Genomic DNA, 56,667 nt, shown 5'->3' on the forward strand with positions numbered 1-56,667 from the left:
ATTCTATCAGCTAAAGAGTCAATTGTCAATAAGGAAAATTGGGTTTTAAGCAAAAAAGAAGACCAAGAGGTCCTCTCATGTGTGTTATTTCCGTTTCCGTGCGATCAGATGAATCGGCGTTCCTTCAAAAACAAAGGCTTTGCGAATTTGATTTTCCAAGAAACGCATGTAGGAGAAGTGCATGAGCTCTTCTTCGTTGACAAAGACCACAAAGGTAGGTGGCTTGGTCGCAACCTGGGTCGCATAGAAAATTTTCAAGCGTTTGCCCTTGTCGGTCGGTGTTGGGTTAATGGCAATGGCATCCATGATGACATCGTTAAGAACAGCCGACGGAATACGGGTATTCTGGCTTTCGCTAATGGCCTTGATCATCTCAGGCAACTTATGCAAGCGTTGCTTGGTCAAGGCCGATACAAAGATAATCGGTGCGTAAGACAAATACTGGAATTGGTCGCGGATATCGTCTTCCCATTTCTTCATAGTATGATTGTCTTTTTCAAGCGTATCCCACTTGTTGACAACGATAATCATTCCTTTACCAGCTTCATGGGCAAAGCCTGCGATGCGTTTGTCATACTCACGAATACCTTCTTCGGCATTGATGACCATGAGGACCACATCTGAACGGTCGATGGCACGCATGGCACGCATGACTGAATATTTCTCGGTATTTTCATAAACCTTACCAGACTTACGCATCCCTGCCGTATCAATCATGGTAAATTCTTGACCTTCTGGGTCTGTAAAGTGCGTATCAATGGCATCACGAGTCGTTCCAGCTACTGGAGAAGCAATCACGCGCTCTTCACCCAAAATAGCATTAATCAAGCTGGATTTACCAACGTTGGGTCGACCAATCAAGCTGAACTTGATAATGTTTGGATTTTCTTCAATCTCTTCATTTGGTAGGTTTTCAATGATAGCATCCAAGACATCCCCCGTACCAATCCCGTGGACAGATGACACAGGATAGGGATCACCTAGTCCAAGCGAATAAAAATCATAAATCTCATTACGCATCTCTGGGTTGTCGACCTTGTTGACAACTAAAATGACTGGCTTGTTGGTCTTGTAAAGGACGCGAGATACATACTCATCCGCATCGGTCACACCCTCTTTTCCAGACACGACAAAGACAATGACATCAGCCTCGCTCATAGCAATATCAGCCTGGTGCTTGATTTGCTCCATAAAGGGAGCGTCTACATCGTCAATTCCTCCAGTATCAATGATGGAGAACTTGCGATTGAGCCATTCAGCAGTCGCATAGATACGGTCGCGTGTCACACCTTCCACATCCTCGACGATAGAAATGCGTTCCCCCGCAATCCGGTTAAATAATGTTGATTTACCAACGTTGGGACGTCCCACGATGGCAATAGTTGGTAGAGCCATAGCTCCTCCTCTTCTCTTACAATAATTTATTTTTTTCTAAAATAGCCTTGGTTTCAGCTTGCTCTGCCTGGCCAAATTGGGCTACAATCCGTTCTGACCACAATTCAGTCTGGCGGTCTCCAGCGTATACTGTCTGGATCTGATCGTAGGATTTGATGATTTCAATATCCTGCTCGACATACTCTTCCTCAAAGACAATTGCCTCTGTCGCCAAACGCGGTTTGACAGGATGATCTTGAGCTGGAAGACCTAGTGCAATACAGAAAATCGGATAGGTATAGTCTGGTAAATTGAACAGCTCTGCCATTGCCAATGCCTGATGACGAATCATGCCGATAAAGACACCGCCGTAACCTAGACTTTCCGCTGCAAGCAGGGCATTCTGACTAGCCAAAGACGCATCAACCGAGGAAATCAAGAGATTTTCCGTACCCTTGGCATCAAAATCGGTTCCGTGGAGTTCCGCTGCCTTACTGGCACGATTGTGGTCGCCGACGAAAAACAAAATGGCCTTGGCCTGCAAGATAGCAGGTTGGGGCACCAAATCATACAGGGCCTGCTTTTTTTCCTCAGTCTGGATGACAATGATTGAGTAGGACTGGAAATTCTTCCAGCTGGAGGCAGCACGGCCAGCTGTGATAATAGCCTCTAAATCCGCCCGCTCAATCGGTTCATCTGTAAAACGGCGGACAGAACTATGGGCCAGCATCAAATCAATGGTTTCATTCATCGTCGGTTGATCCCTTTCAGGTGTAAATCTCGTGCCAAATAGCGAATGCGCTCCATGACACGTTTGGCCTGCCAGGTTTCATCACCAGACTTGCCAGAGGCGAAATGCCGCTCCAAATCATCAAGGGAGAAATTGGAAGTAAAGAAGGTCGGTAGATTTTCCTGCATGCGGTATTGAAGAATGACCTGTAGCACATCGTCACGCACCCACGGACTATGTTGCTCAGCCCCAATATCATCCAAGACCAAAACTTGAGCGGTCTTAATCTCGTCAATCTTATCCTTAACTGAACCATCTTTGATGGCATTTTTTATATCCACCACAAAAGTCGGATAATGGAGCATGGTGGTCGACTGCAAATGCGTTTTAGACAAGAGATTAGCCAAATAAGCCATGAGATAGGACTTGCCAATGCCAAAATGACCGTAGATATAGAGTCCTTTGGGTTTTTCATCAAAGCGTTTGACAAAATCAGCAATGGCCAACATGACTTCCACCCGATTTTCATCGTTCTTATCAATGTCCGCCACCGTCACATTTTTCAGACTGGCTGGCATATTGATGAGCTGAATGCGATTTTTGATAGCTTCCAGACGACGATACTCGACCAATTCTGCCGTTTCCAAATAGGACACGTCCGCATAGCCCTCATTCATGATGAGAACAGGCTGGTAGCCCTTAGCCATATAACTTTCGTCTTGCTTGAGAAACTGGTCGCGCTGGCTGATATATTCCAAAAATTTGGAAATAGACAAGGTAATTTCCTGCTGTGTCAGACCTTGTTCTTTTATAAAGTCAGCCACATCTGCATCCGCTACAATCTCCTGGTAGAGTTCTTGATAGGACTTGCGACTAGGGTTGGCTGCTCGTGACAGCCTGTCTTGCACTGATTTCATCAGCCACCTCCTTGTGTTTCCATTTCTTCCAATTCGCGATAGAGGGCGGCTAGTTGGGCCTGTCCTTCTCTCGTTTGCTCTTGCTTAACTTCTTCCTTGCTCCAGTCCGGCACATTAGTTGCTGATACTTGCTTGTTCTGGGCACTTGCCTTCTTGTTGTTTCCTGCTTTCAATTCCCTCAGATAAAGGACAGCTGCCTCTGCATTTCCAATCCCCTTATAGGAAAAATCATTGCCCAACTTGAGGGCGTATTTTTCATTGAGATTGGCCGAATCCACCTTATTAAAAGTATAAAGAACAAGGACATTGATAACTTCATCCAAGAGACCAATTTGAGCCAAATCTGTCAGGCACTTGCGCTCCGACTGGGTCACTGCTGCCTTTCTTTGTTCCTTAATGAAGACCAAAAATTCCAGACTAGACTTGGACTTGGCCTCACGAACGATGATTTTTTCCTGGTCTGTGAGCCCACTCGTTTGTTTAGCGGAGGCTTGGTCTGACTGTGACAGTCGTTTGGTCGAAATAACCTGGCCGATAGCTGTTTCCTTGGCCTTGCGATAGGTTTCCAACCAGGTCCAGCCGGACCGCTCTGCTATGTGACTAAGAGCAATCACATCGTCCGTCTCATCCTGAAATCGTAGCTGGTCCTTGGCCATCATAGCCTTGAAGGCTGACCAGTCAAAGTCCCTCTTACTCTTAACTACAGGAGAAATCTGTCCTTCCACATCGAAAACGTCTGAGAAAGATTTGGAAACATTCTTATCCTGGCTAGGGCTAGCGGGTATGAGATTCTCCACAGAAACCTCGCCAATTCTTTGCTCAAGAAGATGCCGATACAAGGGCTTGCCTAAAAATTCTCCGACACTTAAAGGAGGCATTAGCTCTAGGCCCCTAGTCTCGTCAAGCTGATAAATCTTCAACAGACCCACTGCTGACAGAATATCCAGCGCCTGCTGCAAGCGATGAAAGCCAACATTCATGTGATTTAGAATGCTAGTCCATTGGTAACGCCCCTGCCCCGAGTCACCAAAACTATATAAATAGTAATACAGCGCTAGCGCATCCAAACCGATGATGGGCTGGTAACATTTACTCAGACTGATTACATCAGGTGCAAAATTCCCAGCTTTCAGATAGGTAAAGGGATCATTTGGTTTCATCTTTGGCACCTGGTTTCACTTTTGACCCCTTAGAAATCATCTGCTTGAGCAAGTTTTCTAACTCACCAACATCTTTGAAAGAGCGATAGACAGAGGCAAAGCGTACATAAGTGATTTCATCTAGTTCAACCAATTCTTCCATGACCAAATTGCCGATAAAGTCACTTTCTACTTCGCTATCATTTTGGGCTCGAACCTTTTGTTCTATTCGATTGACCACCTGATCAATATCACCGGTTGATACTGGACGTTTCTGAGCCGAACGAATAATGCCATTAAAGATTTTCTCTCTCGAAAATTGCTCACGGGTGCCGTCTTTTTTAACGACTACTAGTGTTTTTTCCTCAATTCGCTCATAGGTGGTAAAACGCTGACCACATTGGTCACAGGAACGGCGACGACGGATGGTATTCCCATCTTCTGCCTGGCGACTATCAACAACACTTGACTTCAAACTCTGACACTTTGGACAACGCATACTCTTTCTCCTACTTTGCTTTTATCACTTCAGTATAGCATAAAATAATCAAAAATAAAAGAAAGCGATAAGCACGCTTTCCTAAGCACTTTCAATCTGGTCATCCAAGCGATGGTGAACCCATTCCCTGACCAGACGGTAAATGACCGCAAAAATTGGTGTGAAGAAGACCATTCCTAGAAGGCCAAACAAATTTCCACCAATCAGGGCTGCAGCCAGGGTGAAGAGGGTTGGCAGACCAACCGACTGTCCAACTACACGCGGATAGATGACATTACCCTCAATCAATTGAATGATTTGGAAGAGAACAATAGACCACAGAGCCAACAAAGGATTTTGTACCGCCACAAAGAGGGCACTAATCAGGCAGGCTGTAAATGGACCGATATAGGGAACGAAGGATAGGACCCCTGCCAAAATACCGGCCATGCTAGCATAGGGGATACCAGAAAGTCCATAGCTGACAAAGACCAAGACCCCAATAATAACGGCCTCTACAATTTGGCTCATCAAGAATTTATCATAGGTATCTATCACAACTTCACCGACGTAGTTGATCAGACGAACTGCTTTCTGTGGCAGAGTAGCCTGCAAGAGTTTCCCCGTCATGGACTGCAGATGTTCCTTGCTTCCCAGGATAGCCAAAGTGAAGAAAAAGGCCATAACCAGGGTCATTGTGTTGGAAAAAATGCCTGTAACATTGGATACCAGATGAGACAGAACCGGAGTGACAATACTAGAAATAAAGTCTAGATTCCTAAATTGTTCAATAAAACCTGCAATCTGGTCACCAATCTGGCCAGACAAGAAACCATTGGACTCCAGAAAATCCGTAAGGGCTGTGACCGATTTTGGAATAGCCGTCCGGCTGACGGTTACTAGCTCTGAAACTGTCTTGGTCAGGGTTGGCAAGACAATCAGAACCAAACCTGTCACAATCATCACAAAGGCAATGAGGACCCCTACAATAGCCAAACTACGGCTGGATTTTTTCAAAAAAGCAACCTTTTCAAGCTGTTCTTCCAGCTTTTTCATAGGTACATTCAAGATGAAAGCAATGATTGCTCCAATGAAGAGAGAGTTCATACTTGCTAGGACAAGCTTAATAATAGCGTACAAGGCCGACCAATTAAGGACAGCTAAGAGGATTGCACCCGCCAATAAAATTAGCAAGGCCTTTTCTTTAAATGACGAATTCATAATTACTCCTTAGATTTCTTACTAACAATACTAACACAAGCCCAGCAAAAAAGAAAGGACAAGCCTTTCTTACTTAGTCACGCATGGCATATCCAACACCGCGAACTGTCTTGATATAGGACGGTTTTCCAGCTACATCCAATTTCCCACGCAGATAGCGGATATAGACATCTACCACATTGGTTTCCGATGATGTCGCCTCGTATTTCCAAACCCGCTCTAACAATTGTTCGCGAGTGACAGGCTCAGGACTATTCATCAGTGTCGCCAGGAGATCGTACTCTCGACGAGTCAGGTTAATCAGCTCATCTCCACGGGATACCGTGCGATTTTGAAAATCGATTTTCAAATCTCGATAAGCAGCCTGCAAGGGAACCTGAGTACAATGATTGTCAATAAAATCCCGACCACGGAAAATAGCTGAAATCTGCTCGACCAATTCGCTGATGACAAAGGGCTTGACCACATAGGAAACCGCATAGGACAAGACTTCCTCACCATGCTCATCCACATCTGCCGAATCAATAGCCACAATCAGGACGGATGCAGGTTTGATAGCTAATAACTGCGTGGATAATTCCTTACTGGACATATCTGACAGCTGAAAACTCATGAGAATCAAATCAAAATCCGTCTCATGCGCCAAGGACAAAGCCTCCTGGCCAGTAGAAGCATAGTCCACCAAATAGTCCTTCTTCTGCAATTCCATGGAAACAAAATGCGAGAGATTGCGCTCACGACCTGCAATCAAAATTTTCTTAGCCATAATATCCTTATCTAATCGAAAGTTTCAAGACCATTTCAGTCAGAAAGAAGGGCGCTTGCACGCCCTACTTCTATTATTTATTTTTCGCTATACCAATCATAGTGGAAGACACCCTCTTTGTCCTTACGGTTGTAAGTGTGGGCACCAAAATAGTCGCGTTGTGCTTGGATCAAGTTTGCTGGCAAGTTCTCAGCGCGGTAGCTGTCAAAGTAAGTAATGGCTGCTGAGAAGGTTGGCACAGGAACACCTGCTTGAATTGCCAAGGCAACAACGTCACGGACAGCTTGTTGGTACTTAGCTGTTACGTCAAGGAAGTATTCATCCAAGAGCAAGTTTGCCAAATCTTCATCACGTCCATAAGCATCGGTAATCTTTTGCAAGAAACGAGCACGGATGATACAACCTGCACGCCAGATTTTAGCGATTTCGCCAAATGGCAAGTTCCAGTTATTTTCTTTAGACGCTACGCGCAATTGCGCAAAACCTTGTGCATAAGACATGATTTTTGAGAAGTAAAGGGCTTGACGGATTTTCTCCACCAATTCAGCCTTATCACCCTCGTAAGCAAATGGTGCTGGTTTTGGAAGAACCTTGCTAGCTGCCACACGCTCATCTTTGTAAGTTGAGATGTAACGAGCAAATACAGATTCTGTGATGAGTGACAACGGCACACCCAAATCAAGTGATGATTGACTAGTCCATTTACCAGTACCCTTATTACCAGCCGCATCCATGATATAGTCAACGATTGGCCCTTCTTGACCTTCATCATCCTTACGTTGCAAAATATCCGCAGTGATTTCAATCAAGTAGCTGTCCAATTCACCCTTATTCCACTCAGTAAAGATGTCAGCCATTTCATCTACCGAAAGACCAAGCAGGTGTTGCATGAGGTCATAAGACTCAGCAATCAACTGCATGTCGCCATACTCGATACCGTTGTGGACCATTTTTACATAGTGACCAGCGCCATCTGGGCCGATATAAGTCACACATGGAGCGCCGTCCTCTGGAGCTTTTGCAGAAATTTCTTCCAAGACATCCGCTACTAATTCGTAGGCTTCTTTTTGACCACCAGGCATGATAGACGGACCTTCAAGGGCACCTTTTTCACCACCGGACACACCTGTACCGATGAAATTGATGCCTGAATTTGCCAATTCTTTTGAACGGCGAATGGTATCTTCGTAGAAGGTATTTCCGCCATCAATCAAAATGTCTCCTTCATCCAAGTGTGGCAAGAGAGATTGAATAGTTGCATCTGTACCAGGTCCTGCTTGAACCATGAGCATGATACGGCGTGGTTTTTCGATAGATGCGACAAAACTTTCCACATCATAGCTTGGTACCAAGTTTTTGCCTGGGTTGCTAGCTACCACATCTTCTGTCTTATCAGCAGAGCGGTTGTAAATGGCTACTGTGTAACCACGTGATTCAACGTTAAGAGCAAGGTTACGACCCATAACGGCCATCCCTACTACACCAAAGTTTGCTTTTGTCATGTATACTAACTCCTATAATTACTATCTTCTATTATACACCGAAAAGAGTCTAGTGGCAAGAATTTTCTGATAATTTAACCTTCCGACATTTTTCTGAATCTTTCACTAGCTTTTTCACTCATCGAACAAGCCCTGCAATTGAGCAAATGGACTATTAGCCTCTTTCTTTTCCTGGGCTTCCTGTTGGAAATCATCCTCGGTCATCAGGGTCCAAGATTGGCCCGACGGCAAATCCTGCCCAGCCTCTTCTTCTGGCGTCAAAACCTTGATAGGAATGTTGAGAATAATGTTGTCTGCGACACTTTCTTCTAGGACAATGCAGTCCTCTTCCACCACAAAAACCATATCTTCGTCAATCAAATCCTGGTCCTTGAGAGCAGCTTCATTGGCCACAAAGAGTTCGTTGACCTGCTCCTCACGACGTAAGACCACTGGCTGGAGCGAACGGCTAGAAGCTAGGGTAATGTCGTAGGTCATCTGGTAATCTAGGAAAAAGATCCCCGCCTCAAAATGGACACGACCAGACACCTGGACAGGCGATAGGTCCAAAACCTCGCTGGAACGCCCCTGAACTTCCTGGCTCAAATCCAGTGTTTTCTCAAAAGAAATACCGTCTGGATTTTTCTGAATATCGTAAATGTGAAACATAAGCCCTCCTATTCAGCGTGTTCTGTAATGTAGTTGTAGACTTCCTGTCCAGCTACTGCACCATTTCCAACAGCCGTCGCAATCTGACGGAGCTGATTTTGGCGAATGTCGCCGATGGCATAGATGCCATACTTGCTGGTTTCCATTTTTTCATTGGTCACAACCCAGCCAGCCTCATCGGTAATACCCAAATCCGCAACGCTTTCAGTCATCGGATCCAGCCCTACATAGATAAAGACTCCGCCAAATTCAAGCTCTGACAATTCTTCAGTCTTGACATTCTTGATAACCACGCTTTGCACGCGCAGGTCATCTCCTTTGATTTCCTCGACGACACTGTCCCAGATGAAGTTGATTTTTTCATTGGCAAAAGCTCGGTCTTGGATAACTTTTTGGGCACGTAGCTGATCTCTGCGGTGAACGATGGTCACAGACTCTGCAAATTGGGTCAGGAAAAGCGCCTCTTCCACGGCAGAATCTCCCCCTCCGACAACCAAAAGTTTTTGCTGACGGAAGAAGGCTCCGTCACAGACCGCGCAGTAGGAAACCCCGCGGCTGTTGTAGGTATCTTCACCTGGAACTCCCAGCAGACGGTGTTTGGCACCCATGGCTAGGACAACCGTCTTGGTCTCCAAAACGCTATCTTCGGTAATCACTTTTTTAACAGGTCCATCTTCTTCAATGCGGATGAGGGGCCCGAAAATATGGTCCACACCGAATTTTTCAAGGGGCTCAAACATTTTTTCAGCCAAAGCTGGTCCAGAAATATGGTCGTAGCCTGGATAGTTTTCAATCTCAGCGGTGTTGTTCATCTGGCCGCCATAAATACCGCGTTCTAGGAGGGCAACTTTGAGATTGCTCCGTCCTGCATAAAGTGCGGCGGTCATGCCTGCAGGACCTGCACCAATGACAATTGTATCGTACATTCTTTCTTCCTTCTATGCCTTCAGCATTAACAAAATGGCCACGATTCCAAAAGCTAAAATAGGGATGGTCATAATGTTAATGAGCAATAAATCATATAAAAATTCTTGGCGTTCTTGATAGGTCTTATCTCGATTTTTTAAAGCTCGAATTAGAAACCAAATCAAGCTCAGCAATACCACAATAATTGTGGCAATGAGTAGTCCTTGCAAATAGTTACTTAATATTGATTGTAACATCGGTCTCCCTCTGCTAACTCTTAAAAGGTTTGACGCTTAGCTTTGCGTTCTGCACGCCCCTTAGCACGCGCTTCCACTCGCTTGGTCTTACGACGTTTTTCGTCCACCGCCCACTGGATTTTCTTCTTATAGCCCGGCTTGATTTTCTTTTTCTTCTTCTTGACCAGACCAATCATCTCGATGTCCAATTTCTCACGTGTCTTTTCACGTTGAACACGACGATCACGGTCATAGGTATCGACAAATTCGCCGTCCTTCATTTCTTTGGGCAAGAACTTGATATTGAGTTTTTCCAACTCACGAATATCGGCATCATCGCTCGGTTGATAAAGGGTAATGGCAATACCTGACAAACCATTGCGTCCTGTCCGACCGACCCGGTGAACAAAGAAGGACAAGTCCTGCGGAATGGCATCGTTGATGACATGGCTGACTCCTTCAATATCAATCCCACGAGCCGCCAAGTCTGTCGCTACGATATACTGATAATCCAAATTCTTAACTTGGTTCATGATACGCTTGCGTTCACGAGGTGGAATATCTCCGTGAATTTTAGCCACGCGCAATCCATTTGAAAGCAAGTAGCTGTGCAATTCATCTGCCCGAGTCTTGGTATTTACAAAAATCATGGCTAAATAGGGCTGCATGAGCCTGGTTGCTTCCAAAATTTGAGCATTGCGGTCGCGCCCTTTTGTCGAAATCAACCAGTTTTCAATGGTATCCGAAATGACTGTCTGGGTCTTGATTTGTTCCATGACAGGATTGGACAGGTATTTTTTCAAGAAAGGCTGGAGCTTTTGCGGAATGGTCGCGGAAAAGACCATGAATTGCAAATCTTTCGGCAGGCTCCCAGCAATCTTATCCACCGTCTCCAAAAAGCCCATGTCCAAGGTCATATCCGCCTCATCAACGACAAAGGTCTTAGCCTTATGAATAGCCAAATCACCCGATTGAACCAAGTCGTAAATCCGACCCGGCGTTCCGACAACGATATGGGGCTGACCAGCCTGCAATTTGTCAATCTGGCGATTTTTATCCGTCCCACCGACATAGTTAGACACACGGACTTCAGGTTGAAAATGCCCTGCCATCTGCTTGGCTGCTTGATAAATCTGGGTCGCCAATTCACGCGACGGAGCTGTGATAACAGCCTGCACCTGGTCCAGCTCTTCGTCCAATTTTTGGAAAATCGGAATTAAAAAGGTATGGGTCTTGCCCGAACCAGTCTTGGATTCTCCAATCAAGTCACGACCAGATAGCACCACAGGAATCAATTTTTCCTGGACCTCTGTCGGCGTGACAAAGTTAATCTCTTTCAAAGCCGCCTGGATGGACGGCTTAAGTTTCATATCTGTATATTTCATAATGTCCTCTTTTTCTGATTCCTTTCATTATACCATTTATTAGAATGACAAGCAAAAAGGACGGATGGGCATCGAAAAATTCAAAGCTTCATATCTATCGCCATTAAAAGAGACCAAAACATCCGTTTCAGTCTCTTCATTGTTTCATTTAATCCAACAACTTCTGCAATTCTTGGGCTAGTAATTGTTGAGCAACTTGTGGATTGGCCTGACCTTTTGTTGCCTTCATAAGGAAACCTGTAAAGGCCTTGTCCGCATTGCGTTTGCCGGACTTGAAGTCAGCTACGGCTGCCTCGTTATCCGCAAAGACTTGGTGGATAATCGGAATGAGGACCGCTGGGTCTGAAATCTGTACCAAGCCAGCTTTCTCAACGTAAGCCTTAGCAGAGCCACCTTCTTTCGCCAAGTGAACAAAGACTTTCTTGGCAATCTTAGATGAAATAGTGCCATCCGCAATCAAGGCAATCATCTCAACCAAGTTTTCTGGTGTCAAAGCGATTTGCTCAATAGTCTTACCTTCAGCATTGAGGAATTGAGCCACCTCACCCTGCAACCAGTTGGATACCTGCTTAGCATCGCCACCTGCTGCTACTGCCGCTTCAAAGAAGTCAGACAGGGCCTTGGTAGAGGTCAACTGACCTGCATCATAGGCTGTCAAGCCCAAGTTCTCCACATACTGAGCACGGCGAGCCTTTGGAAAGACTGGCAATTCTGCACGCACTTCCTCAATCCAACTATCATCAATCTCATAGAGCGGTAGGTCTGGCTCTGGGAAGTAACGGTAGTCAGCTGATCCTTCTTTTACACGCATGAGAATGGTTTCCCCAGTAGATTCATCATAACGACGTGTTTCCTGCTGGATTTGACCACCTGAACGTAATATTTTGGCCTGACGTTCTACTTCATACTGCAAGCCCTTGCGAACATAGTTGAAGGAGTTGAGGTTTTTCAACTCAGTCTTGGTACCAAATTTTTCTTGACCATAGGGACGAAGGGAAATGTTAGCATCCACGCGCATAGACCCCTCTTCCATCTTGACATCTGAAATACCAGTGTATTGGATGATTTCTTTAAGGGCTGTCAAGTAAGCATAGGCCTCCTCAGGCGAGCGCATATCGGCTTCTGACACAATCTCAATCAATGGCACTCCTTGACGGTTAAGGTCCACATAAGAGTAGCCGTCTGTACCGTGGGTATTCTTACCCGCATCCTCTTCCAAATGCGCACGTTCGATACGAATTTTCTTGGTTGAACCGTCTTCTAGCTCAATCTCAATCCAGCCATTGTAGCCAATCGGCTCGTCAAACTGGGAAATCTGATAGGCTTTGGGATTGTCAGGATAGAAATAGTTCTTACGGTCAAAGTGCATATCCTTGTGAATGTCCATATTCAAGGCCAAGGCAGCTTTAATTCCAGCATCCACAACACCCTTGTTAAGAACAGGAAGGACACCTGGGAAGGACCAGTCAATCACGTTGGTATTGGCATTTGGATCCTCACCAAAATGCGCAGATGAAGGTGAGAAAATTTTCGAGTTGGTATTCAACTCCACATGGACTTCTAGACCAATAATCGTTTCAAAGTTCATTAGTTGGCACCTCCAAAAATCACTGGTTGTTGCTTGTGGTAATCTGTTGTCGCTTCAAAGGCCGCAGCCACTTGGTAAATGGTCTCTTCTGAGTATTTTGGACCAATCAACTGCAAACCAACTGGCAAGCCTTCAACAAAACCAGCAGGAATAGAAAGACCAGGAAGACCTGCCAAGTTTACAGGAATTGTTAACAAGTCCGCCAAGTACATAGCCACAGGGTCATGGTTGAGCGTGTCCAACCCAAAGGCAACCGTCGGAGCTGTCGGCCCCAAAATCAAGTCATAGTCCGCAAAGACTTTTTCAAAATCTTGGATAATCAAGGTCCGCACCTGACCAGCCTTCTTGAAGTAGGCATCGTAGTAACCAGATGACAAGCTAAATGTCCCTAACATAATACGACGTTTGACTTCCTCACCAAAACCTTGGCTACGGGTTTTCACGTAAATCTCATCCAAGTTTGTCGCATCTTCTGCACGGAAACCATAGCGGATACCGTCAAAACGTTGTAAGTTAGAAGACGCCTCTGAGGAAGCAATGATGTAGTAAACGGCAACCCCATACTTAGAATGTGGCAGGCTAACTTCCTCAATAATCGCCCCCAGGCTTTCCAAGTGCTTAGCCGCCTTGAGAATGGTTTCCTTGACCTGTGGATCAATCCCTTCGCCCATGTATTCTTTTGGCATAGCAATTTTCATGCCTTTAATGTCTTGACCAATCTTGCTAGTAAAGTCTGCAATCTCATTAACAGTAGATGTAGCATCCTTAACATCATGGCCAGCAATGACGTTGAGCAACTGGGCATTTTCCTTGACAGTCTGAGAGAAAGGACCAATTTGATCCAGGGAGCTACCGAAGGCAATCAAACCAAAACGAGAAACCGTTCCATAAGTCGGCTTAATACCGACAATTCCGTTAAAGGCCGCAGGCTGGCGAATAGAACCACCTGTATCTGAGCCCAAGGACAGGCGAACTTGACCAGCCGCAACAGCAGCCGCAGAACCACCTGATGAACCACCCGGCACTTTTGTCTGGTCCCAGGCATTTTTCGTCGGCTTGAAGGCAGAATTTTCATTGGAACCACCCATCGCAAATTCATCCATGTTGGTCTTACCGATGACAATCATATCCTTGGCATAGGCCTGAGCAACAGCCGTCGCATCAAAAATCGGTTCATAATTGTAGAGCATTTTTGACGCAGCCGTTGTCAAAATACCCTTGGTTGAAATATTATCCTTAACCGCCAAAGGAATACCGGCCATGACATTGTCCGCATCAATCCCTTTTTGGTCGAGGGCAGCTGCCTGTGCCAAAGCCTTGTCTTCATTGATACTCAAAAACGCATCCACAACAGCTTCGCGGCTCTGAATATCTTCAATCGTCGCCTTGGTCAACTCGACCGCAGAAATCTCTTTTTTGACCAGGAGGTCGTGCAATTCATCAACTGTTTTATTATTCCATGTCATTAGGCATCTCCTCCCCCGTCTAAAATAGCTGGTACCTTGATGTAGAAATCTTTACTTTCAGGTACATTTTTGAACAAGTCCTTACGACTTTCACCCTGCTCTGCCACATCGGCACGCAAGACATTTTTCCGGTCTGCCATGGTGGTCGTCACTGGCACACCTGTCGTATCCACCTCATTTAACAACTCAACCATATCAACAATCTTGCTCAAGGTCGTTGCAAATTCCGCCGTTTCCTGGTCTGTAAATTCCAGCTTAGACAGCTTGGCAACGTGACGCACCTCAGCCTCAGAAATCTTCATACTTACCTTCCTCCTATTGGAAATTTATCTTCTCATTATACCATACTTTAGAAAGAGGACAAAGAACCAAATAACCTCATTTGTCAGCTTTTAGGCATGAAAAAACCAGCCTGATTGGCTGGTCAGAATCACTAGTCAATAATGGTCGCACCGAGCACATGCTGCAGATGGTTGAGGGCGAATTGATGATTTTCCTCTGTCAAAGCCGCAATTGCTGAAGAAATGACTTCAATCTTATAACCTTTGTTATAAGCATCAATGGCGGTATGGAGCACACAAATATCGGATAAAACACCCGTCAAAACCACTGTATCAATCCTTCTTTCCCGCAAACGAACATCCAAATCCGTTCCAGAAAAGGCTGAATAATGGCGTTTGTCCATCCAACGCACACGCGCATGGTTCTGATATTCAGCATAAAAATTCGCCAGGGGAACATACAAATCACGACCACTGGTGCCCATGATATTATGCGGTGGGAAGAGCTTGCTTTCTGGATGCAAATCGTCGTCCACCTCATGCCCATCAATGGCAAAGACAATATAGTCCCCACGGTCAAAGGCTTCTTGGGTCACTTGCGCAATTCGGTCTGCAATAGCTTGAGCAGGCTTACCAGCTGTCAATTTGCCATCGTCCGCTACAAAATCAACCGTATAATCAATCGAAATCAGCGCTTTTGTCATCTTAGTAGTCACGTTTTTTAATCTCATCAAAAATAGCAGGAATCAGAACTTTCAAATAAGTCCCCTTCATACCCAAAGAACGGCTTTCAATAATACCAGCACTCTCCAGCTTACGAAGAGCATTGACAATCACCGAACGAGTAATACCGATACGGTCTGCAATGACAGAGGCCGTCAACTGACCTTCATTGCCATCCAACTCACCCAAAATCGCAGCTACAGCCTTCATTTCTGAGTAAGAAAGCGTATTGACCGCCATATTGACCGCTGCCCGACGACGAATATTCTTCTCATCCTCTTCCCGCTGGAAGTTGAGCAACTGGATACCAACCACCGTCGCCGCAATCTCCACCAAAATCAAATCATCATCGTGGAACTGCTCATCATTGCGCCAAATAATCAACGAACCAAAACGAATACCCGTCACGTGAATTGGTGCAATGGTCGTCAAACCATTTGGATAGGTCGAACGAGACTCAACCGGAATAGCTGTCAATTCACTCTCCACCGGCAAGTTGACCTGCGTGTCATAAACTTGCGCAATGGCCTTAACATACTCTTCCGGATATTGCTTATTGACATAAAATTCTTCCACACGATCATTATTGGTTTTGTAGTTCATGTGGTAGCCAAGGATTTCTCCTTCCGCATTGATAATACAAGTATTACAGTCGATAATTGCAGACAGGTGGTCTGCAATCGCGTTATAAGGCAGTTCTTCTGCCAATTGTTCTTCGGAACGCTTTAAAATCGACGTAATATTCCGTGTTTTTTCTAATAATGTTGCCATAAATTCCTCTTTACACTGTAATTATATTTATTATACCGAATTGTTTGCCAAATTTCAACAATTATCAGAAAATTTACTATTTTTAGAAAAGTATATATTTTTTTAGGTTTTTATAGCCATTTAAAAGAAAAAATCAGGTATTTCTACCCGATTCTAGAAACTGTATTCACAAGTAAGGTCCCTTTAGACAAGAAATAGTTTTTTTCCTACTCAAGGTCGGTTGAGATGGAATACTGACTGTATTTCGAGAAAAACTAGCCTTCTCTCAGGTGCCAAACTGTGAATACAGGGGATTAGCTTAATCTTTCTTATCCAAAGCTCGCAACATCTCATCAATCTTGTTGCCGTATTCAATGGATTGGTCCTTTTCGAAGACCAAATCAGGAATCTTGTAGAGGGTCAACTTACGTCCCAATTCCCGTTTGATGGTTCCTGTCGCTTTTTGCAGACCAGTTTGAGCCTTTTGATTGTCCGAAGCCAGATTACTCATAATGGTGTAGTAAACCTTGGCCATGGACAAGTCACCGACCATCTGTACATCTGTAATGGTCACGCCCTGCACACGTGGATCACGGACTTTCTTTTGCAAAATCTCATTGACTTCGCGCTTGATTTCCATCCCTACGCGATCTGTACGAAAATGATTTGCCATAGGAACTCCTTTCTATTTCCTTATAAAGCGAAGAGGTTGCCTTTCCAACCTCTTACTTGCTTATTATTTCTTAATTTCTTCCATAATGTAAGCTTCGATGGTATCATCTACCTTGATGTCATTGAAGTTTTCAATCATGAGACCACCCTCTTGGGCATTTCCAACTTCCTTGACATCGTCCTTGTAATGTTTCAAGCTAGACAATTTACCGTCGAAGACAACGACACCGTCACGGATAACGCGGACGCTTGAATCACGGGTAACCTTACCACGGATAACCATAAATCCACCGATGGTACCAACTTTGGATACCTTGAAGGTCTCACGGATAACTGCTTCACCAATGATTTTTTCTTCGTACTCAGGATCCAGCATACCCTTCATGGCATCTTCCATTTCCTCGATAACCTTGTAGATAATGCTGTGGAGACGCACTTCAACATCGTCCGTTTCTGCCTGCTGGCGCGCTTCTGCCGTTGGACGAACGTTGAAACCGACAATCAAAGCATTCGACGCTGCTGCAAGAGTCACGTCTGACTCATTGATGGCACCGACTGCAGAGTGAACGATATTGACACGGACACCTTCGACTTCAATTTTTTGAAGAGATGATGCCAAGGCCTCAACCGAACCTTGCACGTCTGCCTTGATAATCACGTTAACAGACTTGACTTCACCGGCTTTAAGAGTATCAAAGAGGTTTTCAAGACTGACACGTTGCGTAGCCTGACGTTGTTTGAGAAGGGCACGTTTGGCACGTTCTTCACCTGCTGCACGCGCAGATTTTTCATCTTCATAGACCGCGAAATGGTCACCCGCCATTGGCGCCTCGTTAAGACCAGTAATCGAAACAGGTGTGGATGGTCCCGCAACTTTGACACGACGACCAAGGTCGTTTGTCATGGCACGAACACGTCCGAAGGTATTTCCGACAACGATTGGATCTTGGACATTAAGAGTACCTTGTTGAACCAAGAGGGTCGCAACCGCACCTTTTCCTTTATCCAAATGCGCCTCGATAACTGTACCGATGGCACGAACAGTGGGATCAGCCTTGAGCTCTTGGATTTCCGCTACAAGAAGCACCGTTTCCAAGAGTTCGTCGATGTTTTGGTTGAACTTGGCTGAGATTTCAACAAATTCAGACTCGCCGCCCCAAGCTGTTGAGATTACACCATGCTCTGCCAATTCACCGATTACACGCTCTGGATTGGCACCTGGTTTATCAATCTTGTTGATAGCAACAATAATTGGGACATTGGCAGCCTTAGAGTGGTTGATTGCCTCGATGGTCTGTGGCATAACACCGTCGTCCGCCGCTACTACAAGGATGGTCAAGTCGGTAACAGAAGCACCACGGGCACGCATAGAGGTAAAGGCCGCGTGTCCTGGCGTATCCAAGAAGGTAATTTTCTTGCCAGCATCCTCAATCTGGTAGGCACCGATATGCTGGGTGATACCACCAGCCTCGCCTGTCGCCACACGAGAATTACGCAAGGTATCCAAAAGCGTTGTTTTACCGTGGTCAACGTGACCCATGATGGTAACAACAGGCGGACGTTCAACCATTTCCTCTTCATTTAGGTAGCCCTCTTCTACAAAGAAACGCTCGATGTCTGCATTGTCCACTTCAACCTTTTCCTTGGCTTCAATACCATAATCCACCATGAGGAGTTCGATGGTATCTCCGTCAAGAGATTGGTTTTGAGTTGCCATAACCCCCATAAGGAAGAGCTTTTTAACAATCTCAGCAGGCTCGCGCTTGATCCGCTTCGCAATTTCTGCTACGGTCATACCAGCTGTATACTCAAACTCTGTTGGCAATTCATGGAATTTACGCTCTGTGACAGGTTTGGCAGTCTGATTGTTCTTACCTTTTTTATTCTTCTTGTTGTTATTCCAGTTACTTGTTCTTTGATTTCTCACTTGATTTTGACTATTTCGATTTCTTTGTTGTTTACGTGGACCATCTTCATCGTCACTATTAAAGTCACGCTTCTTATCTGGTCGAGCTTGTTTTTTACGACGCGTATCGACTGTACTTTCCGCTACCGCAGTTGGGACTGAAGCAGGTTTGGTTTCAGCGATTGGTTTTGTTTCCACAACCGGCTCTTCAAATTTGATTTCCTTTGGCTTCTTAGGCTGATCTTTAGCTGCCTTAGCCTGCAAGAAACGCTCCTCGCTTGTCTTAGCGTATTCTGCGTTCTGCTCAGCTTTCAAAGCTGCTGCACGGGCCTTGAAATCAATCTTAGGAGTAGCTGGACGAACCACTTCCTCCTGACGACGGTCGCTGCGATTAAAGCTACCATTTCCTCCGCGATTGTCTTGGCGGCGGTTGTCACGATTGTCGCGACGGTCTCCAAAGCGGTTTTCCTTACGGTCATTGCCCCCTTGGTTACCACGGAAATCACGGCGGTCGTTGCGGTTGTTGCCTTGACCAGCTTGGCCACTTTGACGGTTGTCACGACGGCCTTTCCCTTGTCCACCTTGGGCACGTTTGGCCGCTTGCTCCTTGGCACGCGCCTCACGTTCTGCCTTGAAGTTACGGCTCTGTGGACGATGAACCGGTGGAGCTGGCTTGCTAACCTCTTGGCTGACAGGTTTTGCTTCAACTGGCCTTTCATCTTTCGGTGTCTCCACCTTTTGTTCTGCCACCTTTGGCTTTTCTACAACTTTCTCAGCCTGTACGGGAGCTGGTTTGGGCGCCTCCGGCTTTTTAGCTGAAAAACTATCTGTAATTCGCTTAGCTCCCGCTTCATCAACACTCGAAGCATGGCTTTTGACATCAAAACCCAATTCTTGAGCCTTGGATACTACTTCCTTACTGCTTACACCCAATTCTCGGGCGATTTCATTCAATCTCTTCTTAGACAATGCCTTGTCCTCCTGTTCTATTCCATAATAGACCTCATCTTCTTTGTAAATCCAGCGTCTGTCACTGCAAGCACCTTTCTAGCCTTGCCGACAGCTGCACTCAATTCCAGCGTTGAAAACGCGGTTACAACTTCTACTTGATAGGTATGACTTTTATCTGTTACTTTTTTGCTTAAATTTCCGGCAGCATCATTGGCTAAAAAGACCAATTTTGCCTGCTGCTTGCGAATGGCATCAACGACCAATTCTTCCCCTGAAATCAGGCGACCTGCCCGTTGGGCCAAGCCCAGTAAATTTAATATTTTTTGCTTCTTATTCGAGTCCAAGCTCTCTCCTCTTGACCTTGTGGTCGACATAGGCAATCAATTCATCATAAAATTCTTCTGACACTTCCATGCTGAAGGAACGGTTGAAAACCTGACGTTTCTTAGCCTGGGCCGCCTCATCATTATCCAGCTTGATGTAGGCACCACGGCCATTTGCCTTACCAGTCGGGTCAATGAAAACCTGGCCCTCTTTATTTTTTACAATGCGGAGCAAATCCCGTTTGTCGATGATTTCACCGGACACCACAGACTTGCGTAAGGGTATTTTTCTAGCTTTTGCCATGGTTGCTCCTTGAATCTTATTCTACTTCTTCGGACGTTTCTTCGACAATTTCTGCCGCTGCATATTGGGCTGCTTCAATAGCTTCATACTCTGAAGCTGACTTGATATCAATACGGAAACCAGTCAGGTGAGCCGCCAGGCGGACGTTTTGACCACGACGACCGATTGCAAGTGACAATTTATCATCTGGTACAACGACTGTCGCGTGCTTACCATCTTCTGTGTCAAAGAGAACTTGGTCTACTTCAGCAGGCGCGAGAGCATTGTAGATGAATTCTGCCTCATCTGGCACCCACTCGATAACGTCGATGTTTTCCTCAACAGGCACCATACGGTCGTTCTTAGCATCGTAGCGAGCTGGGTGGAACTTGCTCGTAATTTTCTTGATATTTGAACCACCACGACCAACGATTGTACCGATAGCGTCCACGTTTGGATTGTGGCTACGAACAGCAACCTTGGTCCGGTCACCTGCCTCACGAGACACGCTCATGATTTCAACGGTACCATCGTAGACTTCAGGAATCTCCTGCTCCATCAGGCGTTTGATCATTTCTGGATGACTACGGCTCACAAAAACGTTGACACCGCGACCATTGTCCTCGACCTTATAAACATAAACTTCAATGCGGTCATGGGATTGGAAAACCTCACCAGGAATCTGGTCCTGCTTGGACAATTGTGCCTCAATAGTTCCCAAGTTAACATAGATGAAGCGGTTGTCGAACCGTTCCACCGTACCAGACATGATTTCATTTTCATGTTCCTTGTAGGTATTGTAGGTAATAGCACGCTTTTGCTTGCGCATTTTTTCCATGATGGTCTGTTTGGCTGACTGGGCCGCCACACGACCGAATTCAGCAGGATCTTCTGGGAATTTGATTTTATCGCCCATTTCGTAGGCAGATGAAATAGCCAAGGCATCCTTGAGGCTGATTTCCAAACGGCTATCAAAGACTTCATCTACGACTTCACGAACCGTAAATACGTGGAAATCGCCTTTCTTCTCGTCAAACTCAATAACAGCTGACTCTGATTGGCCATAGCGACGTTTGTAGGCTGAGCGGAGCGACTCTGTCACTGCTTCGATAATATCAACCTTGTTAATCCCCATGTCTTCCTCTAAAATTCGGAAGGCTTCTAGCATTTCTTTACTCATCTTGTTTTCCTTTTGACTTCAAAAGGTCCTTTCTTAAAAAATAAATCTATTAAATCTTAACAGCCAAACGGGCTTTGGCAACAGTCTGATAAGGAATGGTTACTTCTTTTTTACGGGTCTTGTCCATATATTCTAGAACCAAATCAGTCCCATCAAAAGACAAGAGGGTCCCCTCAAAAACTTTTACCTTGTCAATAGCCTGATAGAGCTTGACATTGATGTATTTTCCAACCGCCTGCTCAACAGCTGCCACCGTTTTCAAAGGACGCTCCAAACCAGGACTAGTCACTTCCAACATGTATTGGTCTGGAAATGGATCTGGTTTAATCCCATCCAGGAGCGGGCTGATGACCTCTGATAAGTCTGCCGTATCTTGCAGGGAAATGCCACCCTCCTTATCAACAAAAATGGACAGGACATACTCTCCACCCATCTTACCATATTCCACATCCACCAGCTCATAAGGGGGCTGGATGGTGGGAGCAATCGCCTCTGTGACCAAATCAACAATCGATGACATAGACACCTCCTTTGTTATATTAAGGTACAGGTAAAGGGTTGACTTGCGCCAACCCCCTTTACTTCTTATTTACTCCTATCATTCTAGCACATGCCAGAGAAAATAGCAAGAAAAACGATGCGAAAAGGCAGCCTGTACGAACTGCCTCCTCTTTTATTGTTTAAAACTGTGCTTCTACACGGTAGATAACTTGTCCTTTGTTCGAGAATTTCTCTTCATATTCGGTCATGACATTGCCTTCTAAACCATCCGCATGGAGGTCCAACCAGACCTGTTTGAGTGTCATGCCATATTGAGAAAAGCTGGCCAAGCTATATTCAAATAAACCACGATTGTCCGTTTTAAAATGAATCTCTCCCTCTTCAGGCAGTATTTCCTTATAGGTATCTAAGAAGGACTTGTAGGTCAAGCGACGTTTTTCATGACGTTTTTTAGGCCATGGATCTGAGAAATTCAGATACAATTGGTCAATTTCTGCTGGTGCAAAATAGTTAGTCAAACTAGATCCATCTACCTGGAGCAATTTAATATTGGGCAAACCAGCCTCAATAACACGGTCCAAGGCGTAGCTCAAGACCGTCATCTGAATGTCAATCCCAATATAGTTGATATCCGGATTTTGAGCGGCCATGCCTGTTACGAAACGCCCTTTCCCTGAACCAACTTCAATGTGGATAGGGTTGCTGTTTCCAAAAATTTCAGCCCACTTCCCCTTGCACTCTTCCGGATTGGAGATAACATACTGGGGATTATTGGCTAGGAGCTCACTAGCACCTTTACGATTTCTTACTCTCATTGATACTTATAAAAATTCTGTCTAAATAACCGCAGGGCATAGATTTCTAGATTCGCCGCCTCGGTATTGTTACTTTCAAGTTGTTTAGAAATTTGGTTAAGGAAGCCTAGTTGGCCATACCAATAAATCTTACTGATAACCGTACTGTTGTACTTGTAGCCATAGCCCTTGAGCCACTCTTCCCATTCCTGTCTAGGAATGTAATGGGTCAATATAAAGGCGACATCTAACATCCGATCGGTCACACAGGCTGTTTCCCAGTCCGTCAAATAAATCAGTCCACTTGTCGTTTCCACCCAGTTTTTATGGTGGAGATCCCCATGGACAAAGGTTGCCAAATCCTGTCTGAAACGCGGTGTGGTCTCCAACAATTCTCTGCAGATAGATTGCAGGTAGGAATTACCAGCTAATTGCTTGGGCGCTTCTTTTTGCCACTTCTTCACCAACTCCGCCGGCTCCAAATAGGTATAACTTAGTTGGAGAGCCTGATTGAGCAGAATGCGTGAAAAGTGCATTCTGACCAAAATTTGCTGGACCTGTTTCCCAGACATATCGTGACGATTAAGAGTCCGACCATTCAACCATTCCTGAACAGCTCGGTCTCCCACACCCAAATCCCTATCGCTACTTAAGATGGGCGGAGTGATTTGTTCCCGAGCCAGAGCATTGACAATCGGTGGCATTTCATACTTGACAAAAACAGGCGTACCATCTGGTCGCAAGCCTTTGTATGCTTTTCCGCTGTTTCCTGCAATAGACTGCAACTGTAGCCCGCTGGTATCAATCTGCATGCCATTCCTCCTTTAAAAATTCCTTACTATTTTACTAGTTTTAGGCCATTTAGTCAATCAATTTTTTCGCTTTACTATCCAGGTAGAGCTGATTTAAAAGAATTCCGATTCCAATAAAGACCAGCAAATACTGCTTTTCCTCCAGCAGCAATAGACCTAGCACAGACTGCAAAATCAAGGAAAGATACAAAATCTGTCGCAGGACTCGTTTAAAGCTAATCAGTCGTTTGTCTGGACCGACTGGCAAAAGCTCGGCCATCAGTTGATAATCATAGGCGTAATAGAGCGGGAGCAATTGGAACAAGAGCAAATAATGAAATAAACTGGCTAATCCTACTGAGAGCCAGGATTCCCTCACCGTAACAAAAAATACAATGGATAAGATTACCAGTCTAAGAGCCAGTGAAAGGTAGTCCCCACTGCGCAAAAAGGCCCTCATGAAGAGATAGTCCCAGGTAAAGCCAGTTTCTTTTTTGATATGACCCAGTAGCCAATCCAAATAGGAACGACGTTTGACAAAGCTAGTCAGCCCCTTAACATTGGTAAAGAGGGAGAAAAATTTCAATATCGACGTTTTTCTCTTGCTCTCATATTGAAGAGCCCGGACCCAGTCCACCCTTTCTTCTTCCATAAAGGCCAGGAGTTTCCATCGAAAATAGAAATATTTGGCAATGGTTAGCATGAACATCAATGGAATAAAAAGTAGAATAGGAAGTTTTAATTTGAGGTAGAGCGGGAGTAGAATCAATTGACCAACAAGTTGGAGGCTAGCCCATACCAAAAAGGCCCTGCGATTGGCAGCAAAGAAGATTTCAGGCATTTCAGCTTCTTTTGATAGCAGGAATATCTTATCAGCCTCCTCTACGTAGGTAGCAACATTGCCTGCCAAGAACAGCAGCAAGCTGACCAGGGCCAAAATAACGTACAGCAACCAGGACTGACTGGGCAGGTTTTCTAGCAACTGCCGATACTGTAGCGCCAGAAAGCCAAAAAGTACCAAAACAACCAAAACAAAGTGGTCATTCAGTACATAACGAAGATAGGTTGCACACTGCCTTAAAAATAGATTTTTTCGTTGACCAAAGAGCGCCTTCATCCCTGCCCTCCTTCTTGGGTCAAGCTAAGATAAATCTCGTTAAGGCTAGCATCCTGCATGGCAAATTCCTGGCGTAGGTCAGTCAGATTGCCCGTAGCCTTGACCCGACCCTTATGTAGAATAACGAACCGATCACACATTTTTTCAGCGGAATCGAGAACATGGGTGGACATCAAAATGGAGCTTCCCTGAGCCTTTGCTTGATTGAGCAAGTTAATTAAATCCGCAATCGCAATCGGATCCAGACCCAAGAAAGGTTCATCGACAATCAGCAAACTCGGCTCAACCATAAGGGCGCAAATAATCATGACCTTTTGTTTCATGCCTTTTGAAAAATTCACAGGGAACCAGTCCAAACGGTCTTTCAGCCTAAAAATAGCCAATAGTTCTTGAACACGCGCCCAGGCAGATTCAGCTTCCAAATCATAGGCCATCATCACTAACTCGATATGCTCTTTCAGGGTCAGTTCCTCATAGAGACTAGGCGTTTCAGGTATAAAGCCAATTTTTTTTCGATAGGTAGCCATGTCTTCGTTGATCCCCTGCCCATCAATTAGAATTTCTCCCTTGTAAGGGCTTAGGAGACCAATGATTTCTTTAATAGTAGTCGATTTCCCGGCACCATTCAAGCCAATCAAGCCGACTAGCTCCCCATCCTTCACCTTAAAATCTACATCATGTAAAACAGGAATATTGGCATAGCCACCTGTTATATTTTTTACTTCTAACATACATTTCGTCCTATTATTTGATATAATTATTATACCAAAAATCCTAGAAAGAGGTTGCATTATGTCAGATTGTATTTTTTGTAAAATTGTCTCAGGAGAAATCCCTTCTTCTAAGGTCTATGAAGACCAACATATTCTTGCCTTTTTGGACATTACCCAGGTAACTAAAGGCCATACCTTGGTCATCCCTAAAAAACATTTTCGTAATGTCTTAGACTTGGACCAGGAAACAGCCAGCCAACTATTTTCAGCCATTCCAGCTATCGCTAGCCACTTGAAAGACAAACTGGGAGCAAGCGGACTCAATATTATCAATAATAATGAGGAAGTTGCTGGTCAAACGGTCTTTCATACCCATATCCACCTACTGCCTCGATTTGAGGGACAAGATGGCCTGGATATCCGATTTGCAACAAATGAACCTGATTTCCCAGCCCTAGCCCAACTAGCCCAAGACCTCTACATAGGAGAATAATCATGAAACTTCGCCACCTACTGCTAGCCGTCGGAGCTGCTCATTTGGCCTACCAGGCTGTAAAACACCGCAAGGAAATCGCTGCAGAGGCTAAAGAAACCAAAGAACTGGTCCAACGTATCCAGGCAGATAAGCAGAAAATAACAGACCAGTTAGCCCTGCTCAATTCATTCAAGGCGCCTGTCCAGGAGCTCAGCAAGGATTTACAGTACCAACTAAAGGTTTACCAGCAGAGTATCGCAGGCAACCTGACTGAAATCCAAAAATTTACTGATAAATACAAAACAGAAGATTCTCAACATTGGGAGCGGGAATGAACTCGTCAAAGCTAAGAAGAGTTCGTCAACAAGTCTCTATTTCTTGTTGTTGACCTAAAACGGTCTATCCCCAGACCGCCTCGCGTTCCTATTTCTTGGCTCGAGCTTAAAACCTCCACAGGAGCCTTTAACTCCACACCGCATAGCTTCAAAGGTTCGGGGAACCTTTGGAGGTTGGAAATTGAGCGAACTCTGTTCGTATCAAAAAATAGTCTGGGGTGAGACTGTTGGAGGCCAATCAACCACTGCGCTGATATGTTGACACGAACTAAAGAAAGAAGCCTAGACTTTTTGCCTAGGCTTCTTTCTATGTACAAACTCGAGATTGTCTATCACTGGCCACCTTCTGCTGAGCTAGAAGAGGTTTCGACCTGACTGGACTCCGAATCTCTTGACTTAGAGGTCTCTGTTTGGCTATAGTCAATATCGTAGGTTGGCGCTGTTTCCGGTTCGTAGGTTTCACCGTTGGCTTCAACTTCGATATCATTAGTATAGGCATTGAGGACCTCGATTGGACTGGATTGTCCAAAGAGATATTCCAAAACCTTGATGTTGGTCTTGATTTTAGAAACTTTTGGCAAGCCCAAGGATTCCTTGAGGACATTTTGCATTTCCAAAACATGGGCCGCCGTCGGGATCTGGTAGGACAACTCGTCAATTGTGTGACCTTCACCACCCAATTGGTAGGATTCAACCTGATTCAGAGCATCCTTATAGCCCAGAAGACTAGGAATGGTTGAATTTGAAATCACAAAATCCGTCCGCATGTGCTTAGAGACAGCTTTCAAAATCTTTTTATACTGCGTAAATCCATCCAATTGCAAGAGCTTGGTCACCAGGGCCTGGATAACCTCACGCTGCCGCTTCTGCCGACCAATATCTCCCTCCGGATCATCGTAACGCATCCGGGCATAAACCAAGGCCTGGTCTCCATTGACCAATTGCTCCCCAGGTGGAACGACAGCTGTGTAGGCAGGTTCATACTCATCAATAGTAATCGGGAAGCCCAAGGTATTGTTGACCTTGATACCACCAATGGCATCAACCAGCTCCACCAGGCCATCCATATTGATTTCGACATAGCGATTGATGGTAATATCCATCATCTTCTCAATGGTCGCAATGGACATGGCCGCCTGACCATAGGCATAGGAGTGATTCAACTTCTCAATCTTATCACTAGAACGATCATTCTTATCGGCTATCTCTACCATGATGTCACGCGTCAAGCTCATCATGGTTGTTTTCTTAGTTAGAGGATTGACCGTCACCAAAATCATGGAGTCACTCCGCCCTTCTTCCCAGTCCAGACCCCGAGTTGCCTGGTCGGTATCCACCCCCATCAAAAGAATGGTCAAGGGCTCAGTAGCCTCGATAATCCCTTCATCTTCTCGGTTACCGATAGAGCGAAAAGTCTTTGCAATCTCCCCGGTCGAGTAATTCAAAAAAGTCGCGGTATAGATTGCTCCTGTCCCGATTGTCAATGCTAGAATGGACAAGAACATCAATAAAATTTTAGTTCCTATTTTCATTATTCACCTATTAACTTGGCCATAGAATACAAATCTAGCCAATCTCCCTCATCTGTTCTAGCTCCCCTTGCCAGAGTCCCTTCAATCTTGAAGCCTAATTTTTCATACAAAGCCACTGCTCTTTGGTTGCGGACCTGAACCGTCAATTCTAAACGCTTGAGCAAATCCATTTCCTCAGCCCAATGAATTACTTCCTCCAGCAGGATGGAACCCAGTCCCTGTCCCCAGTAGGCTTTTTTAACTGCAATAAAAATAGTTCCGATATGGCTAATACGAAACTGACTGGAGGACTTGACCGACACTACTCCGATGACTTCATCGTCTAACTTGGCCAGCAACTGCAGCTCCCGAGGATTTTCTATGCAAGCCGTAAAAATATCTTCGATATCTTGGACTCCAAGCCTAAACCCCGTCTCATCCATGACAAGAAAATCGGTTTCACCTGCGACCTGGTTCATAAAGTCAATAAAGGATTGGGCATCAGCTGGTTCTGCTTCCTGAAAATAAATTTCCTTCTCAACAATCATCTAACAACTCTTTCAATTGGGCACTACGCGGTCCTGACGCATTAAACTCCAACCTCCGACCGTCCTTTTCGATGGCAATACGAACTGTCAAGACATCGTCCAAGAGATAGGCATCTAACAACTCTCCCCATTCAATCACAGTCACCCCATCGCCATACAAAAAATCATCTAGGTCAATGGAATCCGGATCATCACCAATCCGATAGACATCTAAATGATAGAGTGGCAGACGACCCTCATACTCTCTTACAATGGTATAGGTTGGGCTTTTTATCATTTGCTCAATATTCAGTCCCAGGGCAATTCCCTTGGTCAAGGTCGTTTTCCCAGCACCTAGCTGACCTGATAAAACAAGGACATCCCCTGCCCTAAGCAATTCTCCTAGTTTTCTTCCAATAGCTTGTAATTCTTGTTCATTTTGACTATACATATCTAGCATTATAGCATAGCTTCCCCTAGTTTGTCATGGTCTTACCCAACAAAAAAAACTGGGTCTCCCCAGTTTCAAAGTTGCTTTAGATAATCGCTAAGATAATGAAGTTCAAGATAAAGAGTGCTGTTGAACCCCAGAGGATTGGGTGAATCTCATTTGCCTTACCAGTCGAAACTTTTACCAAGCAATAGAAGATAAAGGCTGCCGCAATACCGTAAGAGATAGAGAAGCAAAGGGCCATGAAGAAGGCAGCGAAGAAAGCAGGAAGCGCATCTTCAAAGTTTTGCCAATCCACATCAAGGAAGCTGGATACCATCATCACGCCGACGATAATCAAAGCTGGTGAAGTTGCCGCTGCTGGCACGATACCAACGAATGGCAAAATGAGGATAGATAATAGGAAGAGAACTGCAGTTGTCACAGCTGTCAAACCAGTACGTCCGCCTGCAGAAATACCAGCCGCAGACTCCACGTAAGTTGTCGTATTTGACGTACCAAAAATCGCACCAATTGACGTACCGATAGCATCTGCAAAGAGAGCACGGTCCATTTTAGAGTTAAAGCCTGTACTATTTTCAAGCGCCTTCTCATCTTCCTCAGAGAAGATGCCTGTCTTACGGCCAGTACCGATGAAGGTTCCCAAGGTATCAAAAGTATCTGACAAGCTAAAGGCAAAAATGGTCATCAATACTAGTGGCAAACGGCTAGAGTCCGCAAAGAGTGAAGCCATGCCATCAAAGGCTGCTAGGAAGGTTGTGCCAAGCTCAGCAAAGGCAGAACCAATATTATTGTTGGCAAAATCAATAGCAGAAATATCAACCACACCAGCTGGAATCCCCGCAAGAGTCGTAGCAATGATACCAATCAAAATCGCACCACGAACATTTTTAATGACCAAGACAGCAGTCAAGAGAAGACCAAAAACAGTCAAGAGAACGCTTGGATCTGTAAAGGTTGAGATGGCTGGAACAACGCCACCACCTGCAAACACGGAGAAGACACCGTTTGAGAAGGTTTCAGCTGTCGCATCAGCAGGAGCAACGCCATTAACTGTGATGATATCCGAAGCTGACGTCAGGAAGGTAATTAGGTTTGAATTTTTGAAGCCAAGGTAGGCTACGAAAACCCCGATACCACCACCGATAGCATGCTGCAAGCTAACTGGAATAGCCTTGATGATGCTCTTACGAACCTTGGTCACTGTGATAAAGACGTTGAAGAGACCGCAAAGGAATACCATTGCCAAAGCTTCCTGCCAGGTGAAACCAAGTCCAATAACAACAGTATAAGTAAAGAAGGCGTTGAGACCCATACCTGGCGCCAAGGCATAAGGTACATTGGCAAAGAGACCCATAACCAAAGTTGACACCGCACTAGCGATAATGGTTGCCAAGAAAACTGCCTGAGAAGGCATACCTGCAACACTGAGGATGCTAGGGTTCACAAACAAGATATAAGACATAGCGAAGAATGTCGTAAGACCTGCCATGATTTCGGTTGAAACAGTCGTCCCATGATCTTTAAGTTTGAAAAATTTATCCATTTTTTCGTTTCTCTCCTTTTAATTTACGAACGATACTTGAATTATAAACAAAAAATATTCACAATTCAAGAATTTTAATGTTGAAAGCGTTATTTTTTGTAAAATCACAGTTATTCATTCGTAAATAACGAACATTCTAAGTGATATAAGCCTGTCTCATCAAAAAGATAAGTATTTTTGCAAATAGTTCCTGATTCTGTTATACTGAACAGTACTTATTTTATGCTAGAAGGAAGTGACCGGTATGACCAAAAAAATCATCGCTCTGGACTTGGATGGAACGCTCTTAAACAAGGAAAGTCAGCTATCTGACTATACCATTGCGACCATCCAAAAAGTACGCCAAGCTGGCCATACCGTCATCATCGCAACAGGTCGCCCTTACCGTATGGCTGACCAATTTTACCATCAGCTCAAGCTGGATACACCCATGATTAACTTCAATGGTTCCCTCATCCATATTCCGGAGAAAAAATGGGCTTGGGAAAAGAATATTCTGATTGATAAAAAATACCTATTGGAATTTTTAAAGGAAGAGTCTACCTTTGAGGCGGACTTCATCGCAGGCGAATACAAGAATAAATTCTTTATTACCCAGGATCATCTGGACAAGATTGACCCAGCTTTAATGGGAGTTGAGCAAATCACCCCTGAAACCCTGATTAGGCCAGAATTGATTACCAGCGACCCCCACTCTATCCTCATGCAGACCAGAGCAGCTGACAAGTATCAACTAGCCAAGGAAATGAAAGCCCATTTCAATAACGAACTAGAAATCAATACCTGGGGCGGTCCGCTCAATATCCTAGAAACCTGTGCCAAGGGAGTAAACAAGGCCACTGCCCTAACCTATCTGCTCGACCAGATGCAGGCCAGTCCAAAAGATTTGGTTGCCTTTGGTGATGAACACAATGACATAGAGATGCTGGAGTTAGCCGGAACAGCCTACGCCATGAAAAATGCCAGCGACTCACTATGCCCCCATGCCGATCGATTGACCGAATTCGCTAATTTTGAAGACGGTGTTGCCAGAGAATTGGAAAAATTATTTTTATAAGGATAAAAAGGTTTGGAAAGTCTATATTTCTAATCCTTTTTCTTTTATTCCTTGTATGAAGCAAGTTTTATCAATTTTATATCATTATAATATGCAAGAAATAATGTGTAACTTTTCAGAAAGATTGCAAAAATTGTCACAAAATTGGTTGGCAAAGTAATGAAAGCGATTTATAATAAGTAAGTTGGTTCTATGAAAGCCTTTTCCAATCGCTACCATAGAACAAGAAAAATTTTAGGGGGTACAATAATGAGTATTGGAATCATTATTGCAAGTCATGGCGAATTTGCAGCTGGCATTCATCAGTCTGGCTCCATGATCTTTGGCGAACAAGAAAAAGTACAAGTTGTTACTTTTATGCCAAGTGAAGGTCCAGATGATCTCTATGCCAAGCTCAATAACGCCCTTGACGCGTTTGACGCAGATGATGAAGTCTTGGTGCTGGCTGACCTTTGGAGTGGTTCGCCATTTAACCAAGCGAGCCGCTTAGCTGGGGAACATCCAGAGCGCAAAGTAGCCATCATCACCGGTCTCAATTTGCCAATGCTGATTCAAGCCTACACAGAGCGTTTGATTAACGCTGGTGCAGGTGTTGAAGAAGTTGCCGCAAATATCATCAAGGAAGCCAAGGATGGCGTGAAAGTCCTCCCTGAGGAATTGCAACCTGCTGAAGTTGCACCTCTTACCGCTCCCGCTCCTGCTGCTCCTCAAGGTGCTATCCCACCAGGTACAGTTATCGGTGACGGCAAGTTGAAAATCAACCTGGCCCGTATCGATACCCGTCTCTTGCATGGACAAGTTGCTACTGCATGGACACCTGCTTCCAAAGCAGACCGTATTATCGTTGCGTCTGATACTGTTGCACAAGATGACCTTCGCAAGCAATTGATCAAGCAAGCTGCACCAGGTAATGTCAAGGCCAACGTTGTGCCAATCAAGAAATTGATTGAGGCTGCAAAAGATCCTCGCTTCGGTAACACACATGCCTTGATTCTCTTTGAAACACCACAAGAAGCTCTTGAAGCTATCGAAGGTGGTGTGGAAATCAAGGAACTCAACGTCGGTTCTATGGCTCACTCAACTGGGAAAACCATGGTCAATAACGTATTGTCAATGGACAAGGACGATGTTGCAACATTCGAACGTTTGCGTGAATTAGGTGTCAAGTTTGACGTCCGCAAGGTACCAAACGACTCGCCGAAAGATCTCTTTGAGTTGATCAAAAAAGTCGACATCAAATAGATTCTCTATGTGTGAAAGATAAAATATGAAAGGATTATCCTCATGACAGAAATTACAATTATCTCTGCAATCTTGGTCGTTATTGTGGCCTTTCTTGCGGGTATGGAAGGAATCTTAGACCAATTCCAATTCCACCAACCAATCGTTGCTTGTACGCTTATCGGTCTTGTGACGGGTAACTTGGGTGCTGGCGTTGTCCTCGGTGGTACCCTCCAGCTGGTCGCTCTTGGCTGGGCCAACATCGGTGCCGCTGTTGCTCCCGATGCAGCTCTGGCTTCCGTAGCAGCTGCTATCATCCTGATCAAGGGCGGTGATGCTTCTCCTGAAGCGATTTCCGTTGCTCAAGCCCTCGCTATCCCTCTTGCAGTTGCCGGTCTCTTCTTGACCATGCTTGTCCGTACAGCATCTGTTGCCCTTGTACATGGTGCGGACGCTGCTGCAGAACGTGGTGACTTCGGTGCCCTTGAGCGCTACCACCTGATTGCCCTTTCAATGCAAGGCTTGCGTATTGCTATTCCTGCTGCTGCTCTTTTAGCTATCCCAACTGAAGCTGTTAAAAATGCTCTAGATGCAATGCCAGCTTGGTTATCAGGTGGTATGGCAGTTGGTGGTGGTATGGTGGTTGCCGTAGGTTTCGCTATGGTTATCAACATGATGGCAACTCGCGAAGTTTGGCCTTTCTTTGCTATCGGTTTTGCCCTCGCAGCAGTTAGCGACTTGACCTTGATTGCTCTTGGTGCAATCGGGGTGGCTCTTGCCTTCATCTACCTCAACCTTTCTAAAAAAGGCGGCAACGGTGGTGGATCTGTTTCTAACGATCCAATCGGCGATATCTTAGAAGACTACTAAAAAGAAAGGATGACACATCATGACAGAGAAAATTCAACTTTCAGTAAATGACCGCAAGGCGATTTGGTGGCGTTCAACCTTCCTCCAAGCTTCTTGGAACTATGAGCGGATGCAAAACTTAGGCTGGGCTTATACAATGGTACCTGCCATCAAAAAACTCTACACTAAAAAAGAAGACCAAATCGCTGCCCTCAAGCGCCACATGGAATTCTTCAATACCCATCCATACGTTGCAGCTCCTATCGTCGGTGTAACCCTTGCCCTTGAAGAAGAGCGTGCAAACGGTGCGGAAATCGATGATGCAGCTATTCAAGGGGTAAAAATCGGTATGATGGGACCTCTTGCCGGTATCGGTGACCCTGTCTTCTGGTTCACAGTACGTCCAATTCTCGGTGCCTTGGGTGCTTCCTTGGCGATTGGTGGAGATATCATAGGCCCACTCATCTTCTTCTTCGGTTGGAACGCTATCCGTATGGCCTTCCTCTGGTACACACAGGAATTTGGTTATAAGTCTGGTAAGGAAATTACCAAAGACATGTCTGGCGGCATCCTCCAAGACATCACAAAAGGTGCTTCCATCCTCGGTATGTTCATCCTAGCCGTCCTTGCTCAACGTTGGGTATCTATCGGCTTCAACTTCAATGTCTCTGAAGTTCCTCTCTCAGAAGGTGCTTATATTGAATGGGACAAATTGCCTGCAGGTAGCGAAGGTATCCAAAAAGCCTTTGAATTGGTTGGCCAAGGTTTATCACAAACACCAACTAAAGTCACTACCTTCCAACAAAACTTGGATGACTTGATTCCAGGAATTATGAACCTCCTCTTGACCTTCCTCTGCATGTGGTTGCTTAAGAAAAAAGTATCCCCAATCACGATCATCGTTGGACTCTTTATCTTTGGTATCCTAGCTCGTGTAGCTGGTATTATGTAATTCAATCCCCCGCTTCTGCGGGGTTTTTGATATAATTGAAGGGAAAGTGAGGTATCCATGGCACAATCCTTAAATAAAACGGTAGAACTATCTACGACCGGCGTCTCCTATCTTAGCTTGGCCGGTTCAACCGTTGGAAAATTTCTGCTAGGCGACCAGGCTCTGGAATTTTACGCCGATAATAATGTCGAAAATTTTGTCCAAATCCCTTGGAAAAATATAGATAAAATTGGTGCTAACGTATCCGGCAAGAAAATCAGCCGTCATTTTGAAATTTATACAGACAGTGGCAAATTTCTTTTCGCCTCTAAGGATTCTGGAAAGATTTTAAAAATTGCTCGTGACCATATTGGCAACGATAAGGTGGTCAAACTGCCAACTCTCCTGCAAATTCTAGGACAGAAAATCTCTAATCTATTTGCAAAAAAATAAAAAATCAAGTATAATAAGACAAACGGATAAGTAATATCAGGCGTTTTTCAGAAAGTCTGCGGTCGCTGCGAGCAGATAGATAAATGATATGAAATTCTACCGTTGGCTAAAAATGACATACTTAAAGTGCACAGAATGTGAAGCTGGATGGAACCGCGGTAGCTATCGCTCCAGCATTTCTCATTCTGTGTTTTTTATTCAAAAGGAGACAACTATGCTAGATATCAAACGCATTCGTACAGATTTTGATGGAGTGGCTGCAAAGTTAGCTACTCGTGGTGTGGCTGCCGAAACCTTGGCAAACATCAAGGAATTGGATGCAAAGCGCCGTGAAATCTTGGTTACTGTTGAAGAGTTAAAAGCAGAGCGCAACACCGTTTCTGCGGAGATTGCCCAAGCAAAACGCAACAAGGAAAACGCTGACGACAAGATTGCGGCTATGCAAAAATTATCTGCGGACGTGAAAAATTTGGACGCTCAACTCTTGGAAATCGATGAAGAATTGAACGCTATTCTCACTGTGCTTCCAAATACGCCACATGACTCAGTTCCTGTTGGAGCAGATGAAGAAGAAAACGTAGAGGTTCGCCGCTGGGGAACTCCTCGTGAGTTTACCTTCGAGCCAAAAGCACACTGGGACCTGGGCGAAGACTTAGACATTCTGGACTGGGAACGTGGGGCAAAAGTAACCGGAGCCCGCTTCCTCTTCTACAAAAACTTGGGTGCCCGCTTGGAGCGTGCCCTCTACAACTTCATGTTGGACGAGCATATCGCAGAAGGCTACCAGGAAATCATCACACCTTACATGGTCAACCATGACTCTATGTTTGGTACTGGACAATATCCGAAATTCAAGGAAGATACTTTCGAGTTGGCAGACACCAACTTCGTCCTCATTCCAACTGCGGAAGTGCCATTGACCAACTACTACCGTAACGAAATCCTGGAAGAAAAAGACCTACCAATCTACTTCACAGCTATGAGTCCATCTTTCCGTTCTGAAGCTGGTTCTGCTGGTCGTGACACCCGTGGTTTGATCCGCCTCCACCAATTCCACAAGGTTGAAATGGTCAAATTTGCCACACCAGAACAGTCTTATGATGAATTGGAAAAAATGACGGCAAATGCAGAAAATATCCTTCAAAAATTAGGTTTGCCATACCGCGTGTTAGCCCTCTGCACAGGCGATATGGGCTTCTCAGCTGCTAAGACCTATGACTTGGAAGTCTGGATTCCAGCCCAAAATGCCTATCGTGAAATCTCCAGCTGTTCCAACACAGAAGATTTCCAAGCTCGCCGTGCCCAAATCCGCTACCGCGACGCTGCTGACGGCAAGGTTAAATTGCTCCACACCCTCAATGGGTCTGGTTTAGCAGTTGGTCGTACCGTGGCTGCCATCCTTGAAAACTACCAAAATGAGGATGGCTCTGTTACTATTCCCGAAGTACTCCGTCCATACATGGGTGGGGTAGAAGTGATTAAACCATAGGAGTAAGGAAGATGAGTAAGAAATGGTATAAGGACAAAAGTCGTGGTGAACTGGCTGGCGTCATCGCAGGTCTTTATGACTACTTTGACCTATATGAGAACTACGGTTGGAAATTAGAGAACGTTCGATTGGTAGTCATTATCTTGGCTATTGTCACCAACCTCCCCTTTCTAACTGCCTATATCATTCTGGCCATACTTTTACCAGACAAGTCTGAACTCAACTAAACGCAAAAGAAGACGACTCCTAGAAGGAGTCGCTTTTTTATAGATAATAAAAAATAGTTACGATTAGATTGTTTACCAAGTGCACTGCAATCGGATAAATCAGATAGCCTGTTTTATGATAGAGAGTTGACAAAATGATACCACTCCCCGCATAAATCAACCATGAACCGATGTCCGTTGGTCCATGAAGCAATCCAAAAAGAAGGCTTGAGGCGATAATACCAAACAAAACATAGGAACCAAATAATTTTTTGAAAAAATATCCCCGCAAGATGACTTCTTCTCCAACTGCCGGTAATAAAGCGGTGGTCAGGGTTGCTAGCCAAAACGGGACTCCTTTCAAGGATTCCATAATCAAGGTCTCATTGGCAGTTGTTTCTGCCCCTTGTAGCTCCAATAAAAACAAGCCAAACATATCCATCAACTGCATAACTGCAAAGGCTAGGATGACGAGAGCAATGCCATACCAAGAAAGAATCTTGGAATCCCAGACGGGAAGGCTATTTTTTTCAGCCCGCCACCAGAAAAAGACCACAATTCCCACTGTCGCAACCCCTGTAATCAGCAGAAAAATCTGCGATTTTGACTGCTCCAGGATCAAATCTGGGATGACAAAAATCAATAAAAAACCAAAAGCTCTCAAGATAATCCAAATCTTTCTGCCTATCCATTCCATACCTTGACTTATTTTTTTCACATTTTTCTCCTATTCTTTTTCATATGTTTTACAACCCGCCCGCTCTTCCAGGCTTTTTTGTCTTATAGTTATAAGCGGATCCTTGCTCCGCTAATTCCTTCTAAAAATAGTAAAATGCCACCACCGACCAGGCATTGTTGATAAAATGCACTGCCATGGGATAGATAAGGTAATCTGTCTTGTAGTAGAGGTAAGCCATTAAAAATCCTGGGCTAGCATAAATAATCCATGAACCCAAATCTGTTGGTCCATGCAGGAAAGCAAAAATCAAACCAGATACTACAAATCCTAGAATCTTGTGCTTTTCAAAAAACTTTTTGAACAGATAACCTCTGACAATGATCTCCTCGGTAATGGCTGCCTGACAGGCTACTCTTACAAAGGCTAACCAAAAAGGAATCGTTTGTAACAACTTTTCAATGCCAATCTGATTAGTTGTGTCTTCAATCCCTTGAAGGTCCATGATAAACTGTCCGAGATACTTGAATAACTGGGCCACAATATAGGTTAAAAGAACAATACTCAGACCCTTCCAAGTTAAGATTTTTCTATCCCAAATGGTGAGTCCTTTCCTTTCTGCCAACCAACACATAAAGACCATAATTCCAATAGAAAATAGGCCTGCAGTCCATTGAGCGACTGGCGAGGTTGATTGTTCCAATATGGAAATTGGAATATGATCGAGTAGCAACAATAGAAAGGCCAGCAGTAAAATCCAGATTTTCCGACAAAGCCATTCTAACTTTTGACTGAATTGCTCCATACTTTTCTCTTTTTCCTCCGTTCTACTTTCTATCCTATTCAGTAACTATAAATAATAGAACGCCACCACCGCCCAGGCATTATTGATAAAATGCACTGCGATAGGATAAATCAGATAATCCGTTTTATAGTAGAGGTAAGCCAGCAAAAAACCTGGGCTAGCATAAATAATCCATGAACCCAAATCTGTTGGTCCATGCAGGAAAGCAAAAATCAAACCAGATACTACAATTCCCAGAATCTTGTGCTTTTCAAATAGCTTTTTGAATAGATAGCCTCTGACAATGATCTCCTCGGTAATGGCTGCCTGACAGGCTATTCTTACAAAGGCTAACCAAAATGGAATGTTTTCTAATAACTTTGTCAATTCAAGCTCATTGCTGGTTTCTTCAATCCCCTGAAGTTCCATAATGTAATAACCAAGGTGTTTAAACAGCTGAGCTACCGCGAATGTTAAGACAACTAAACCAAGACCTTTCCAAGTTAAAACATTGCTATCCCAAATCTTGATACCATTCTTCTCAGCTCTCCAGTACATAAGGACAAGGATGCCAACGGACAACAAGGCTGCTCCCCACTGAGCCCATTGTGAAGTAGATAGGTCTAATATCGCATCTGGAAGAACAGCTAGCACCATGAAACCAAACACTCTCAGCAAAATCCAAAATTTTTGACCAAGCCATTTCAAACCTTTACTGAATGTTTCCATATCAATCTCCTTTTCTACTCCAGACCATCGAATACATCCAACCTATCATGGATTGTATAGAACATCTATGTATTATTCTAATAAAACAATTTTACAACAATACAATTCTCTTGTCAATAAGAACCTAAAAAAAGTACTAGGTCTTCCTAGTATTTTCTAAAGCGTTGATAGCGGTTTTCAAGTAGTTGGTCAAGTGGCAAGGCTTGTAAGGAAGCCAACTGGCTGACCAGATTTTCCTTGATGTCAGCCAAGACTTCCTTGGTCGCTCTGCCATTTTCCAAAACCACCCGATCGACCACTTGGAGTTTCTCCAACTCGTATGACGTGATCTTCATGAGTTCTGCTGCTTCCATGGCCCGACTGCCGTCTTTCCAGAGGATAGAGGCGAAACCTTCGGGGCTGAGGACGGCGTACATGGAGTTTTCCAGCATCCAGACCTGGTCTGCAACTGCCAGAGCAAGGGCTCCACCAGAGCCTCCCTCGCCGATGATGATGGCGATAATAGGTACCTTGAGGTCGCTCATCTCCATGAGGTTGCGGGCAATGGCCTCACCCTGTCCTCGCTCCTCAGCACCGACACCGGGATAGGCTCCAGCAGTATTGATGAAGGTGACAACGGGGCGACCGAACTTCTCCGCCTGTTTCATGAGGCGAAGGGCCTTGCGGTAGCCTTCTGGGTGGGGCTGACCAAAGTTACGTTTTAGGTTATCTTGAAGGTTCTTGCCCTTTTGGATACCAATAACTGTCACAGGCTGACCTGCTAAAAAGCCAATCCCACCGACAACCGCTCCGTCATCGCGGAAATTCCGATCGCCGTGCAGTTCGATAAAGTCATCAAAGAGTTGTGTGGCATAGTCCAAGGTGGTCAGGCGAGCCTGGTCGCGTGCCAAACGGATCATACGTGCTACATCACTGGTCATCTGACACCTCCATGCATTCTCAGCAAGCGACTGATGGTCGCTGGCAAGTCCTGGCGTTTGACAATAGCATCGACAAAGCCGTGCTCTTGTAAAAATTCAGCCTTCTGGAAATCATCTGGCAGATTTTCACGCACAGTTGACTCTATAACCCGTCGTCCTGCAAAACCAACCAAGGTCTGCGGTTCTGCTAGGATAATATCGCCTTCCATAGCAAAACTAGCCGTCACACCTCCTGTTGTGGGGTCTGTCAAGACCGTCAGGTAAAAGAGGCCAGCATTGGAATGGCGTTTCACGGCTGCAGAAATCTTAGCCATTTGCATCAGGCTCATGATTCCTTCCTGCATGCGAGCACCACCAGATGCGGTAAAGAGGACAACTGGTAAACGCTCTTCAATCGCCAACTCAAAGAGGCGGGTGATTTTTTCACCGACCACCGTGCCCATAGAAGCCATGATAAAGTGCGAATCCATGATGCCAAGGGCAACTGGCTGACCGCCGATGGTCGCCTTGCCTGTCAAAACAGCCTCGTCCAAACCTGTCTTTTGACGGGTGGCTGCTAATTTTTCTAAATAATTGGGGAAGTCCAGCGGATTTGTGGTTTCAATCCCTGTAAACAATTCCTCAAACGAGCCGACATCGACTGTCAAAGCCAGGCGTTCCTGGGCTGTAATCCGAAAATTATAGGAACAGTGTTGACAGGTTTTCTCTAATCCCAAATCCTTCTTGTAGAGGATGACCTTACAAGCTGGACATTTGGAAAAGAGTTCATCTGGCACCTCTGGCTTTGCTTGAGGTGCTGACTCTATCCGCGAACGATTGGGATTGATGCGGATATATTTGTCCTTTTTGCGAAACAAAGCCATAGCATTCTCCTAGTTTACTTTTTTAATTCTTCCTGATAGCGAGGTAAAAATTCTTCCATGAGATAGGCAGTATCGTAGTCACCTGCCACCACTCGCTTGTCGGAAATCAAGTCCAGCTGGAAGTCGGTATTGGTCACCACTCCGTCAATTTCCAATTCGTAGAGGGCTCGCTGCATCTTCATCAGGGCTTCAAAACGATTTTCCCCATGCACGATGACCTTGGCAATCATGGAATCATAGTAAGGCGGAATGGTATAGCCTGGGTAAACAGCTGAGTCTACACGCAGACCGACTCCTCCGCTTGGCAGGTAGAGATTGGAAATCTTACCTGGACTTGGAGCAAAATTGAAGGCTGGATTTTCAGCATTGATGCGGCATTCAATGGCATGACCTGTAATCTTCACATCTTCTTGGCGGACACTGAGTTCCTGACCAGCCGCAATCTTGATTTGCTCCTTGACAATATCCACACCGGTAACAAATTCGGTAACAGGATGTTCCACCTGCACCCGTGTGTTCATTTCCATGAAGTAAAATTCGCCCTTGGCTTCGTCCAAGAGGAACTCAATAGTTCCCGCATTTTCATAGCCAACTGATTGGGTAGCCCGCACTGCTGCTTGACCGATACGGTCCCGCATAGTGTGGCCGATAGCAATCGACGGAGCTTCTTCCAAGACCTTCTGGTTGTTGCGTTGAAGGGAACAATCCCGTTCTCCCAGATGGATGACATGACCGTGCTGGTCCGCCAAAATCTGTACTTCGATGTGGCGGGCTGGATAGACGACACGCTCCATATACATGGCTCCGTTGCCAAAGGCTGCCTTGGCTTCGCTGGAAGCCGATTCAAAGGCAGGCACTAGGTCTTCGGCTTTTTCAACCTTCCGAATCCCCTTACCGCCACCTCCTGCCGATGCTTTGAGCATGACTGGATAACCAATCTTTTCAGCGATTTCAAGGGCTTCTTGGCTGGTCAAAACTTCACCGTCTGATCCTGGAATGACAGGCACTTGAGCCTTAATCATCTCTGCACGTGCATTGATTTTATCGCCCATGGTATCCATGACCGTCCCAGAAGGCCCGATAAATTTGATACCAACCTCTTCACAAAGGGTGGCGAACTTAGAGTTTTCACTCAAAAATCCAAAGCCAGGATGAATGGCCTGGGCACCTGTCACAACAGCCGCCGAGATGACTGCCTGCATATTGAGATAGGAGTCTGTCGAACGGGCTGGGCCGATACAGACAGCCTCATCTGCCAACATGGTGTGGAGAGCTTCCTTGTCCGCCTCTGAATAGACAGCCACGGTCGCAATCCCAAGCTCTCTGGCCGCACGAATAATCCGCACCGCAATCTCACCACGATTGGCAATCAAAATCTTCTCAAACATGATGAATCCTATCTCCTTTAGATACTATTTTCCAATGGCAAAGGTTAATACCCCCGACGCAGCCAGTTTTCCGTCCACCTCTGCCTTTGCTTCAACAACCGCAATGGTTCCACGGCGTTTGACAAATTTAGCTGTCATAATCAACTGGTCACCAGGTACAACTTGCTTCTTAAATTTAACCTTATCCATGCCGGCATAAAAGACCAGCTTGCCCTTGTTTTCTTCCTTGGATAACTCCAAGACACCTGCGGTTTGAGCCAAAGCCTCCATGATGAGAACTCCTGGCATAACAGGATAGTCTGGAAAATGCCCGTTGAAGAAGGGCTCGTTAATGGTCACATTTTTAAGGGCGACAATCTCATCTTCTGATACTTCAAGGACACGATCGACCAGGAGCATAGGGTAGCGATGAGGAAGAGCCTCTTTAATTTTCAAAATATCAATCATTTGATGCGTACCAATCCTTGTCCAAATTCTACAACATCCTGGTTGGCCACCAAAATCTCTGTGACCACACCATCACGATCAGCAGGCACTTCATTCATGACCTTCATGGCTTCGATAATCATGAGGGTCTGCCCCTTTTTGACCGTATCACCAACTGCTACAAAGGCTGGCTTGTCTGGGGCTGGTGACAAATAGGCCACACCAACAAGTGGACTTTCCACTACCGCCCCCTCTGCCGCAAGGGCTGAGCTGGCTTCTACTGGAGCTGGCTCACTGGTTTCAACTGCTGGCACAGGGGCTGGGCTTGCAGGAGCTACTGGAGCAAGCGGAGCTTCTACGATTGGACTTGGAGCCACTGTCGCCTGCTGGTTTTTACTGAAATGCAAGGTTTCCCCAGCATTGCTATATGAAAATTCTCGCAAACTTGACTGGTCAAACTGACTCATCAGGTCCTTAATTTCTGTAATATTCACTTAGGCCTCCCAACGTTTGAAAGCGATGACTGAATTATGCCCACCAAAGCCAAATGTATTTGAAATGGCATGACGGATTTCCATGTCACGACCTTGACCATAGATGACATCTGCCTCGATGTAGTCAGACAACTCCGTCGTACCTGCTGTCTTAGGTGCATGAGAATGACGCATCGCCTCAATAACAGCCGCCGCTTCAACGGCACCCGCTGCCCCCAACAAGTGACCAGTGAAGGACTTAGTGGAAGAAACTGGCGTGTTCTTGCCGAAGACGGATACGATAGCTTGGCTTTCCCCTTTTTCATTAGCCGGTGTCGAAGTTCCATGGGCATTGATGTAGTCAATATCAGCTGGCTCTAGACCTGCTTCTGAAATGGCCAACTTCATAGCCTTAATAGCACCCAAACCTTCTGGGTGTGGAGAGGTCATGTGGTGGGCATCGCAGGTATTTCCATAGCCGACGATTTCAGCCAAGATGGTTGCCCCACGCGCCTCTGCATGCTCCAAACTTTCCAAGACCAAGACCGCAGCACCTTCTCCCATTACAAAACCATTGCGGTCCTTGTCAAAAGGAATGGAAGCACGACTTGGATCCTCAGTTGTCGACATAGCTGTCAAAGCCTGGAAGCCACCGATGGCAAAGGGAGTTATAGCCGCTTCTGAACCACCTGCCAACATAACATCTTGGAAGCCAAACTTGATTTCACGGAAGGCTTCACCCAAGGCATCATTTGACGAAGCACAGGCCGTTATGACACACTTGCAGACACCATTGGCACCGACCTGCATGGCAATATTTCCTGCCGCCATGTTTGGCAAAGCCTTCGGAAGTGCCATAGGACGAATCCGTTTTGGACCTTTTTCATTCATCCGAGCAACCTGCTCCTCGATTTCCAAAATCCCACCGATCCCTGTTGACAAGATAACACCGAAACGATCGCTGTCAACTGCTTCTGTATCAAGATTGGCATTGGCTACTGCCTCTTGAGCCGCATAAAGAGCATAGAGGGAGTAGTTGTCGTAGCGGTTAGTATCTTTTTTAACGAAGTATTTGTCGAAAGGAAAATCCTTGATTTCTGCCGCATTATGGACAGTGTATTGGCTAGTGTCAAATTTGGTAATCTTTCCAATACCAATCTTGCCATTGACCAAGCTATCCCAGAATTCTTCTGGCGTATTTCCAATTGGAGATGTCAGACCGTAGCCTGTCACCACTACACGATTTAGTTTTGTCATTTTCAAACCTCTCTTATTGCATGGTCAAACCGCCATCAATGGCAATGACCTGACCTGTCAGATACTCTTGCTTGGCCAAGAACACAGCTACATCCGCTACTTCTTCCGTTAAACCGAAACGTTTCATAGGAATTTGTCCCAACATAGCTTCTTTAATCTTATCAGACAGGACATCTGTCATATCTGACTGGATAAAGCCTGGTGCGATGGCATTGACACGGACATTTCGACCAGCGACTTCACGAGCAATGGATTTTGTAAAGCCGATCACACCTGCCTTAGAAGCGGCATAGTTGGCCTGACCAGCATTCCCTGTCAAACCGACCACACTGGAAAGGTTGATAATAGCCCCTTCACGTGCCTTGGTCATCGGTTTCAAAACAGCCTGGGTCATGTTAAAGGTACCTGTTAGATTGATACTCAAAACGCTCTCGAAATCCTCTTCCGTCATTCGCAAGGCCATACCGTCTTTGGTAATCCCTGCATTATTGACCAAGATATCGACGCTACCGAGAGCCTCAACTGCCTCAGCCACCATCCGTTTGGCATCTGCCGAGCTAGAAATATCTCCTGAAATCGCCACAACTTTAACACCGTAGCTTGAAAAGCTATCCAGCAAGTCCTGCCCCAACTGACCACGACCATTCAGCACCACATTGGCACCAAGACTGGCAAACTTATGGGCAATGGCCAAGCCGATTCCACGACTTGAACCTGTCACAAACACATTTTTATTGGTAAGTTCCATGTTTTCTCCTTATTGGCTAGTCAACAAGCCTTCTAGACTTGCCACATCTTCTACTGTCACCACCTCGGCTGTCTTATCAATTTTCTTGATAAAGCCTGCCAAAACCTTACCTGGACCGATTTCGATAAACTTGGTCACACCAGCCGCCTGCATAGTTGCAATGGACTCATAAAAACGGACAGGTTCCATGACCTGACGGGTCAAGAGGGACTTGATATCCTCTAGTTTCATGACCTTGGCTTCGGTATTGCCAACTAACTCTACTTGGAAGTCTGCAAACTCCACCTCTTCCAGAGCTTGAGCCAATTGCTCCGAAGCTGGACGCAAGAGAGCCGTATGGAAAGGCCCCGATACATTGAGGGGAATCATGCGTTTGACACCCGCCGCTTTCAAGGCTTCCACTGCCTCATCCACAGCAGCCACCTCGCCTCCGATGACGATTTGGGCCGGTGTATTATAGTTGGCTGGGGAAACAATCCCAGAGGTAACTGACGAACAGACTTCTTCGATCAAGCTGACATCTGCATTGAGGACAGCGACCATCTTACCAGTCCCTGCTGGTGCGGCCGTTTCCATAAACTCCCCTCGTTTGGCAATCAAGGCAATGGCTTCTTCAAAGGCCAGAGCACCAGAAGCAACCAAAGCGGCATATTCTCCCAAGGACAAACCAGCCACCATGTCAGGTTTAATCCCTTTTTCTGCCAATAAACGATAAATGGCAAGGGAGGTTGTCAAAATCGCAGGTTGGGTATAGCGGGTCTGGTTGAGCTTATCTTCCTGATGGTCAATCAAGTCCCGCACATCATAGCCCAGAATCTGACTAGCCTGGTCGTAAGTTTCCTTGACAATGGGATAGGTATCATAGAGGTCACGGGCCATACCAAGTGTCTGAGCCCCCTGACCTGCAAATAGAAAGGCTGTTTTTGTCATCTTATTCTCCAACGGAAGCCCAGCGATTCGCCTCTTTACGAATCACCTTGGCAGCTCCAAAATATAAATCTTTCAAAATTTCTTCACAGGTTTCTTCCTTAGTCACCAAGCCAGCAATCTGACCTGCCATGACCGAACCATTGACCACATCACCATCTACAACGGCATTTCGAAGGGCACCTGCACCTAATTCTTCAATGGATTCTGCTGAAATTTTCCCAGCAAGGAAGTCTTTTTCCGCAGCCGCATAGGCTGTCGAAAGCTTGTTCTTAATCGCACGCACCGAGTGACCTACAACGGATGCCGATACTGTTGTGTCAATATCCTTAGCCTTGAGAACTTTTTCCTTGTATGCTTGGTGGGCATTTGACTCCTTGGCAATGACAAAACGTGTTCCCACCTGAATTGCTTCTGCCCCCAACATAAAGGCTGCGGCAGCACCTGCACCGTCTGCGATACCACCTGCTGCGATAACAGGAATGGATACGGCATCCACAACCTGACGAACCAAGGTCATGGTTGTCAATTTACCGATGTGACCACCTGCTTCCATCCCTTCAGCGATGACGGCATCCACTCCTAATTTTTCCATGCGTTTAGCCAAAGCGACACTTGGAACCACTGGAATAACCGTAATACCAGCTGCGTGCAAGCGTTCCATGTATTTTCCAGGGTTGCCCGCACCCGTTGTCACCACCTTGACACCTTCTTCGATAACTAGGTCAACAATGTCATCTGCAAACGGCGATAGGAGCATGATATTGACACCGAAAGGCTTGTCTGTGATGGACTTGACTTTATCAATATTTGCCTTGACAACTTCCTTGGGAGCATTACCCCCACCAATGATGCCTAAACCACCAGCATTTGAAACCGCACCAGCCAAGTCACCGTCAGCCACCCAGGCCATACCACCTTGGAAAATCGGATAATCAATGTTCAATAATTCTGTAATCTTTGTTTTCATAGTTCCCTCAATCTTTATTTGCTTAGCTAATCATTTGAACATCAAACCATTAGCTAAACAAGCGAGGGCAACGCCCTCACTTAATAATTAGTTTGGTGCTCCAATGTTTTGAATATCAAACTATTAACCTAAAGAAAAATGCTCACTAGCACTTTTCTCTTGAAATCTTATTTAGTTTTTTCTTCAACGTAAGCAACCAATTCGCCTACAGTTGTCAATCCTTCTTCTGTGTCGATTTGGATGTCGAATGCATCTTCGATTTCAGAGATTACTTGGAAAAGATCCAATGAATCTGCGTCCAAATCTTCAAAAGTTGTTGTAAGGGTTACTTCTTCAGCATCCTTACCCAATTCTTCAACGATGATTTCTTGTACTTTTTCAAATACTGCCATGATAGTGCTCCTTTTTATAAAAAAATATTTTAATCTTGCCAGAGGCAAGGAATTAACTAAAGTTTCAGTAGTAGCGTACCCCAAGTCAGCCCGCCACCAAAGCCTGCCAGAACGACTGTCTGGCCACTGTCCAACCGCAGACTACCTGCCTCCACACACTCCGAAAGGAGAATAGGAATGCTGGCCGCACTGGTATTGCCATAGTGCATCATATTGGCTGGAAATTTCTCAATACCAAGGCCCAGCTTGCGTGCCATCTTGTCTAAGATTCGACTGTTGGCCTGATGAAGCAAGAAATAGTCCACCTCATCACCAGTCAACCCCTGACTGTCTAGTAGCTCTGCAATGGTCTTGGTCACATCGCGAACAGCAAACTCGAAAATCGCTCTACCGTCCATCTGCAAATAGGGCTGGTTACCTCCCTCTTTCGAGAAGGGAGAATACAGACCCGTCTTGCCAGAGGTTAGACTAAGGCCACGACTGCCGTCCGTTCGATTGATTTCTGCTAGAAAATGTTGCTCCGAACTGGCCTCTAGCAAAACACCACCAGCTCCATCTCCAAACAAAACTGCCGTCCCGCGATCTGTCCAGTCAACTGTCTTGGACAAGACCTCCGCTCCAATCACAATCCCCTTTTGGTAGATACCAGAGGAGATTAGTTTGTCAGCGGTGGACAGGGCGAAAACGAAGCCCGAACATGCTGCGACTAGGTCATAGGCAAATGCCTTCTTCGCACCAATTGTCGCTTGAACGCGAGCTGCTGTTGAGGGCATGGTTGAGTCCGATGTAATAGTTGCGACGATGATAAAGTCAATTTCATCAGCAATTACACCTGACTTGTCTAGCAGGTCTTGGGCAACCCGACTGGCCAAGTCACTGGTGTCCTCATCAAGAGAAATTCGTCTTTGACCAATACCTGTCCGTGAGGAAATCCAATCATCACTGGTATCCATAATCTGAGCTAAATCATCATTGCTCACGATCTGCTTCGGAACATAGTGGGCAACCTGACTGATTTTAGTGAAGGTTCTCATTTCAGATCCTCCAAGAAATTATAGAGTTTGTAGAGCCCTTTTTTCATCACTTGATATTCTGCCTCGTCCATCCCGTCTGTAATCTGCTTGACCATTTCATTATGAAACCGTTGGTGCAAACGATAGACCAGCCGACCTTTCTTGGTCAGATAGAGATGAACAACTCGTCTATCCTTAGTAGATCGGACACGTTCGATATAGCCCTTGCGCTCCAAGTTGTTAAGACTGGTTGTCACCGTTCCAAGCGTGACCATCAAAGCCCGAGCGATATCACTCGGTGTCGCTCCCTTTTTGTCACCAATCTCATCGATGGTGTGCATTTCCTTAATGGATATGTCGTTGAAACGACTCTTGCGGAGGCTGTTTTCCTGAATGACCAGGACATTGTTAAAAATTGCCGTTAGATATTCATTGATTTTTGGATCTTCCAAAACTAGCCTCCTTTACTTTGATAGTCAAAGTATACTCCAGAATATTTTGATTGTCAAATGTTTTTTTGGAAAATACTGATTACCTTCCTGTGAAAACGGGTCTTCTCCGCTCTGCATGGGCACGTACACCTTCCTTGAAATCTTCCTTGAAGGCCAATTCCTCCTGCAACTGCAATTCTAACTTGCGATAGGTTTCCCAGTCCTTGAACTGGCTTTCCCAGACCAGCTGCTTGATGGCGGCGTAAGAGTTAACAGAGCCTCGTAACAGTTTTTTGATGACCTGAGCGACTGTTTTTTCCAGCTTTTCAGGTTCGGACAATTTGTAAACGATGCCATAGTCCAGGGCCTTATCAGCAGACAAGCCTTGGCCTGTCATGGCTAATTGGCTAGCCCGATTGGCACCAATTGCCCGACTGAGGAGAAAGAGCCCGCCGGCATCAGGTGCCAGACCCACTCCGACAAAGGCCTGGATAAATTTTGTTTTAGTAGAGGCAATCACGAAATCTGCTGCTACTGACATGTTGGCCGCCGCACCAGCGACAGCTCCATCGGTCACCATGATGACAATCTTTGGCAATTTCTTGATAGCGAATGAGATATCATTGACCAGCTCTGCTATTTTTACAAGAGAAGGAATATCATCCTCATCCACTGCCCGCTTCATCTCGACCAAGTCGCCACCGACCGAGAAAACAGAGCCCTGGGCCTGAATTTGCAGGATTTTCACAGTAGCATCTCGATCAACTGCGTCAATCGCTGCCAAAATTTCCTCACACATGGGAATGTTAAAGCCATTGGCCACATCTGGACGATTGAGGGTCAGAAGGGCTATTCCGTCTCGAACATCATAGGTAATTGTTTGATAGGTCATCGCCTGCTCCACTTCATTTGAAGATGAAATAGTTTGAAAAGCAAACCACATCTTTCTTGTTATCCATTCTAGCACAGAAAATCATTTTGTCACGTCCTTACCAGAAAAGAAGTGTGACATCGGAAAAAGGCTGGCTCTCGCCAACCCTCTTACATCTTGTCCAATTCTCTCAATCCTTGGCTCAAATTGTCCACCAAGCGATCTGCTTGACTCTGGTCAATGCCATAATGCTGGTCTCGGATGGCCCAGACCATCAAGCCTGCTGCTTTTGCTGCCGCGATGCCTTTTGCACTGTCTTCAAAGACCACAATCTCTGATTTGTCCACCCCAGTCGCCTGGGCTGCGAGATTGTAGACATCCGGAGCTGGCTTGGGCGCTCCGCATTCCATGGCTGAAAAGACCTGTTTAAAATAAGGTCTAATTCCAGCTTCTTCCAAGGCACGTTCGATTTCTTCCCTGTCCGTATTGGAGGCCAATACCAGAGGTACGCTCTTGTCTGTCAAAGCCTGCAAGACTTGTTTGACATCAGGAAAAAGCCGCTGACCATAGGGTGTCGGCCGGTTTTCCTTATATATACGGTACTCCTTTTCCAAGGCAGGCACATCCCACTTGTCAAAGTCATTCGCCAAAATCCGACGCCACATTTGACTGGCCCTGCCACCCACAAAAATACTTGGGTCCAGGTGATCGACCGACAGTCCCTTGGTCGCTAAAAAATCGATGCGTCTCTGGAAATAAAAGGTCTCTGTATCAAACAGGACTCCATCCATATCAAAAATAATTGCTTTTACCATGCTTTCTCCTCTTTCCACTAGTTTACCACAATTCCCAGAAAGTTTCATGAATGTAATTTTCAATAAATTCTGAAAATTTCCCAGAAAATACTGACAAAGCCCCCATCTTCTGCTATAATAGTAAAAAATATCTGAGGAGATTCTTATGAAAGTAACCAAATTTGGAGGTAGCTCGCTCGCGTCTGCCAGCCAATTAGAAAAAGTATTTAGCATCGTTCAATCGGACCCTGAGCGCCGTTTTGTTGTCGTATCAGCACCAGGTAAACGCAATGCCGAAGATACGAAAGTGACAGACGCTCTGATTAAATACTACAAGGAATATACAAGCGGCAAGGATGTGACAGCCAGCCAAGAATGGATTATCAATCGTTACCAGGCTATGGTTGACGAGCTTGGTTTTATAGCTAAAAGCATGGCGAAGATTGCTGACAGCATCAAGGCTCTGGCGACCCTGCCGATTGAAAATAATGAATTTCTTTACGACGCATTCCTAGCGGCCGGCGAGGACAACAATGCCAAGCTGATTGCAGAATATTTTACCCAAAAAGGACTGCCTGCCCGCTATGTCCACCCTAAGAAAGCTGGTATCATTGTCAGCTCAGAACCTGGAAATGCCCGTATCCTACCGTCTAGCTATGATAAGATTGAAGAATTGCGCGATGCGGATGAGGTCTTGATTATCCCTGGCTTTTTCGGTGTGACCATCGACAATCAAATCTGTACCTTCTCCCGTGGTGGTTCGGACATTACAGGCTCTATCGTAGCGGCCGGTGTCAAAGCCGACCTCTACGAGAACTTTACCGATGTTGACGGCATTTTTGCTGCCCATCCTGGTATCATCAAAAATCCACATTCTATCAAGGAATTAACTTACCGTGAGATGCGTGAATTGGCCTATGCAGGTTTCTCCGTCCTTCATGACGAAGCCCTCCTACCTGCCTACCGTGGACGTATTCCTTTGGTTATCAAAAACACGAATAACCCTAGCCACCCAGGCACCCAAATCGTCCTGGAGCATACTGACCAGACCCTGCCTGTTGTCGGAATTGCAGCAGATGATGATTTCACAAGTATCAACATTTCCAAGTACCTGATGAACCGTGAAGTTGGTTTTGGTCGCAAGGTCCTACAAATTTTAGAAGACTTGAATATTCGTTTCGAGCACATGCCGACTGGTATCGACGACCTGTCCATCGTACTCCGTGGCCGCGAATTGACCCCTATCAAGGAAGCTGAAATCCTTCGCCAGCTCAAAACGCAGCTGGAGGTTGATAAGGCTGAAATCGAGCGTGGCCTATCCACCATCATGATTGTTGGTGAGAACATGAAGAGCCATGTCGGTGTAACAGCCACAGCAACGACTGCCCTATCTAACCAGAATGTCAACCTGGCCATGATTTCACAAGGTGCCAGCGAAGTTTCTGTCATGTTTGTTGTCAAAACAGAACAAAAAGAGCAGGCCCTACAGGCACTTTACACAGCATTTTTTGAGGGTAAATAAGAATTTTTTCAGTTCCATACTGGACATACAAATGAAACAGATAGTGTATGAATCAAATTTATTTTAGTCACCGCAAGGATTCTACCTAATCCCTCTCACATCATCCCACAAAAATAAGCTCTCACCTAAACGGTTTGAGCTTATTTTTTATCTACGATATTGGGCCAAGAAGCGGGTCATTTTTTCTTGGATTTCTGCTAGTTCGTCTACACGTGGAAGGTAGACAATACGGAAGTGGTCTGGATCCTTCCAGTTAAATCCACGACCATGGACCAAGAGAACCTTTTCTTGCTTGAGGAAGTCCAACACAAACTGCTCGTCATCATCAATCCGGTACATTTCACGATCAATTTTCGGGAAGATATAGAGGCCTGCCTTAGGCTTGATAGCTGAAAGCCCTGGAATATCTTGGATAGCCTTGGTGATGAATTCTCTCTGCTCATAAAGTCGGCCACCAGGTATCAACAATTCATCGACTGATTGGTAGCCTCCAAGCGAAGTTTGGACAACTTGCTGAGCCAGGACATTGGAACAGAGCCGCATGTTGGACAACATATTGAGCCCCTCGATATAGCCTTTCACATGCTTTTTAGGACCTGATAGGACCATCCAGCCCACACGGAAGCCACAGATACGATGGGATTTGGACAGACCATTCATAGTCACGACAAAAACATCTGGGGCCAATGAAGCAATTGGGATATGGACTGCGCCGTCAAAAACCATGCGGTCATAGATTTCATCCGAGAAAATGATGAGCTCATGCTGGCGGGCAATCTCTACAATCTCCAACAATAATTCTTTGGGATAAAGGGCACCTGTTGGGTTATTGGGGTTAATCAGGACAATCGCCTTGGTGCGGCTTGTGATTTTTGAACGAATATCGTCCAAATCTGGATACCAATCTGCCCCCTCGTCACAGAGATAATGGATCGCATCGCCACCTGCCAGGCTAACTGCCGCTGTCCAAAGTGGATAGTCGGGCATTGGCACCAGGACCTGGTCTCCATTGTCTAGCAAACCCTGCATAGACATGGTAATCAGTTCACTAACTCCATTTCCTATGTAAATGTCATCAATGTCAACATTTGGAAACTTCTTGACCTGGCAATACTGCATGATGGCCTTACGGGCAGAAAAAATCCCCTTACTGTCGGAATAGCCTTCTGATTTACGGGCATTGTGAATCAAGTCGTGAATAACCTCATCTGGCGCCGTAAAACCAAATTCAGCTGGATTTCCTGTGTTCAAGCGGAGAATCTTCTCACCATTTGCCCGCATGCGCATAGCTTCCTCCAAGACTGGACCACGGATATCGTAAGCAACATGTTCGAGCTTTGTTGACTTTTCAAATTGTCTCATGACTATACCTCCTCAACTTTCTTGAGTCTATGAATACTACTATCATAATGGAATTTGGTCATTTTAGCAATCATTTTCATAGTAAATCTATCACTAAATGTTATAAATCGCAGGAAATGTAGGGAAATGATACTACTCGAATGACATGAACACTCTATCTGTCTCTGGACACTGCAATCTGACTATCATTTACGGTTGCTTATATTATTTTTCTCCATCTATCAATAAATACTTTACATTTTTTGTAAAATACCTTATAATATAAATGTATAATATTCCCTTACAAAAATCGTCTAAAAGGAGGTAAGAATCATGTCACAAACCTATCAATCTATTTTAGTTGCTGTTGATGGTTCAACAAATGCCGAAGTTGCTTTGCAAAAAGCCATTCAAGTTGCTAAACGCAATCAGGCAAAAATGACCATTGCCCATGTCATCGACACCAGAGCCCTACATAATGTCGTAGCTTTTGACGCATCCATCTACGAATCTCTTGAAAAAGAGGCCGAAACTCTTTTAGGAAATTATAAAAAGTGGGCTACCGATGCAGGCTTGACAGACATTGCCACTATCGTTGAGTTTGGCAATCCCAAGACCTTACTCTCCACAAACATTCCACAAGAGGCTGGTGCCGATTTGATGCTACTGGGAGCGACTGGTCTCAACACCTTCGAGCGACTGCTCATCGGCTCTTCTTCTGAATACATCATGCGCCACACAGACATTGACATCTTGATTGTGCGCAATCCAGAAAAAAGTCTATAAACATCTAGATAAATTGAAAGGCAGAGAATCGCATTAGAATTTTCTGCCTTTTTGTCTGTCTAGTTCGTCTTGAATTTTCCCTTCTGGTGCAAAACGCTCCTCCCAGCCCTCTGGCTTCAATATTTTGTGGGAAACAGGGTCGTAATGGGCCTTACCATCCGGAAAAAGCTTACCCATATTAGCCTGGTGGACAATATCGAAAATGGGTTTGGGGTCAACTCCTACCAAAACAAAGGAACCGTAAGTAAAATAGAGCAAGTCCATCAGGGCATCGACCTGACCAACCAATGAGAGACCTGGACTTCCTTTACTGGTAACTTTTGCCACTGCCTTGTCGAGTTGCTGGTGCAGGCCCTGGACCTTACGGTCAAAATCTGCCTGGTCCGATGAGGCTGCCTGTAAAAATTCGACCAGCTCCTCCAACTTGAAACTAGCCCTGTAAAAGGCCGTATTCCCATCAAATGCCTGGGGAATTTCCTGAAGTGTGCCATCCATAGCCTTGTGAAAGTCACGAACAGCATTAACATTGGCATCCTTACTAGTCAACATTCTTCTCCTCCACGAGACCAAAGTGCACCAAGGCCTTATAAATACCATCCTTATTATTAGTATCTGTCACATAGGTCGCCGTCCCTTTGGCCTGTTGGGTAGCATTTCCCATGGCAATGGCATACTGAACACCGGCTAACATTTCCAAATCATTGTTTGAATCCCCAAAAACCATCACTTCTTCCGTATTAAAGCCATAGATTTCTCCCAATTTTTGAATGCCTTGCAGTTTGGAATTGCCCTTGCTGATGACATCTGCCGCATAGGCACTGGACCTGGTAAAACCAAGAGTTGGGAATTGAAGGGCCAGGCGCTGGGTCACTGACTCAGTAGCCAACAATAAGACTTGATAAACCGGTTGATCCAGATAGGAACGAATCTTATCTGTATCCTTAGGACGGAACTTGCGAACCAGGCGGTTAATCAGGAAGTTGATGCCACCAGCCCAGGCGCTCGGTATCATGCGTGTTAATCTGTAGACCAGGTGACCAGTGCCTACGTTCATAATACCACTGCCTACAACTCCTGTCCCCAGCCCAAGTGAGTAGTCCCACTGATTGCTCTCCACCAAATCAAGAAAGATCTCCAATATTCCCCTATCCAAGGCTTGGGCAAAGTGGACTTGGTCTCTTGAAAAAATATATTGGCCATTGTAGGTGATGGCCAGATCCAGCGATAGGCCGGCCATGTATTTCAGGACAAAGTTGGGGTCTCTGCCTGTTGCCAAGCCCACGAGAATGCCATTTTTTTTGAGGGTATTGATAGCCTGGATGGTGGATTTGCTGACTATTCGATTATCGGTCAGAAGGGTTCCGTCAATATCAAAAAACACTGCCTTTACCGCCATCTAGCTCACCTACTTCCCTGGAATTATGTTACAATTAGTATATCACAGATTTGAAAGAAACTGAAAACTTATGAAAAAAATTCTGGCCCTCCACACTGGAGGAACCATTTCTATGCAGACCGACAATCAGGGGAGCGTCTCTTCTAGTTCCCACAATCCTATGGCCAGTCTTTCTACTCCCTTGGACACTATTCAGGTAGTGTCTGTTGATTTTTTGAATCTGCCAAGTCCCCATATTCGATTGGAACACATGATGGCGCTCTACCAAGAAATCAAGCGACAGGCGGATGAATTTGACGGCTTTGTCATCACTCATGGCACCGATACCTTGGAAGAGACAGCCTATTTCTTGGATACCATGGCCATTCCTCAAAAGCCGATTGTTATCACAGGGGCCATGCGCTCCTCCAATGATTTGGGTAGTGATGGTGTCTATAATTATCTGACAGCCCTGCGTGTCGCCTCAGATGAAAAGGCGGCAGATAAGGGGGTTCTGCTGGTCATGAACGATGAAATCCATGCCGCAAAATATGTGACCAAGACCCATACGACAAATGTTTCTACTTTCCAGACTCCGACCCACGGTCCTCTGGGGCTTGTAACCAAACGGGAAATCCTCTTTTTCAAAACTGCTGAGCCACGTGTTCGCTTTGATTTGTCAGAAATTGCAGGAACCATTCCTATCATCAAAGCTTTTGCAGATATGGAGACCATTCTCCTTGATTCTCTAAACCCTGGTAAACTTTCCGGCCTTGTGATTGAGGCCCTTGGAGCTGGAAATCTGCCTCCATCTATCTTGCCAGCAATCCACCGCTTGCTGGCAGCAGGAATTCCGATTGTGCTGGTTTCTCGTTGCTTTAACGGTATTGCCGAGCCTGTCTACGCCTACCAGGGAGGCGGTATCCAACTAGAGCAAGAAGGTATCCTCTTTGTCAAGGAGCTGAATGCTCAAAAAGCCAGAATCAAGCTCTTGATTGCCTTAAATGCAGGTCTGAAGGATCAGGAATTGACTGACTATATACAGGGATAACACTTGTCTTACGGACCAATAAAAATGGAGGTTCCTATGTACCAAACGCTTCTCTTCGACTTAGACGGAACATTGACCGATTCTGGTCCCGGCATTATCCATTCGGCTGCCTATGCCTTGGAAAAAATGGGCATTGCTGATGACAATTCCAGTCACTTGTCTCGCTTTATCGGACCACCTCTTTACGAATCATTTGCCCAGTTTTATGGACTGAATGCGACAGAAACCCAGCAGGCAGTCGATTATTTTCGGGAATATTTTACCAGCAAGGGAATGTTTGAAAACCATCCCTATCCTGGTATTCCGGAATTGTTGGGCAAATTGCAAGAGCAAGGGAAAACACTCCTCATAGCCACTTCAAAACCAGAAATCTTTGCCAAACAAATATTGGCTCATTTTGAATTGGACCGCTATTTTACAGTCATTGCAGGCGCAAGTTTGGATGACACGCGCACCAAGAAGGGGCAGATTATTACCTATGCGCTGGACCAACTGGAAAAAATCAATGGCAAAGCTGTCATGATTGGTGACCGTAAAC

At 45.3% G+C, this 56,667-nt stretch carries 61 protein-coding genes and 3 pseudogenes (1 of these 64 only partly in view); 13 read left to right on the forward strand and 51 right to left on the reverse strand.

Annotated elements, in window-relative coordinates:
- Positions 1-84 precede the first annotated feature (84 nt).
- From der to ACHBIE_RS06735, 28 genes and pseudogenes are all read right to left on the reverse strand, one after another.
- Positions 85-1,395, reverse strand: a complete 1,311-nt coding sequence (gene der / locus ACHBIE_RS06600; RefSeq protein ID WP_105122976.1) for a ribosome biogenesis GTPase Der — start codon at positions 1,393-1,395, stop codon at positions 85-87.
- A 16-nt stretch (positions 1,396-1,411) separates the two neighbouring features.
- Positions 1,412-2,125: a nitroreductase family protein gene (locus ACHBIE_RS06605; protein WP_105122975.1), complete on the reverse strand. Its 714-nt coding sequence runs from the start codon at positions 2,123-2,125 to the stop codon at positions 1,412-1,414.
- Positions 2,122-3,021 carry a primosomal protein DnaI gene (gene dnaI, locus ACHBIE_RS06610; protein WP_105122974.1) on the reverse strand — a complete coding sequence of 300 codons (900 nt, stop codon included), beginning with the start codon at positions 3,019-3,021 and terminating at the stop codon, positions 2,122-2,124. The genes ACHBIE_RS06605 and dnaI overlap by 4 nt, the downstream gene beginning before the upstream one ends.
- Complete coding sequence (locus tag ACHBIE_RS06615) at positions 3,021-4,181, reverse strand: replication initiation/membrane attachment protein (protein WP_105122973.1); 1,161 nt, start codon at positions 4,179-4,181, stop codon at positions 3,021-3,023. The genes dnaI and ACHBIE_RS06615 overlap by 1 nt, the downstream gene beginning before the upstream one ends.
- Positions 4,168-4,659, reverse strand: coding sequence for a transcriptional regulator NrdR (nrdR, locus tag ACHBIE_RS06620; RefSeq protein WP_105110283.1), 492 nt, complete (start codon positions 4,657-4,659; stop codon positions 4,168-4,170). Before nrdR ends, ACHBIE_RS06615 begins: the two co-directional genes overlap by 14 nt.
- Positions 4,660-4,740: 81 nt before the next feature.
- The gene (locus ACHBIE_RS06625; protein WP_105111626.1) at positions 4,741-5,859 is read right to left on the reverse strand and encodes an AI-2E family transporter; all 1,119 of its coding nucleotides are present in this window, start codon (positions 5,857-5,859) and stop codon (positions 4,741-4,743) included.
- A 73-nt stretch (positions 5,860-5,932) separates the two neighbouring features.
- Entirely contained in the window at positions 5,933-6,625 is a 693-nt protein-coding gene (locus tag ACHBIE_RS06630) for a DNA-binding response regulator (protein ID WP_105111625.1), read from the reverse strand.
- Positions 6,626-6,702: 77 nt separating this feature from the next.
- Entirely contained in the window at positions 6,703-8,127 is a 1,425-nt protein-coding gene (gene gndA / locus ACHBIE_RS06635; protein WP_105122972.1) for an NADP-dependent phosphogluconate dehydrogenase, read from the reverse strand.
- 114 nt (positions 8,128-8,241) lie between these two features.
- On the reverse strand, positions 8,242-8,775 hold the full coding sequence (locus ACHBIE_RS06640; RefSeq protein ID WP_105111623.1) for a DUF177 domain-containing protein: 534 nt from the start codon (positions 8,773-8,775) through the stop codon (positions 8,242-8,244).
- Between the two features lie 8 nt (positions 8,776-8,783).
- Entirely contained in the window at positions 8,784-9,701 is a 918-nt protein-coding gene (gene trxB, locus ACHBIE_RS06645; protein ID WP_105122971.1) for a thioredoxin-disulfide reductase, read from the reverse strand.
- Positions 9,702-9,713: 12 nt separating this feature from the next.
- Entirely contained in the window at positions 9,714-9,938 is a 225-nt protein-coding gene (locus ACHBIE_RS06650; protein ID WP_105122970.1) for a DUF4059 family protein, read from the reverse strand.
- A 20-nt stretch (positions 9,939-9,958) separates the two neighbouring features.
- Positions 9,959-11,302: a DEAD/DEAH box helicase gene (locus tag ACHBIE_RS06655; protein WP_394731674.1), complete on the reverse strand. Its 1,344-nt coding sequence runs from the start codon at positions 11,300-11,302 to the stop codon at positions 9,959-9,961.
- 148 nt (positions 11,303-11,450) lie between these two features.
- Positions 11,451-12,890, reverse strand: a complete 1,440-nt coding sequence (gene gatB / locus ACHBIE_RS06660; protein ID WP_125266110.1) for an Asp-tRNA(Asn)/Glu-tRNA(Gln) amidotransferase subunit GatB — start codon at positions 12,888-12,890, stop codon at positions 11,451-11,453.
- Positions 12,890-14,356 (reverse strand): Asp-tRNA(Asn)/Glu-tRNA(Gln) amidotransferase subunit GatA, encoded by a 1,467-nt coding sequence (gatA, locus tag ACHBIE_RS06665; RefSeq protein ID WP_105111618.1) that lies wholly within the window; start codon positions 14,354-14,356, stop codon positions 12,890-12,892. Before gatA ends, gatB begins: the two co-directional genes overlap by 1 nt.
- Positions 14,356-14,658, reverse strand: coding sequence for an Asp-tRNA(Asn)/Glu-tRNA(Gln) amidotransferase subunit GatC (gatC, locus tag ACHBIE_RS06670; RefSeq protein WP_105111617.1), 303 nt, complete (start codon positions 14,656-14,658; stop codon positions 14,356-14,358). Before gatC ends, gatA begins: the two co-directional genes overlap by 1 nt.
- 131 nt (positions 14,659-14,789) lie before the next feature.
- Positions 14,790-15,341: a cysteine hydrolase family protein gene (locus ACHBIE_RS06675; RefSeq protein ID WP_394733015.1), complete on the reverse strand. Its 552-nt coding sequence runs from the start codon at positions 15,339-15,341 to the stop codon at positions 14,790-14,792.
- 1 nt (position 15,342) lies between these two features.
- Positions 15,343-16,131, reverse strand: coding sequence for a GTP-sensing pleiotropic transcriptional regulator CodY (gene codY, locus ACHBIE_RS06680; protein WP_105111615.1), 789 nt, complete (start codon positions 16,129-16,131; stop codon positions 15,343-15,345).
- A gap of 298 nt (positions 16,132-16,429) precedes the next feature.
- A complete protein-coding gene (gene rbfA / locus ACHBIE_RS06685; RefSeq protein WP_105111614.1) occupies positions 16,430-16,783 on the reverse strand; it encodes a 30S ribosome-binding factor RbfA in 354 nt (117 codons plus the stop codon).
- A gap of 63 nt (positions 16,784-16,846) precedes the next feature.
- Positions 16,847-18,856, reverse strand: a pseudogene (infB, locus tag ACHBIE_RS06690) (translation initiation factor IF-2); the annotation flags it as partial.
- Between the two features lie 74 nt (positions 18,857-18,930).
- Positions 18,931-19,657: pseudogene (locus ACHBIE_RS06695) on the reverse strand (translation initiation factor IF-2 N-terminal domain-containing protein); the annotation flags it as partial.
- A gap of 17 nt (positions 19,658-19,674) precedes the next feature.
- On the reverse strand, positions 19,675-19,983 hold the full coding sequence (locus tag ACHBIE_RS06700; RefSeq protein WP_238143413.1) for a YlxQ-related RNA-binding protein: 309 nt from the start codon (positions 19,981-19,983) through the stop codon (positions 19,675-19,677).
- Positions 19,970-20,266 carry an RNase P modulator RnpM gene (rnpM, locus tag ACHBIE_RS06705; RefSeq protein WP_105111611.1) on the reverse strand — a complete coding sequence of 99 codons (297 nt, stop codon included), beginning with the start codon at positions 20,264-20,266 and terminating at the stop codon, positions 19,970-19,972. The genes ACHBIE_RS06700 and rnpM overlap by 14 nt, the downstream gene beginning before the upstream one ends.
- 16 nt (positions 20,267-20,282) lie before the next feature.
- Positions 20,283-21,425 (reverse strand): transcription termination factor NusA, encoded by a 1,143-nt coding sequence (gene nusA, locus ACHBIE_RS06710; protein ID WP_125266113.1) that lies wholly within the window; start codon positions 21,423-21,425, stop codon positions 20,283-20,285.
- Between the two features lie 49 nt (positions 21,426-21,474).
- Positions 21,475-21,945, reverse strand: coding sequence for a ribosome maturation factor RimP (gene rimP / locus ACHBIE_RS06715; protein WP_394733017.1), 471 nt, complete (start codon positions 21,943-21,945; stop codon positions 21,475-21,477).
- A 160-nt stretch (positions 21,946-22,105) separates the two neighbouring features.
- On the reverse strand, positions 22,106-22,741 hold the full coding sequence (trmB, locus tag ACHBIE_RS06720; protein ID WP_105111608.1) for a tRNA (guanosine(46)-N7)-methyltransferase TrmB: 636 nt from the start codon (positions 22,739-22,741) through the stop codon (positions 22,106-22,108).
- Positions 22,738-23,532, reverse strand: a complete 795-nt coding sequence (locus ACHBIE_RS06725; protein WP_394733019.1) for a phosphotransferase family protein — start codon at positions 23,530-23,532, stop codon at positions 22,738-22,740. The genes trmB and ACHBIE_RS06725 overlap by 4 nt, the downstream gene beginning before the upstream one ends.
- Positions 23,533-23,581: 49 nt before the next feature.
- Positions 23,582-24,628: an ABC transporter permease gene (locus tag ACHBIE_RS06730; RefSeq protein ID WP_105122958.1), complete on the reverse strand. Its 1,047-nt coding sequence runs from the start codon at positions 24,626-24,628 to the stop codon at positions 23,582-23,584.
- Entirely contained in the window at positions 24,625-25,359 is a 735-nt protein-coding gene (locus tag ACHBIE_RS06735; protein WP_105122957.1) for an ABC transporter ATP-binding protein, read from the reverse strand. The genes ACHBIE_RS06730 and ACHBIE_RS06735 overlap by 4 nt, the downstream gene beginning before the upstream one ends.
- 61 nt (positions 25,360-25,420) lie before the next feature.
- Here ACHBIE_RS06735 and ACHBIE_RS06740 point away from each other — a divergent pair, with 61 nt between their 5' ends.
- Complete coding sequence (locus tag ACHBIE_RS06740; RefSeq protein ID WP_105122956.1) at positions 25,421-25,834, forward strand: HIT family protein; 414 nt, start codon at positions 25,421-25,423, stop codon at positions 25,832-25,834.
- Positions 25,835-25,836: 2 nt separating this feature from the next.
- Complete coding sequence (locus ACHBIE_RS06745) at positions 25,837-26,151, forward strand: chemotaxis protein (RefSeq protein ID WP_105111603.1); 315 nt, start codon at positions 25,837-25,839, stop codon at positions 26,149-26,151.
- 332 nt (positions 26,152-26,483) lie between these two features.
- On the opposite strand, the gene ACHBIE_RS06750 is transcribed toward ACHBIE_RS06745, so the two are convergent.
- From ACHBIE_RS06750 to ACHBIE_RS06765, 4 genes are all read right to left on the reverse strand, one after another.
- Entirely contained in the window at positions 26,484-27,683 is a 1,200-nt protein-coding gene (locus ACHBIE_RS06750; protein ID WP_394733020.1) for an LCP family protein, read from the reverse strand.
- Positions 27,683-28,207 (reverse strand): GNAT family N-acetyltransferase, encoded by a 525-nt coding sequence (locus tag ACHBIE_RS06755; RefSeq protein ID WP_105111601.1) that lies wholly within the window; start codon positions 28,205-28,207, stop codon positions 27,683-27,685. Before ACHBIE_RS06755 ends, ACHBIE_RS06750 begins: the two co-directional genes overlap by 1 nt.
- On the reverse strand, positions 28,200-28,640 hold the full coding sequence (tsaE, locus tag ACHBIE_RS06760) for a tRNA (adenosine(37)-N6)-threonylcarbamoyltransferase complex ATPase subunit type 1 TsaE (protein ID WP_394733021.1): 441 nt from the start codon (positions 28,638-28,640) through the stop codon (positions 28,200-28,202). The genes ACHBIE_RS06755 and tsaE overlap by 8 nt, the downstream gene beginning before the upstream one ends.
- 85 nt (positions 28,641-28,725) lie before the next feature.
- Positions 28,726-30,186: an NCS2 family permease gene (locus ACHBIE_RS06765; RefSeq protein ID WP_257104848.1), complete on the reverse strand. Its 1,461-nt coding sequence runs from the start codon at positions 30,184-30,186 to the stop codon at positions 28,726-28,728.
- 244 nt (positions 30,187-30,430) lie between these two features.
- Between ACHBIE_RS06765 and ACHBIE_RS06770 the strand changes: the two genes are divergently transcribed.
- The 7 genes from ACHBIE_RS06770 to ACHBIE_RS06800 all read left to right on the forward strand — a co-directional run bounded on the left by ACHBIE_RS06770 (position 30,431) and on the right by ACHBIE_RS06800 (position 36,413).
- Positions 30,431-31,243: a Cof-type HAD-IIB family hydrolase gene (locus tag ACHBIE_RS06770; protein WP_105122952.1), complete on the forward strand. Its 813-nt coding sequence runs from the start codon at positions 30,431-30,433 to the stop codon at positions 31,241-31,243.
- Positions 31,244-31,492: 249 nt separating this feature from the next.
- Entirely contained in the window at positions 31,493-32,485 is a 993-nt protein-coding gene (locus ACHBIE_RS06775; protein ID WP_125266119.1) for a mannose/fructose/sorbose PTS transporter subunit IIA, read from the forward strand.
- A gap of 42 nt (positions 32,486-32,527) precedes the next feature.
- On the forward strand, positions 32,528-33,334 hold the full coding sequence (locus ACHBIE_RS06780) for a mannose/fructose/sorbose family PTS transporter subunit IIC (RefSeq protein WP_105111591.1): 807 nt from the start codon (positions 32,528-32,530) through the stop codon (positions 33,332-33,334).
- A 19-nt stretch (positions 33,335-33,353) separates the two neighbouring features.
- Positions 33,354-34,265, forward strand: coding sequence for a PTS system mannose/fructose/sorbose family transporter subunit IID (locus ACHBIE_RS06785; protein ID WP_172022450.1), 912 nt, complete (start codon positions 33,354-33,356; stop codon positions 34,263-34,265).
- A gap of 57 nt (positions 34,266-34,322) precedes the next feature.
- The gene (locus ACHBIE_RS06790; protein WP_172022448.1) at positions 34,323-34,697 is read left to right on the forward strand and encodes a DUF956 family protein; all 375 of its coding nucleotides are present in this window, start codon (positions 34,323-34,325) and stop codon (positions 34,695-34,697) included.
- A 214-nt stretch (positions 34,698-34,911) separates the two neighbouring features.
- Positions 34,912-36,186, forward strand: a complete 1,275-nt coding sequence (serS, locus tag ACHBIE_RS06795; protein WP_172082910.1) for a serine--tRNA ligase — start codon at positions 34,912-34,914, stop codon at positions 36,184-36,186.
- An 11-nt stretch (positions 36,187-36,197) separates the two neighbouring features.
- On the forward strand, positions 36,198-36,413 hold the full coding sequence (locus ACHBIE_RS06800) for a PspC domain-containing protein (protein ID WP_105111588.1): 216 nt from the start codon (positions 36,198-36,200) through the stop codon (positions 36,411-36,413).
- 37 nt (positions 36,414-36,450) lie between these two features.
- Here the strand turns inward: ACHBIE_RS06800 and ACHBIE_RS06805 are convergent, their stop codons facing one another.
- The 17 genes from ACHBIE_RS06805 to ACHBIE_RS06885 all read right to left on the reverse strand — a co-directional run bounded on the left by ACHBIE_RS06805 (position 36,451) and on the right by ACHBIE_RS06885 (position 50,075).
- A complete protein-coding gene (locus ACHBIE_RS06805) occupies positions 36,451-37,110 on the reverse strand; it encodes a CPBP family intramembrane glutamic endopeptidase (RefSeq protein ID WP_394733022.1) in 660 nt (219 codons plus the stop codon).
- Between the two features lie 100 nt (positions 37,111-37,210).
- Positions 37,211-37,873, reverse strand: coding sequence for a CPBP family intramembrane glutamic endopeptidase (locus ACHBIE_RS06810; RefSeq protein ID WP_394733023.1), 663 nt, complete (start codon positions 37,871-37,873; stop codon positions 37,211-37,213).
- Positions 37,874-37,918: 45 nt separating this feature from the next.
- Positions 37,919-38,581, reverse strand: a complete 663-nt coding sequence (locus tag ACHBIE_RS06815) for a CPBP family intramembrane glutamic endopeptidase (protein WP_125266124.1) — start codon at positions 38,579-38,581, stop codon at positions 37,919-37,921.
- Positions 38,582-38,727: 146 nt separating this feature from the next.
- A complete protein-coding gene (locus ACHBIE_RS06820) occupies positions 38,728-39,501 on the reverse strand; it encodes an acetyl-CoA carboxylase carboxyl transferase subunit alpha (RefSeq protein WP_172022446.1) in 774 nt (257 codons plus the stop codon).
- Positions 39,498-40,364: an acetyl-CoA carboxylase, carboxyltransferase subunit beta gene (accD, locus tag ACHBIE_RS06825; RefSeq protein WP_394733024.1), complete on the reverse strand. Its 867-nt coding sequence runs from the start codon at positions 40,362-40,364 to the stop codon at positions 39,498-39,500. The genes ACHBIE_RS06820 and accD overlap by 4 nt, the downstream gene beginning before the upstream one ends.
- A gap of 14 nt (positions 40,365-40,378) precedes the next feature.
- Entirely contained in the window at positions 40,379-41,752 is a 1,374-nt protein-coding gene (locus tag ACHBIE_RS06830; RefSeq protein WP_394733025.1) for an acetyl-CoA carboxylase biotin carboxylase subunit, read from the reverse strand.
- Between the two features lie 24 nt (positions 41,753-41,776).
- Positions 41,777-42,199 (reverse strand): 3-hydroxyacyl-ACP dehydratase FabZ, encoded by a 423-nt coding sequence (fabZ, locus tag ACHBIE_RS06835; protein ID WP_024378919.1) that lies wholly within the window; start codon positions 42,197-42,199, stop codon positions 41,777-41,779.
- Positions 42,196-42,672, reverse strand: coding sequence for an acetyl-CoA carboxylase biotin carboxyl carrier protein (accB, locus tag ACHBIE_RS06840; protein ID WP_105122938.1), 477 nt, complete (start codon positions 42,670-42,672; stop codon positions 42,196-42,198). Before accB ends, fabZ begins: the two co-directional genes overlap by 4 nt.
- The gene (fabF, locus tag ACHBIE_RS06845) at positions 42,673-43,908 is read right to left on the reverse strand and encodes a beta-ketoacyl-ACP synthase II (protein WP_105111574.1); all 1,236 of its coding nucleotides are present in this window, start codon (positions 43,906-43,908) and stop codon (positions 42,673-42,675) included.
- Between the two features lie 13 nt (positions 43,909-43,921).
- Positions 43,922-44,656, reverse strand: coding sequence for a 3-oxoacyl-[acyl-carrier-protein] reductase (fabG, locus tag ACHBIE_RS06850; RefSeq protein ID WP_277939635.1), 735 nt, complete (start codon positions 44,654-44,656; stop codon positions 43,922-43,924).
- A gap of 9 nt (positions 44,657-44,665) precedes the next feature.
- A complete protein-coding gene (fabD, locus tag ACHBIE_RS06855) occupies positions 44,666-45,586 on the reverse strand; it encodes an ACP S-malonyltransferase (protein WP_394733026.1) in 921 nt (306 codons plus the stop codon).
- Position 45,587: 1 nt separating this feature from the next.
- Entirely contained in the window at positions 45,588-46,553 is a 966-nt protein-coding gene (gene fabK, locus ACHBIE_RS06860) for an enoyl-[acyl-carrier-protein] reductase FabK (protein ID WP_394733027.1), read from the reverse strand.
- A 167-nt stretch (positions 46,554-46,720) separates the two neighbouring features.
- The gene (locus ACHBIE_RS06865; RefSeq protein WP_105118537.1) at positions 46,721-46,945 is read right to left on the reverse strand and encodes an acyl carrier protein; all 225 of its coding nucleotides are present in this window, start codon (positions 46,943-46,945) and stop codon (positions 46,721-46,723) included.
- Between the two features lie 56 nt (positions 46,946-47,001).
- Positions 47,002-47,979 (reverse strand): beta-ketoacyl-ACP synthase 3, encoded by a 978-nt coding sequence (locus ACHBIE_RS06870; protein ID WP_172068193.1) that lies wholly within the window; start codon positions 47,977-47,979, stop codon positions 47,002-47,004.
- Positions 47,976-48,410 carry a MarR family winged helix-turn-helix transcriptional regulator gene (locus ACHBIE_RS06875; protein WP_158455729.1) on the reverse strand — a complete coding sequence of 145 codons (435 nt, stop codon included), beginning with the start codon at positions 48,408-48,410 and terminating at the stop codon, positions 47,976-47,978. The genes ACHBIE_RS06870 and ACHBIE_RS06875 overlap by 4 nt, the downstream gene beginning before the upstream one ends.
- A 79-nt stretch (positions 48,411-48,489) precedes the next feature.
- Positions 48,490-49,281, reverse strand: coding sequence for an enoyl-CoA hydratase (locus ACHBIE_RS06880; RefSeq protein ID WP_394733042.1), 792 nt, complete (start codon positions 49,279-49,281; stop codon positions 48,490-48,492).
- A gap of 149 nt (positions 49,282-49,430) precedes the next feature.
- On the reverse strand, positions 49,431-50,075 hold the full coding sequence (locus tag ACHBIE_RS06885) for an HAD family phosphatase (protein WP_105122932.1): 645 nt from the start codon (positions 50,073-50,075) through the stop codon (positions 49,431-49,433).
- A 145-nt stretch (positions 50,076-50,220) separates the two neighbouring features.
- On the opposite strand from ACHBIE_RS06885, the gene ACHBIE_RS06890 reads away from it, so the two are divergent.
- Entirely contained in the window at positions 50,221-51,576 is a 1,356-nt protein-coding gene (locus tag ACHBIE_RS06890) for an aspartate kinase (RefSeq protein ID WP_172009884.1), read from the forward strand.
- A 147-nt stretch (positions 51,577-51,723) separates the two neighbouring features.
- Here the strand turns inward: ACHBIE_RS06890 and ACHBIE_RS06895 are convergent, their stop codons facing one another.
- Entirely contained in the window at positions 51,724-52,938 is a 1,215-nt protein-coding gene (locus tag ACHBIE_RS06895) for a pyridoxal phosphate-dependent aminotransferase (protein WP_394733028.1), read from the reverse strand.
- 312 nt (positions 52,939-53,250) lie between these two features.
- On the opposite strand from ACHBIE_RS06895, the gene ACHBIE_RS06900 reads away from it, so the two are divergent.
- Positions 53,251-53,703, forward strand: coding sequence for a universal stress protein (locus tag ACHBIE_RS06900; protein WP_257104870.1), 453 nt, complete (start codon positions 53,251-53,253; stop codon positions 53,701-53,703).
- Positions 53,704-53,736: 33 nt separating this feature from the next.
- On the opposite strand, the pseudogene ACHBIE_RS06905 reads toward ACHBIE_RS06900, so the two are convergent.
- Positions 53,737-55,099: pseudogene (locus tag ACHBIE_RS06905) on the reverse strand (Cof-type HAD-IIB family hydrolase).
- Positions 55,100-55,169: 70 nt separating this feature from the next.
- Here ACHBIE_RS06905 and ACHBIE_RS06910 point away from each other — a divergent pair.
- Together ACHBIE_RS06910 and ACHBIE_RS06915 are read left to right on the forward strand one after the other, a co-directional pair.
- Entirely contained in the window at positions 55,170-56,129 is a 960-nt protein-coding gene (locus tag ACHBIE_RS06910; protein ID WP_394733029.1) for an asparaginase, read from the forward strand.
- Between the two features lie 36 nt (positions 56,130-56,165).
- Positions 56,166-56,667: the 5' portion of an HAD family hydrolase gene (locus tag ACHBIE_RS06915; protein ID WP_394733030.1), read on the forward strand. Its footprint extends 140 nt past the window's final position; the window shows 502 of its 642 coding nt (coding positions 1-502); the start codon lies at positions 56,166-56,168; its stop codon lies beyond the right edge, outside the window.

The sequence above is a fragment of the Streptococcus sp. A23 genome (genome assembly GCF_043674155.1).
Classification (GTDB): domain Bacteria; phylum Bacillota; class Bacilli; order Lactobacillales; family Streptococcaceae; genus Streptococcus; species Streptococcus suis_V.

Excerpts from the sequence above, each read along its gene's own strand:
- der (WP_105122976.1), bottom strand. The coding sequence starts at position 1,395 with ATGGCTCTACCAACTATTGCCATCGTGGGACGTCCCAACGTTGGTAAA.
- ACHBIE_RS06605 (WP_105122975.1), bottom strand. The coding sequence starts at position 2,125 with ATGAATGAAACCATTGATTTGATGCTGGCCCATAGTTCTGTCCGCCGT.
- dnaI (WP_105122974.1), bottom strand. The coding sequence starts at position 3,021 with ATGAAATCAGTGCAAGACAGGCTGTCACGAGCAGCCAACCCTAGTCGC.
- ACHBIE_RS06615 (WP_105122973.1), bottom strand. The coding sequence starts at position 4,181 with ATGAAACCAAATGATCCCTTTACCTATCTGAAAGCTGGGAATTTTGCA.
- nrdR (WP_105110283.1), bottom strand. The coding sequence starts at position 4,659 with ATGCGTTGTCCAAAGTGTCAGAGTTTGAAGTCAAGTGTTGTTGATAGT.
- ACHBIE_RS06625 (WP_105111626.1), bottom strand. The coding sequence starts at position 5,859 with ATGAATTCGTCATTTAAAGAAAAGGCCTTGCTAATTTTATTGGCGGGT.
- ACHBIE_RS06630 (WP_105111625.1), bottom strand. The coding sequence starts at position 6,625 with ATGGCTAAGAAAATTTTGATTGCAGGTCGTGAGCGCAATCTCTCGCAT.
- gndA (WP_105122972.1), bottom strand. The coding sequence starts at position 8,127 with ATGACAAAAGCAAACTTTGGTGTAGTAGGGATGGCCGTTATGGGTCGT.
- ACHBIE_RS06640 (WP_105111623.1), bottom strand. The coding sequence starts at position 8,775 with ATGTTTCACATTTACGATATTCAGAAAAATCCAGACGGTATTTCTTTT.
- trxB (WP_105122971.1), bottom strand. The coding sequence starts at position 9,701 with ATGTACGATACAATTGTCATTGGTGCAGGTCCTGCAGGCATGACCGCC.
- ACHBIE_RS06650 (WP_105122970.1), bottom strand. The coding sequence starts at position 9,938 with ATGTTACAATCAATATTAAGTAACTATTTGCAAGGACTACTCATTGCC.
- ACHBIE_RS06655 (WP_394731674.1), bottom strand. The coding sequence starts at position 11,302 with ATGAAATATACAGATATGAAACTTAAGCCGTCCATCCAGGCGGCTTTG.
- gatB (WP_125266110.1), bottom strand. The coding sequence starts at position 12,890 with ATGAACTTTGAAACGATTATTGGTCTAGAAGTCCATGTGGAGTTGAAT.
- gatA (WP_105111618.1), bottom strand. The coding sequence starts at position 14,356 with ATGACATGGAATAATAAAACAGTTGATGAATTGCACGACCTCCTGGTC.
- gatC (WP_105111617.1), bottom strand. The coding sequence starts at position 14,658 with ATGAAGATTTCTGAGGCTGAGGTGCGTCACGTTGCCAAGCTGTCTAAG.
- ACHBIE_RS06675 (WP_394733015.1), bottom strand. The coding sequence starts at position 15,341 with ATGACAAAAGCGCTGATTTCGATTGATTATACGGTTGATTTTGTAGCG.
- codY (WP_105111615.1), bottom strand. The coding sequence starts at position 16,131 with ATGGCAACATTATTAGAAAAAACACGGAATATTACGTCGATTTTAAAG.
- rbfA (WP_105111614.1), bottom strand. The coding sequence starts at position 16,783 with ATGGCAAATCATTTTCGTACAGATCGCGTAGGGATGGAAATCAAGCGC.
- rnpM (WP_105111611.1), bottom strand. The coding sequence starts at position 20,266 with ATGGCAAAAGCTAGAAAAATACCCTTACGCAAGTCTGTGGTGTCCGGT.
- nusA (WP_125266113.1), bottom strand. The coding sequence starts at position 21,425 with ATGAGTAAAGAAATGCTAGAAGCCTTCCGAATTTTAGAGGAAGACATG.
- rimP (WP_394733017.1), bottom strand. The coding sequence starts at position 21,945 with ATGTCATCGATTGTTGATTTGGTCACAGAGGCGATTGCTCCCACCATC.
- trmB (WP_105111608.1), bottom strand. The coding sequence starts at position 22,741 with ATGAGAGTAAGAAATCGTAAAGGTGCTAGTGAGCTCCTAGCCAATAAT.
- ACHBIE_RS06725 (WP_394733019.1), bottom strand. The coding sequence starts at position 23,532 with ATGCAGATTGATACCAGCGGGCTACAGTTGCAGTCTATTGCAGGAAAC.
- ACHBIE_RS06730 (WP_105122958.1), bottom strand. The coding sequence starts at position 24,628 with ATGAAGGCGCTCTTTGGTCAACGAAAAAATCTATTTTTAAGGCAGTGT.
- ACHBIE_RS06735 (WP_105122957.1), bottom strand. The coding sequence starts at position 25,359 with ATGTTAGAAGTAAAAAATATAACAGGTGGCTATGCCAATATTCCTGTT.
- ACHBIE_RS06740 (WP_105122956.1), top strand. The coding sequence starts at position 25,421 with ATGTCAGATTGTATTTTTTGTAAAATTGTCTCAGGAGAAATCCCTTCT.
- ACHBIE_RS06745 (WP_105111603.1), top strand. The coding sequence starts at position 25,837 with ATGAAACTTCGCCACCTACTGCTAGCCGTCGGAGCTGCTCATTTGGCC.
- ACHBIE_RS06750 (WP_394733020.1), bottom strand. The coding sequence starts at position 27,683 with ATGAAAATAGGAACTAAAATTTTATTGATGTTCTTGTCCATTCTAGCA.
- tsaE (WP_394733021.1), bottom strand. The coding sequence starts at position 28,640 with ATGTATAGTCAAAATGAACAAGAATTACAAGCTATTGGAAGAAAACTA.
- ACHBIE_RS06765 (WP_257104848.1), bottom strand. The coding sequence starts at position 30,186 with ATGGATAAATTTTTCAAACTTAAAGATCATGGGACGACTGTTTCAACC.
- ACHBIE_RS06770 (WP_105122952.1), top strand. The coding sequence starts at position 30,431 with ATGACCAAAAAAATCATCGCTCTGGACTTGGATGGAACGCTCTTAAAC.
- ACHBIE_RS06775 (WP_125266119.1), top strand. The coding sequence starts at position 31,493 with ATGAGTATTGGAATCATTATTGCAAGTCATGGCGAATTTGCAGCTGGC.
- ACHBIE_RS06780 (WP_105111591.1), top strand. The coding sequence starts at position 32,528 with ATGACAGAAATTACAATTATCTCTGCAATCTTGGTCGTTATTGTGGCC.
- ACHBIE_RS06785 (WP_172022450.1), top strand. The coding sequence starts at position 33,354 with ATGACAGAGAAAATTCAACTTTCAGTAAATGACCGCAAGGCGATTTGG.
- ACHBIE_RS06790 (WP_172022448.1), top strand. The coding sequence starts at position 34,323 with ATGGCACAATCCTTAAATAAAACGGTAGAACTATCTACGACCGGCGTC.
- serS (WP_172082910.1), top strand. The coding sequence starts at position 34,912 with ATGCTAGATATCAAACGCATTCGTACAGATTTTGATGGAGTGGCTGCA.
- ACHBIE_RS06800 (WP_105111588.1), top strand. The coding sequence starts at position 36,198 with ATGAGTAAGAAATGGTATAAGGACAAAAGTCGTGGTGAACTGGCTGGC.
- ACHBIE_RS06810 (WP_394733023.1), bottom strand. The coding sequence starts at position 37,873 with ATGGAGCAATTCAGTCAAAAGTTAGAATGGCTTTGTCGGAAAATCTGG.
- ACHBIE_RS06815 (WP_125266124.1), bottom strand. The coding sequence starts at position 38,581 with ATGGAAACATTCAGTAAAGGTTTGAAATGGCTTGGTCAAAAATTTTGG.
- ACHBIE_RS06820 (WP_172022446.1), bottom strand. The coding sequence starts at position 39,501 with ATGACCAGTGATGTAGCACGTATGATCCGTTTGGCACGCGACCAGGCT.
- accD (WP_394733024.1), bottom strand. The coding sequence starts at position 40,364 with ATGGCTTTGTTTCGCAAAAAGGACAAATATATCCGCATCAATCCCAAT.
- ACHBIE_RS06830 (WP_394733025.1), bottom strand. The coding sequence starts at position 41,752 with ATGTTTGAGAAGATTTTGATTGCCAATCGTGGTGAGATTGCGGTGCGG.
- fabZ (WP_024378919.1), bottom strand. The coding sequence starts at position 42,199 with ATGATTGATATTTTGAAAATTAAAGAGGCTCTTCCTCATCGCTACCCT.
- fabF (WP_105111574.1), bottom strand. The coding sequence starts at position 43,908 with ATGACAAAACTAAATCGTGTAGTGGTGACAGGCTACGGTCTGACATCT.
- fabG (WP_277939635.1), bottom strand. The coding sequence starts at position 44,656 with ATGGAACTTACCAATAAAAATGTGTTTGTGACAGGTTCAAGTCGTGGA.
- fabD (WP_394733026.1), bottom strand. The coding sequence starts at position 45,586 with ATGACAAAAACAGCCTTTCTATTTGCAGGTCAGGGGGCTCAGACACTT.
- fabK (WP_394733027.1), bottom strand. The coding sequence starts at position 46,553 with ATGAAAACAAAGATTACAGAATTATTGAACATTGATTATCCGATTTTC.
- ACHBIE_RS06865 (WP_105118537.1), bottom strand. The coding sequence starts at position 46,945 with ATGGCAGTATTTGAAAAAGTACAAGAAATCATCGTTGAAGAATTGGGT.
- ACHBIE_RS06870 (WP_172068193.1), bottom strand. The coding sequence starts at position 47,979 with ATGAGAACCTTCACTAAAATCAGTCAGGTTGCCCACTATGTTCCGAAG.
- ACHBIE_RS06880 (WP_394733042.1), bottom strand. The coding sequence starts at position 49,281 with ATGACCTATCAAACAATTACCTATGATGTTCGAGACGGAATAGCCCTT.
- ACHBIE_RS06885 (WP_105122932.1), bottom strand. The coding sequence starts at position 50,075 with ATGGTAAAAGCAATTATTTTTGATATGGATGGAGTCCTGTTTGATACA.
- ACHBIE_RS06890 (WP_172009884.1), top strand. The coding sequence starts at position 50,221 with ATGAAAGTAACCAAATTTGGAGGTAGCTCGCTCGCGTCTGCCAGCCAA.
- ACHBIE_RS06895 (WP_394733028.1), bottom strand. The coding sequence starts at position 52,938 with ATGAGACAATTTGAAAAGTCAACAAAGCTCGAACATGTTGCTTACGAT.
- ACHBIE_RS06900 (WP_257104870.1), top strand. The coding sequence starts at position 53,251 with ATGTCACAAACCTATCAATCTATTTTAGTTGCTGTTGATGGTTCAACA.
- ACHBIE_RS06910 (WP_394733029.1), top strand. The coding sequence starts at position 55,170 with ATGAAAAAAATTCTGGCCCTCCACACTGGAGGAACCATTTCTATGCAG.